This is a genomic window from Bradyrhizobium sp. CCBAU 11361 (genome assembly GCF_028128935.1).
Classification (GTDB): Bacteria; Pseudomonadota; Alphaproteobacteria; order Rhizobiales; family Xanthobacteraceae; genus Bradyrhizobium; species Bradyrhizobium niftali.
This window is the reverse complement of the sequence record NZ_LBJZ01000195.1, coordinates 1-56,024: the sequence shown is the minus strand read 5'-3', so window position 1 is coordinate 56,024 and position 56,024 is coordinate 1. Positions and strand designations below refer to the sequence as shown.

The window sequence follows — 56,024 nt, the reverse complement described above, 5'->3', positions numbered from 1 at the left end:
CCATATCCTGCCCTATTGGGAGGATTTCCCGGTGAAGGCGAAATTTGCCAGCGCGCATGTCGAGACGATCCGCGAGCGCATGGCGGTGGCGTTTCCCGGCAAGGAGATCCTGATCGGCGAAACCGGCTGGCCGAGCGAGGGCCGCATGCGCGACGGCGCGCTGCCGTCGCGCACCAACCAGGCGCGCGTCGTCTCGGAAATCCTGAGCCTGGCGAAGGCGCAGAAGTTTCGCGTCAATCTGATCGAGTCCTATGACCAGCCGTGGAAGCGCAAGCTGGAAGGCACCGTCGGCGGCTATTGGGGCCTGTACGACTCGGTGCGGCGGAGCCTGAAATATCCGCCGGGCGAGCCGATCAGCAATTTCCCGTATTGGAAATGGTACATGGGCGCGGGCATGGGCCTCAGTGTGCTGGTGTTCGCGGTCGCGCTGATCACGCTGCGCCGGCGGCCCTGGACGCCGCGCTTCTCGGCCTGGCTGGGCGTCGCCATCTCGGCGACGACGGCAGGGAGCCTGCTCGGCATCGGCGCCGACAAGGTGTTTTACGAGAGCTACGGCATCGGCGGCTGGCTGCTGTGGGGCACGCTGCTCGCGGCCGGGATCCTGTCGCCGATCTTCTGCGCGCAGGCGCTGGTGATCGGCCGCAGCCTGCCGACCTTCCTCGACCTGCTCGGCCCGAGCGAGGGACGGAAATGGTCAAAGCTCACCGCCGTGCTCGGCCTGACGCTGGCGGTGGCGGCGGTGATCGCGGCACAGACCGCGCTCGGCTTCGTGTTCGACCCGCGCTACAAGGATTTCCCCTACGCCTCGCTGACGATGGCGGTGGTGCCGTTCGCGATCCTGATGCTGAACCGTCCGCAGATCGGCGTGCGTCCGATCGCGGAATCGGTGTTCGCAGGCGTGCTGGCGCTGTCGGCGGCCTATGTGCTCTTCAACGAAGGCCGCGACAACTGGCAGTCGCTGTGGACCTGCGCGATGTATCTCTTGTTCGCGCTCACGCTGTGGCGGGCGCGGGCCGAGCAAAGCCAAGAATGAGCAGGCCGATCGCCAGGCCCGACAGCACGACATTGTAGAGCACGATGCCGAGGCCGGCGGCGATAACGCCGGCGGTGAGCAGCACGATCGACGGCCGCATCAGGTTCAGCGTCGCAACCACCAGCGCGACGATGCCGAACACCGAATTCTTGAACAGCACGGTCGAAACCGAACGCGCCTTGCACATCAGGGTCTGAAGCCCGGCATCGCAGGCGAGCGCGACTTGCGAGAACTCGATCGCGAGATAGCGCACATAGAGCGCGTAGCCGACGGAGATGAAGCCGACGACGATCAGGAACTGCACCTGGTAGGGCGAGAGGCGGAAGGGCTTTTTTGTCATGGGCGCAATATGGTCGGGTTGAAGGGAGGGGGCAACAGGGGCGACCCAACTTTTCTGTCCATCGCTCGCAAGCCGTTAGACTGGCAGTGCAGTCAGGACCTTTGGCTCGCGTGCTATCTTTGTGGCAGCTAACCGATCCAATCGGCACGCACCATTCCCTACCGCCTGAAGAACGACGACAACGTCGATCCCGCCGACGCCGTCTCCGGCTTGGCCGGCGCTGCCGGCTGCTGTGCGGCAGGTGCAGGCGCGGGCTCCTCGCGCTTTGATGAGCGCTTCGAGGAATAGCTGCGGCGGCGCTTGTCCGGCTTGGCGGTGGGGGCGGGCGCAGGTGCAGTCTCGGCTTGCGGCGCGGCGTCCGGGTTCTTCTCGGCGTTCTTTTCCTGAACCCTGTCCTGAGACTTTTCTTGTCCCTTCTCCGAACCACCGCGCATCGACAGCCGCTGGCCGTCGAACACGGTGGTCTCGCAGTGACGGTCGTTCTCGCCGAGGCCCGCGCAGAGCTTTGCGGCGGCGGCGGCGTTGATCAGCGGGCCGGCACCCAGGCGGAGCTGCATGCCAAGGCCAGTGGTGCCTTCCTTGATCATGATGATCGGCCGCAGCGCTGCGATCTCCGGATTGGATTTGGTCACGCCGCGCCAGAGCGCACGCAGGCCGTCGATCGAATTGGCGCCGCCGAGATCGATCGCAAAGCGCGTCTGCTGAACCGCGATCGCGGGAGCCTCGCTTTCGGTTGCCTCCGAAGGCTTGGCCGATGCGGCTGCGACTTCGGTCGGGGCGGGTGTCGGCTCGGTCTTCTTCTCGGCGGTCTTCTCGGTTGTCTTCTCAGCCGTCTCGGGTTGAACCAGTTTCGACGCGGCGGGATCTGGCGGCGCCATGATCGACTTGGAGGGCACCAGCGGAAGCATCGGCAGCGCCGACGTCGTCGCCGGCGACTGCTGCACGAGGGAGGCCGCGGCCGCGCTCTGCGGCGGCGGGCTCGACGGCTCCTTTGCGGCGTCCTTCGCAGTGTCCTTTGTCGGCTCCTTCGCCTGGTCCTTCGAAAGTTCCTTGGCCGCTGCCGCGCGCGGCTTGTCGCTGGATGGCACCGGCATCGAGGCGACCGGCGCGACGCTGGGCGCCGCAGGCGGTGCGTCAGGCGCCGGCGTGTCCTGCGGCTTTGCGCTCTGCCTTACGATGGCGCCGGTGACGGAATCGAGCCCTTGCTCCAGCACGGTGACGCGCGAATAGAGCCGGTCGCGATCGGCATTCAGCGTCTCGACGGCGGCGGCGAGGCGGCGGGCCTCGTTCTGGCTTTCCCTGGTCAGCAGCTGGAGCCGGTCGGCCTGGCGCGCGAGATCGGCAGAGGCAACCTGGTCGCGCCGCCAGCCGAGCTGAGCCTGGTTGGCCATCACCGCGATGACGACGGCGCCGACGGCCGTAACGCCCCAGGAGCCCAGCCGCCACATCATGCGGCGGTCGAACGTGCTTTCCTCGGCCAAAAGTCCGGAGAACAGCCCGCCAGTCTCCTTGGTGCCGAAGGCATCCGCCAGTGGGTCGGAATCCTTTGCCATGAACGTTAAGTGCCCAGCCCTGTCCGGCTTCCCCGAATCAATCAGGGAACATTAACAGGAAAAGCACCTCGCACTTGAATTCCGGGCGTTTGCGGGGGTAGCAAGGCAGGCAGCATGAGGGCGGCCTGCCGCCTGCCGCGCCAGTTGATTCGGCCGTATCTGACAGGATTTCGATGACCGCCCGCTCCAGCCTCACGATCGTGCTCGCCGCTGGCGAAGGCACGCGCATGCGCTCACGCCTGCCGAAAGTGCTGCATCCCGTCGCCCACCAGACGCTGCTCGCCCATGTGCTCGCTGCCGCACCCAAGGGAACCGATACCGCGCTTGCCGTCGTGGTCGGCCCGGATCATCAGGCGGTGGCCGATGAGGCGAGGCGCATCCGCCCCGATGCGCTCACCTTCGTGCAAGCCGAACGGCTCGGCACCGCGCATGCGGTGCTGGCGGCGCGCGAGGCGATCGCGCGCGGCGTGGACGATCTGCTGGTTGCCTTCGGCGACACGCCGCTGATCTCGGCCGAGACCTTCGCGCGGCTGCGCGCACCGCTGGCCAACGGCGCCGCGCTCGCCGCGCTCGGCTTCCGCGCCGCCGACCCCACCGGCTATGGCCGCTTCATCGTCGAGGGCGACCGCCTGGTCGCGATCCGCGAGCAGGCCGATGCCAGCGCGGACGAGCGCAAGATCGATCTGTGCAATGCCGGCGTGATGGCGATCGACGGACGCCGCGCGCTCGCGATCCTCGACAAAATCGGCAATGCGAATTCCAAGGGCGAATATTATCTGACGGATGCGGTCGAGATCGTCCGCGAACAGGGATGGGAGTCCGTGGTGATCGAGACCAGCGAGGACGAGGTGCGCGGCATCAACACCAAGGCGCAGCTCGCGGAAGCCGAAAGCGTGATGCAGTCGCGGCTGCGCAAGGCGGCGATGGAAGCCGGCGTGACGCTGATCGCGCCCGAGACCGTCTATCTGTCCGCCGACACCGTGTTCGGCAAGGACGTCACCATCGAGCCGTTCGTGGTGATCGGCCCCGGCGTCTCGATCGCCGACGGCACGGTGATCCATTCCTTCTCGCACATTGTCGAGACCACGCTCGGCAGGAATGTCTCGATCGGACCCTATGCGCGGCTGCGCCCCGGTACCTCGCTCGGCGACGGTGCGCGGATCGGCAATTTCGTGGAGACCAAGGCGGCGACGCTGGAGGCCGGCGTCAAGGTCAACCATCTCTCCTACATTGGGGACGCCACCGTCGGCGCCAATTCCAACATCGGCGCCGGCACCATCACCTGCAACTACGACGGCTTCAAGAAGCACAAGACGGTGATCGGGCAGGGCGCCTTCGTCGGCACCAACTCCTCGCTGGTGGCACCGGTGAAGATCGGCAACGGCGCCTATATCGGCTCCGGCTCGGTGATCACGAAGGACGTGCCCGACGATGCGATGGCGCTCGAGCGCAACCAGCAGACCATCAGGGAAGGCGGCGCGGCGCGCTATCGCGAGTTGAAGACGGGCGGCAAGAAGCCGGAGAAGTGAACGCTATTCGTCGTCGGCGAATTCGGAGAAGATGGCGCGGGTCAGGCGCCAGCCGCGCGGCTTGGCGCGCTTGGCCGGTTCGCCTTCCGGGTGCTTGACGAAGACGGGCTTGCTTTCCTTGCCGCGCTGGGGCGGCGGCCAATGCGCAAGGTGCGTGCCCGAGGTCTCGCTGGCACGCAGATACTTCGACGAGAGACCTTTGCGGTCGGACGAGCCCTTCTTCATGGCCTTGATCTCCAAGCGATGAATCGTTGGCTAAATCTGTTGACACGGAGTTAATGCGCGGGGTCAAAGGCCCGCGAATCCTGGTCGCAGGTCTCAGGCGTTCGCCGCGCGATGCTGTCGTCATCCGCGCGAATTCGCACAATGACTTGCCGGGAATCGGCCACGGGCCGAAACTGACAAAGACCAGCATCATCTAAGGGAGGAGAGGCCGCCCTCAGCCGGCGGCCTCTCGTCGGTCAATGAAAGACCCACCCGATGCGGGGCGGGAGTTCTTGTGCGCGGAATTGCTTCATGTCAGCCGCCAAGGAGCCTGTGCTGGCGTTGCGCGCGCTATCTCACCATTCCGGCTAAGATGGTCGCGACCTTCTGGTTCCCCGCGGCGTTCAAGTGAACGCCGTCGGGAGCCTTCATTCCGGGTTGTCCTCGTACCGAGAGGTAGATCCCCATCGCATCGACGATCTTGATGCCCCGCGCCCTTAGCTGGCTCTTGATGGCAGCGAGATTTGCCGCAGACTGTGCGGCACTGAAATTACGGCGTTGATCATTGAACGCGTTGTCGGCCAAGATAACGATCTTGGTTCCCGGCGGGACGGCGCTCGGTACCCGTGCAAGCGTTAAATCGGTGGTTTCAGCGTAGACTCCGGCGTTTATAACCTGGGTCTGCGAGCCCCTTGCACGCAACAAGCCCTCCAACACGGCCGGCCACATTTCAGACTCGGCCACAACGCCACGAACTGCGCTGTGGCCAAGCGCCACGATCTGCGCTGATGCATAATTTGTTGAAATAAGAACGATGCCGGCGACCGCCAACAAAAACAGCCGAGCCTTCGCGGAGTTCATGTAGTCTCGCCTCCTTAAGTAATGAATATGGACAACGCGGTTTCGACCGCCTCGCCGATCGCAGAATGACGACCTATTCCGCAGCTAAGACGTTAAACTTACCGGCTGGCACAGCCAATGCTAGGGACGAAGATGGCCATCCCGCAGTCTACATTGTCGCAGTTCACCGCGCGCGGCCGGCGGGGAGCCGTCGGACGTCAGTGCGGCCGGACAAAGTGGGTTTGGGAAAAATTCAGCGCGATACCCCGAAAAACTCACCGCGATACCCCGAAAGAGGCTGCGTTTGATCACATTGCATTGTAGCAACTCGCAATAATTATTGAGTATCTGGTTCCTTAGGAACTTCGCTAAAAACTGCGCGCGTCGTTTTGATGATTTTTCGACGATTTGGGGGATATTGATCCGCATGTGCGGGATTGTCGGCATTCTCGGGCGCCAGCCGGTTGCAGAGCAATTGGTGGATTCGCTCAAACGTCTTGAATATCGCGGCTACGATTCCGCGGGCGTCGCCACGCTCGAGGGCAAGCATCTCGAGCGCCGCCGCGCCGAGGGCAAGCTGAAGAATCTGGAGAAGCGGCTGGAGGCCGAGCCGCTCAAGGGCACGACCGGCATCGGTCACACCCGCTGGGCCACCCACGGCAAGCCGACCGTCAACAACGCCCATCCGCACGCGACCGAGCGCGTCGCCGTGGTCCACAACGGCATCATCGAGAATTTCCGCGAGCTGCGCGAGGAGCTCGAGAAGAAGGGCACGGTGTTCCACACCGAGACCGACACCGAGATCGTGCTGCATCTCGTCGACGACCTGCTCACGCGCGGCAACAAGCCGGTCGAGGCGGTGAAGCTGGCGCTGACGCGGCTGCGCGGCGCCTTCGCGCTCGGCTTCATCTTCGCCGGCGATGACGATCTGATGATCGGCGCGCGCAACGGTCCGCCGCTCGCGATCGGCTATGGCGACGGCGAGATGTATCTCGGCTCCGACGCCATCGCGCTCGGCCCGTTCACCGACACGATCAGCTATCTCGAGGACGGCGACTGGGTGGTGCTGACGCGCAAGAGCGCCACGATCTTCGACAAGGACGGCCATGCCGTCCAGCGCGACAAGATCAAGCACGCCGCAGCGACCTCGCTGGTCGACAAGGCCAATTACCGCCACTTCATGGCCAAGGAGATCCACGAGCAGCCGGAAGTGGTCGGCCACACGCTGGCGCGCTATGTCGACATGGCGACCGAGCGCGTCGCGCTGCCGGTCAAGCTGCCGTTCGACTTCAAGAACATCCAGCGCATCAACATCACCGCCTGCGGCACCGCGAGCTATGCCGGCTTCGTCGCCAAATACTGGTTCGAGCGTTTCGCGCGCGTGCCGGTCGAGGTCGACGTCGCCTCCGAATTCCGCTACCGCGAGGCGCCCTTGCGCAAGGGCGATCTCGCCATCTTCATCTCGCAATCGGGCGAGACCGCCGACACGCTGGCGGCGTTGCGCTATGCCAAGGCCGAGGGCGTGCACACGGTGGCCGTGGTCAATGTGCCGACCTCGACGATCGCGCGCGAGAGCGAGACGGTGCTGCAGACGCTGGCCGGCCCCGAGATCGGCGTTGCCTCGACCAAGGCCTTCACCTGCCAGCTGATGGTGCTCGCGAACCTCGCGATCGCGGCCGGCAAGGCCCGCGGCGAATTGTCCGACGAGGACGAGACCAAGCTCGTCCACGGCCTCGTCGAGATTCCGCGACTGATGTCGGATGCGCTCACCACGGAGCTCCAGATCGAGAAGCTGGCGCGCGAGATCGCGAAATCGCGCGATGTGCTCTATCTCGGCCGCGGCACCAGCTTCCCGCTCGCGCTCGAAGGCGCGCTGAAGCTGAAGGAGATCTCCTACATCCACGCCGAGGGCTACGCCGCCGGCGAGTTGAAGCACGGCCCGATCGCGCTGATCGACGAGACCATGCCGGTCGTCGTCATCGCACCCTACGACCGGGTGTTCGAGAAGACGGTGTCGAACATGCAGGAGGTCGCCGCCCGCGGCGGCAGGATCATCCTGATGACCGACGCCAAGGGCGCGGCGGAGGCGACCGTCGATTCGCTCGTCACCATCGTCATGCCCGACATGGCGGCGGCGTTCACGCCGATGGTCTATGCCGTCCCGGTGCAGCTGCTCGCCTATCATACGGCTGTCATCATGGGCACCGACGTCGACCAGCCGCGCAACCTCGCGAAATCGGTGACCGTGGAATAGGCAGAACGGATCAGGCCGCGCCCTTCCAAAACCTGCTAGAAAACCCTAGCTTGAGTGTAGCGACCGATCTGGAACCCGAATGACCCCCCGCGACGACGCGCCTGCGCCGCTTGATCCCATCCCGGAACCGCATACCGGCCTGATTGGCCGCTTCCGCAACTATTTCCTGACCGGCCTCGTGGTGACGGGGCCGATTGCGATCACATTCTATCTGGTCTGGTGGTTCGTCACCTGGGTCGATGGCGTGGTGCGGCCGTTCGTGCCGCTGGCCTACCGGCCGGAAACCTACCTGCCGTATGTCGTTCCCGGCTGGGGACTGATTGTCGCATTCTTCACGCTGACGCTGGTGGGATTCCTCGCAGCCAATCTGATCGGCCGGACGCTGGTCGATATCGGCGAGACCTTCCTCGGCCGGATCCCGGCGGTGCGCGCCATCTACCGCGGCTTGAAGCAGGTGTTCGAGACGCTGTTCTCGGGCAAGGGCTCGAGCTTCCGAAAGGTCGGCCTGGTCGAGTTTCCCTCGCCGGGCATGTGGTCGATCGTGCTGATCTCGCAGTCGCCGAATGAAGAGGTCGCGCGCAGCCTGCCGGGGCAGGAGGAGCACGTCTCGGTGTTCCTGCCTTGCTCGCCGAACCCGACCACGGGCTTCTTCTTCTACGTGCCCAAGAGCAAGATCGTCGAGGTCGACATGAGCACCGAGGATGCCGCGACGCTGATCATGTCGGCCGGTGTGGTGCAGCCGGGCTCGGCGCCCGACCCGAAGAAGGCCGCCGCGCTCGCGGGCATGGCGAATGCCGCGCGCATCGCCAATGCATCGGCACTTCAGCCCCAGCCTGCGAAGGTGGAGTAGGGCCATTCCCGTGCGGGATGGCCGCGTTCACGCAGGGCCTCGCATCCTCTGCTATTCTTCGGGTTGAACCGGGCGCATCGCTCGATGTTCGATCTGGAGTGCACGATGTCCAAGACGACGCCCAAGACCATTGCGATCCTCGCGCCCGGCGCCATGGGCAGCGCCGTGGCCCGCCGCCTCAACGAAAACGGCGCGCGCGTGCTGACGTCGTTGAAGGGGCGGAGCGAGGCGACGCAAAAACGCGCGGCGGATGCCGGCATGATCGGCGCGGACGACGAGGCGATCGCCGAGGCCGACATCATCCTCTCGATCGTGCCGCCGGGTGAGGCCGTTGCGCTCGCCGAGCGCCTGGCCGCGCTGATCGTCCGGCGCGCGAAGAAGCCCGTCGTGGTCGATTGTAACGCCGTCAACGTCGACACCGTGCGCAGGATCGAGGAGATCATCGGTTCGGCGCAGGCGCCATTCGTCGATGCCGGCATCATCGGCTTCCCGCCGCAGCCCGGCGGCAAGAGCCCGGCCTTCTACATGTCCGGCGAGCACGCTGGCGATGTCGCCGTGCTGAAGGACCTCGGCCTCGACGTGCGGATCGTCGAAGGCCCGGTCGGCGCGGCGTCGGCTTTGAAGATGTCCTATGCCGGCATCGTCAAGGGCCTCGCCGGCATCGGCTCGGCCATGGTGATCGCGGCAACTAAAGCAGGCGCTGCGGACGCGCTGCGCGACGAGCTCGCGCTGAGCCAGCCCGCGGTTCTGGCGCGGCTCGAAGTCGCGCTGCCGGACATGATCCCGAAGGCCTATCGCTGGGTCGCGGAGATGCGGGAGATTTCCGGCTTCCTCGGCGCCGATCATCCGGCCAGCCAGATCTACGAGGGTTTTGCGCGCTGGTTCGAGCATCTCGCCGAGGACGCGAAGGGCGAGGCGGCGGATGCGTCGCTGATGAAGGCATTCGCCGCGAGCATCGCGCAGAAGAAGGCCTAGTCGTCATGCACCACAGGCAGCGCGAGCCTCGGGCAACGGTCACGCCTCCCAGGCTCGCTTTATTACCTCACATGTAATTGAGCCAATTCGCGGCCCGGCTACTCTCCTGCTCATCCGCCTGCCGGGAAGCGTTCGATCGACGCTCCCGGCGGGCGCGTGTCGCAGCATGAGGAGAGAGAGATGCAAGTCGTGTTTACGCGGAAGCAGCCGCCGCAATGGCTGCTCGACATGTGGAAGGAGATCGACGACAAGACTTTCGGGAAGGGCTTCGACTGTTTCGCAGATGATGCGGTCTGCAATCTCGGTGTGGCGGATTGGAAAGGTCGGGAAGCGATCCGCGCCAATCTGAAGGCCTTCATCGACACCGGCTTCACCGCGCTGCATCACGTCACCGAATATTGGGATGCCGGCTCGCTGAAGGTGTTTCGGGGCGTCGTCGACATGACGCCCGACGATCCCTCGATGAAGACGGTGCATCCCACGATGACGCACTTCTTCTACATGGACGAGCGGGACGACACCAAGGTGAGTCACTGGGTCGGGGCAGTTGGCCCGGTCGCCTTCGGTTGATTGTCCGTCATCGGCGACCCACATGGTGCCTCGGGATCCGGGGCACCATTGCTCGCGTTGGCGACTCGGCACCTCTGACGGGAAGGATCGTTCGAGCATGAAAGCTTTGGCTAGCGCTCTTGGGGAACGCGCGACCTCCGTGGGCGCGCTGCTGCGTCAATGGCGAGACATTCGCGGCAAGACGCAGCTCGATCTGTCCTTCGATGCTGGCGTCTCGCAGAAGCACATCAGCTTTGTCGAGAGCGGCCGCAGCGTCCCGAGCCGCCAGATGCTGCTCGATCTCGCACAGGCCCTCGACGTCCCGCTGCGCGAGAGAAACGAACTGCTGCTGGCCGCCGGCTACGCGCCGTCATATTCCGATCCCGCGCTCGATACGCCCGCGATGGCGAGCATCAATCGCGCGCTTGGCCGCATGCTGCGTCAGCACGAGCCGTTTCCGGCCATCGTCATGGACCGGTACTGGAACGTGCTGATGACCAACGACGCCGCGCCGCTGCTGTTCAGCTGCTTCATCGACCTGTCGGCGCGCCCCGTTCCGCGGAACCTGCTGCATCTGATGTTCGATCCGGACGGCATGCGCCCCTTCATCGCGAACTGGCCGCAGACCGCCCGCAGCCTGCTGGCGCGCGTCCATCGCGAGGCGGTCGGGCATGTCGTCGACGTCAGGACCAAGGCCCTGCTGGGCGAGCTGTCGCGATACCCGGGCGTGCAGCCGGAATGGCGCGCGCCATCGGCCTCCGATGCGATGCCGATGGTCCCGCTCACCTTCGTCAAGGACGGCGTGACGCTCGACTATTTCTCCCTGATCACGACGGTCGGAACGCCGCAGACCGTGACGGCGGAAGAGCTGCGACTCGAGTGCATGTTTCCGGCCAATGAGGCGACCGAAGCGGAGCACAGCAGGTTCCTGCGCGCGCATGCCGGGTGAGGGGGAGTCTCCACGAGTCGATTTGGTCGAGGTGTGAAGAGATCTTCCCCGCATCGTCATTGCGAGCGCAGCGAAGCAATCCAGAATCCCTCTGCGGAAAGACTCTGGATTGCTTCGCTGCGCTCGCAATGACGAGGAGGAGACGGCGGGCGCTCGTCTGTCACCACCCGGACTTGGATCGCGATTGCCTGGATGGTCGGCTGTGCGCTGCTCAGCTCGTGGTTGCGCCGTTTGGCATGTGGAGACATCAGCGCGCTCAGATCGAGAGCTCGAGCCGGCCTGATGAGAAGTAGTCGCTGCGCGCTCTTGCGAGGGAAGCTCACGGGTGGCCCAGCGCAGCCCAAGGCGGCAATCTCTTCGAAGGATGTTGCCCCCAACATCTTGTCATCAGACGGTGGGTGGATTCTATTGTATGCTGTTTTTAGTACGGTCCCTGGGCAGCAAAGCTATCATCCGAATATTTGCTCATACGCTTGGCCCAGCACCTGCAATCATTTTTACAGTTCGAAGCGGCCGACGCATCGCAGTTCACTAGTCTAGGAGCGGGCTTGTAAACAAGGAGGCCGACCATGACCGCAATCTCCTCGTCACCCACCCGGCGCAGCCTTCTCGCAGGGGCAGCCGCAACTGGTGCCGTCAGCTTGCTTCCAATACATTTCGTCGCTGCACGCGCGCAATCGAAGCAAGGAGGGGCCCCACTTGGTACGACCAAAGCCGACGCAATTCTTCCCTTCCGCGTCAATGTCCGGGGTGAAGACCTCGCTGATCTCCGCCGGCGCCTCGCGGCCACGCGCTGGCCCACCAAAGAGCTCGTTGAGGATCGGTCGCAGGGTGTGCAGTTGGCGACGCTGCGGGCGCTCGCCCGCTACTGGTCGACTGAGTACGACTGGCGCAAGTGCGAGGCACGGCTGAACGCACTGCCACAGTTCACGACCGTGATCGACGGGGTGAAGATCCATTTCATCCACGTCAAGTCCCGGCATGAGAACGCGCTGCCGCTGATCATGACGCACGGCTGGCCTGGCTCGGTCATCGAACTCCTCGATACCGTCGGTCCCCTGGCTGACCCGACCAAGTATGGTGGCACTCCCGACGATGCATTCCACCTGGTGCTGCCGTCCTTGCCTGGCTACGGCTTCTCGGGTGAGCCGACCGAACTCGGCTGGGACGCCGCGCGCATCGCGCGTGCGTGGGCGGTGCTGATGGATCGTCTCGGCTACACGCGCTACGTCGCCCAGGGTGGCGACGTAGGAGCGGCAGTAACGGATGCGATGGGGCGCCAGGCACCCAAGGGACTTCTCGGCATCCACGTCAACTTGCTCGCGGGTGTGGCGGCAATGTCCGACAAGCTGCCCGCAGAATCCGAGAAGGAACGCGCGGCGCAGAAGGCGGCCGCGACGTTTAGGGCGAGTGGCTTTGGCTACTTCCTGGAGCAGTCGACGCGGCCACAGACGATCGGCTACTCCCTGCTGAATTCACCCCTCGGGCTCGCGAGCTGGATGCTCGACCATGACACGGACAGCTACTACAAGATTTCCCGAGCGTTCGTGGAGGGTAAGCCCGCGGGCAATCTCACCCGGGACAGCATCCTCGACAACATCACGCTGTACTGGCTGACGGGCACTGGGGCCTCGGCCGCACGGTGGTACTGGGAGGCCGGACAGGCCGCAGCCCGTGCGGCCGGCAAGTCTCCTCCTGCGGTCGCGGTTCCCGTGGGATTTACGACGTTCCCCGGCGAAATCTTTGCTGCGCCCCGAAGTTGGGTCGAGATTATGTACCCCGGCCTCGCCTACTTCAACGAGGTCGAACGTGGCGGACATTTCGCCGCCTGGGAGGAGCCGAAGCTGTTTTCAGATGAGGTACGCGCAGCCTTCAGATCATTGCGCCAATAACGGACCAGAGGCTCGACGCCGACAATGTTGAGCACGCGCGTCAGGTTGTATACGGCTCGGCGAGCTAACCCGCCCCGATCAACGGGATCGCCTCGTCCCGCTCGTAGAGATACAAGAGGCACCGCAGCGCCTCGCCGCGCTCGCCCTTCAGCTTCGGATCGTCCTTGAGGATGCGCAACGCCTCGTCTCTAGCCTGGGTGATGAGCTGGCCGTGCACCTCCGAGCGCGCGATGCGGTAGCCGGGCAGGCCGCTCTGGCGCACGCCCAGCACGTCGCCTTCGCCGCGCAGCTTCAAATCCTCCTCGGCGATGCGAAAACCGTCGGTGGTCTCGCGGATCACCTTCAGCCGCGCCTTCGACATCTCGCCGAGCGGCTCCGAGTAGAGCAGGATGCAGGTCGAGGCCTCCGAACCGCGGCCGATGCGGCCGCGGAGCTGATGCAGCTGGGCGAGGCCGAAACGCTCGGCGTTCTCGATCACCATGATGGTGGCGGCGGGCACGTCGACGCCGACTTCAACCACGGTGGTGGCGACGAGAAGGCCGATCTCGTGGGCCGCGAACTGGCCCATCACGCGATCCTTCTCGGTGCCCTTCATCTGGCCGTGGACCAGACCGACGCGGTCGCCAAAGCGCTTCTGCAGGCTCTCGAAGCGTTTGGTCGCGTTGGTGAGGTGCTCGGTGCCCTCGGCCTCGGATTCCTCGACCAGCGGGCAGATCCAGTAGACCAGCTTGCCGGACTCGAGCGCGCGGCCGACGCCGTCCATGACTTCGCCGAGGCGGCTCATCGCCACCGCGCGGGTGTCAATCGGCTGGCGGCCCGCCGGCTTCTCGCGCAGCTCGGAGATATCCATGTCGCCGAAATACGTTAGCACCAGCGTGCGCGGGATCGGGGTTGCGCTCAGCACCAGCACGTCGACGGCTTCGCCCTTCGATGTCAGCGCGAGCCGTTCGCGCACGCCAAAACGATGCTGCTCGTCGACCACGGCAAGCGCGAGGTCCCGAAAGATCACGTCGTCCTGGATCAGCGCGTGGGTGCCGACGAGCAGATCGATCTCGCCCTCGGCGAGCTGGGCGATGATCTCGCGTCGCTCCTTGCCCTTTTCACGGCCGGTGAGGATCGCGACGCGCATACCGGCGCGCTCCGCCAGCGGCGCGATGGTCGTGATGTGCTGGCGCGCCAGGATTTCCGTCGGGGCCATCAGCGCGGCCTGCTTGCCGACTTCGGCCACCGCTGCGGCCGCCAGCAGCGCCACCACCGTCTTGCCGGAGCCGACGTCACCCTGGAGCAGGCGCAGCATGCGCACCGGCTGTTGCAGATCGTTTGCGATCGCCGCGGCCGCATCGCGCTGGGAAGGCGTCAACGCATAGGGCAGCGCGTCGATGATCTTGTTGCGCAGATGGCCATCGCCGGCATTGCGTACGCCGGCCGGGCGGCGCAATTGCGCGCGGATCAGCGCCAGCGCGAGCTGGCCGGCCAGCAGTTCGTCGAAGGCGAGGCGGGACCAGAACGGCTGATCGGGCAAAATGTCCGTGAGCTCGACCGGCTGGTGCACGCGGGTGAGGGCTTCCGCGATTGGCGGGAAGTGGCAGCGGCGCATCACCTCCGGGCTGATCCATCCCGGCAAGGCGGGCAATTTCTGGAGCGCTTGCGCGATCGCGCGGCGCAGCGAGCCGAGCGCCAGGCCCTCCGTCAAGGGATAGACCGGATCGATGCCGGAGAGTTTTGAGATCGCCTCCTCGTCCAGCACCCGGTCGGGATGCACGATCTGCGGCATGCCGTCATACATCTGGAGCGTGCCGGAGACGTAGCGCTTCTCGCCGACGGGCAGCAGCTTTTCGACATAGCCCGGCTTGGCGCGGAAGAACGTCAGCACGACGTCGCCGGTATCGTCGCTGGCGTACACGAGATAGGGCGCCCGGGCATTGCGCGGCGGGGGCGGGCGGTGGCGGTCGACGGTCACCTCCAGCGTCACCATGGTTCCCTGCACGGCATCGCGAATCTTCGGCCGGGCACGGCGGTCGATGACCTGGCTCGGCAAGTGCAGCAGAAGGTCAACCAGCCGCGGCGTCTCGTTGCGGCTGAGCAGGTACTGCAACAGCTTGTCCTGCTTCGGACCGACGCCGGGCAGGCTGGTCACGGGAGCAAACAGCGGATTGAGCAGGCTGGGGCGCATCGGGGGAATCTAGGATCGTTTCGGCCCGTCATGCCCGGCTTTATGCCGGGCATCCACGTCTTTTTTCGCGGCCCTGCGTGGATGGCCGGGACAAAGCCCGGCCATGACGAATTGGCAGACAGCAGTGCGCCAACAAAGAGCTGACACCGGCCGCCCAAGTAGCTATATCACCCCCGCCCGGCACGTCCGGGCTTTCGGCGTTTGACTGGAATTGAGACATGACGGGAACGACACGATCGAGCAACGGGCTGGACGACCGCCGCAAGCGGCTGCTGTTCCGCTGCTGGCACCGCGGCACGCGCGAGATGGACCTGATCCTCGGCCGCTTCGCGGACGCCCAGATCGGCAATTTGTCCGATGCCGAGCTCGACGAGCTCGAGCAACTGCTCGAGGTCAACGATCCCGACCTCTATGCCGCCATCACCGGCGACAAGGTGCTGCCGGCCGACGTCACCGGCGCGCTGTTTGCCCGCATCAAGGCGTTTCCGATCGCGGACCGCGACGCATGAAGCAGGGGATGAAATCGCCGGCCGAGCTGCTCATGCCCGGCCGCGCCCTGACGCTTGCCAATGTCGCGGAAGGTGCCGAAGGCCTCGTCATCTCGGATCTGGCGCGGGCCATCGCGGCGCGGCCGAAGAAGCCGGCCGTCAGCCTTGCGGTGGTCTGCCGCGACGGCGCGCGGATGCAGCAGCTCGAACGCGCGTTGCAGTTCTTCGCGCCCGATCTGCCGGTGCTGACCTTCCCGGCCTGGGACTGCCAGCCCTACGACCGCGTCTCGCCGCATGGCGGTATCTTGGCGCAACGCCTGACGACGTTGGCGCGGCTTGCCCCCCTGACCGGTAGCGACAAGCCGCTGATCGTGCTGACGACGGTCAACGCCGTGGTGCAGCGCGTGCCGGCGCGCGAGCTCGTCGCGGCGCAGGCGCTGTCGGTCGCCCCCGGCAACGTCGTGCCGATGGACACCATCGTCGCCTGGCTCGAGCACAACGGCTACAACCGCTCCTCGACCGTGCGCGAGCCCGGCGAATATGCCGTGCGCGGCGGCATTCTGGACCTGTTTCCGGCCGGCCTCGAGCAGCCCGTGCGCTTCGACTTCTTCGGCGACAGCCTGGAATCGATCCGCTCCTTCGACGCCGAGACCCAGCGCACGCTGCTCGACATGCGCTCGCTCGACCTCGTCCCGGTCTCCGAATTCCAGCTCGTCACCGACACCATCCGCCGCTTCCGCATGGGCTATGTCGCCGAGTTCGGCGCGCCCGAGCGCGACGATGCGCTGTACGAGGCCGTCAGCGAAGGCCGCCGCCATCCCGGCATGGAGCACTGGCTGCCGCTGTTCCAGGACCGGATGGACACGCTGTTCGACTATCTGCAAGGCGCGGCCGTCGCGATCGAGCCGCAGGCCGAGGACGCCGTCCGCGAGCGCTTCAAGCAGATCCTCGACTATTACCAGGCCCGCCGCGATGCCATGGAGCATCCGGGCGACGGCGCCATCTACAAGCCGCTGCCGCCGGACCGGCTGTATTTCACCGAAGAGGAGTGGACCAAGCGCCTCGGCGACATCCCGCTGGCGCGCCTCACGCAATTCTCCGTGCCGGCGGATGGCACTGGTGTCGTCGATGCCGGTGCACGCAAGGGCCGCGACTTCGCGCCGGAGCGCAACGACACCACCGTCAACGTGTTCGAATCCGTGGTCAGCCACGTGATGGCTCTGCAGGCGCAGCGCAAGAAGGTCGTGATCACGCTGTGGAGCGAAGGCTCGCGCGATCGCATGACCTCGATGCTGCGCGACCACAAGCTGACCCACACCACCAGCGTCAACAGCTGGCGCACGGTGCAGGCGACCCCGCGCAACGAGACCATGCTCGCCGTGCTCGGCTTGGACAGCGGCTTCGAGACCGACGAGATCGCGCTCATCAGCGAGCAGGACATCCTCGGCGACCGCCTGGTGCGGCCGCGCAGGGCGAGCCGCAAGCTCGACAATTTCATCTCGGAAGTAACGAGCCTTGCCGCCGGCGACATCGTGGTCCACGTCGATCACGGCATTGGCCGGTTCGTCGGCCTGCAAACGCTCGACGTCGCCGGCGCGCCGCATGATTGTCTCGAGCTGCACTACGCCGCCGAGACCAAGCTGTTCCTCCCCGTCGAGAACATCGAGCTGCTGTCCCGCTACGGCTCCGACCAGACCACGGTCGAGCTCGACCGTCTCGGCGGCAGCGGCTGGCAGACCCGCAAGGCGAAACTCAAGAACCGCATCCGCGAGATCGCGGGCGAGCTGATCAAGATCGCCGCCGCGCGCCATTTGCACGAGGCGCCAAAGCTGCCGGTGCAGCCGGGCCTCTATGACGAATTCTGTGCGCGCTTCCCCTATGACGAGACCGAAGACCAGCTCGGGGCGATCGAATCGACCCTGAAGGACCTCGAACTCGGCCGTCCCATGGACCGTTTGATCTGCGGCGATGTCGGCTTCGGCAAGACCGAGGTGGCCTTGCGCGCGGCCTTTGCCGTGGCGCTCGAAGGCAAGCAGGTCGCTGTCGTGGTGCCGACCACGCTGCTGGCGCGCCAGCACGCAAGAACCTTCACCGACCGCTTCAAGGGCTTTCCGGTGAACGTGGCGCAGGCCTCGCGCCTGATCCCGACCAAGGAGCTGAACCAGGTCAAGAAGGGCATCGCCGACGGCTCGGTGGACATCGTCGTCGGCACCCACGCGCTGCTCGGCAAGGCGATCAAGTTCCGCGATCTCGGCCTCGTCATCGTCGACGAGGAGCAGCATTTTGGCGTCACTCACAAGGAACGGCTGAAGGCGCTTCGCTCCGAGGTGCACGTGCTGACGCTGTCGGCGACGCCGATCCCGCGCACGCTGCAGCTGGCGCTCACCGGCGTGCGCGAGCTCTCGATCATTGCCTCGCCCCCGGTCGACCGCCTTGCGGTGCGCACCTTCGTCGCCCCGCACGATCCCTTGATGATCCGCGAGGCGCTCTTGCGCGAACGCTATCGCGGCGGCCAGGCGTTCTACGTGGTGCCGCGCATCGACGACCTCGCCGAGGTCAAGGACTTCCTCGACAAGAACGTGCCGGAGATGAAGGTCGCGGTCGCGCACGGGCAGATGCCGCCCGCCGTGATCGAGGACATCATGACCGCGTTCTACGACGGCAAGTTCGACATCCTGCTTTCGACCACGATCGTCGAATCCGGCCTCGACATTCCCAACGCCAACACGCTGATCGTGCATCGCGCCGACATGTTCGGCCTCGCCCAGCTCTATCAGCTCCGCGGCCGCGTCGGCCGCTCCAAGCTGCGGGCGTACGCGCTGTTCACGCTGCCGGCACAGCAGAAGATCACGGCGCAGGCCGAGCGCCGGCTCACCGTGCTGCAATCGCTGGAGACGCTGGGCGCAGGCTTCCAGCTCGCCTCGCACGACCTCGACATCCGCGGCGCCGGCAATCTGCTCGGCGAGGAGCAGTCGGGCCACATCAAGGAGGTCGGCTTCGAGCTCTACCAGTCGATGCTGGAGGAGGCGATCGTGAACCTCAAGGCCGGCGTCTCCGAGCCGGCCGCCGACCGCTGGTCGCCGTCGATCACCATCGGCATGCCCGTGCTCATCCCGGAGGATTACGTCAGCGATCTCTCGGTTCGCCTGTCGCTGTACCGGCGCCTGGCCGATCTCGACACCGAGGAGGAGATCGAGAATTTTGGCGCCGAGATGCGCGACCGCTTTGGCGTATTGCCGGACGAGGTGCGCTATCTCTTCAAGGTCGCCGCGATCAAGGCGTTCTGCCGCAGGGCCAATGTCGAGAAGATCGATGCCGGTCCGAAGGGCGCCGTCATCGCCTTCCGCGACAATTCCTTCGCCTATCCCGATCGCCTGGTGACGTTCATCCGCAGCCACGGCCAGGCCGCGAAGGTGCGGCCCGACATGAAGGTGGTGTTCCTGCAGGACTGGGAGACCCCGGAAGAGCGGCTCGCCGGCACCACGGAGATCATGCGGCAGCTGGCGCAACTGGCGCAGGCCAAGAAGGCGGCGTAGGGAGCGACTATCGCTTCCGCTCCGCAGAATCGCGCCGGTGTCCTGCGACGCTTGTCAGAGGACCACGTCCCGGTTGACGTTCTTGTACAGAAGGTAGACCGCTCGGTTCGAACCGGTCGGATAGAATTGCTGCGGACAGAACGATCCCATCCAGATGAAGTCGTCAACCCAGATTTCGTGCCAGCTATCGCCAAGATAATACAAACCTTGCCCCTCCAGCATGAACAACCCGTGTTCCATGATATGGGTCTCGACGGCTGGAAAGCAGACGCCGGGTTGGAAGAACATCAGATTCATCTCGAAATCGAACCGCAAGTCGCCCATTGGAAGCAAGTGCTTGAAGCCGCGCCCCTCCAGTCCGGTATGGTTCGTTATCGGCATCGATTGTTGTTGACCGATGATTGCCGCCGGTGACGCGATGCCGTCAGCCGTTTCATAACGCTTCTTGACCGCGAGAACGCGGGCGGGAGCAGCGGGATGGCAGCTCATCGTGAAGGACGTGTTGGCCGGAACGTAGGCAAAGGCGCCTGCTGTCAGTGAGGTCGGAGGTTCGGTGCCGATGCTGATGTCGACGGCTCCCGTGACGACGTAGAAGAAGTGCTGAATGTCCACGCAGATCGGCTGGGCCGTGCCGCCCGAGGGCTCGATTTCCAGCATGAACTGGGCAAAATCGGCTCCGAGGGTCGGCGCCGCCAGAAAACGCACAGTCGTTGACTCCCACGCCGGCAGCCGGCTCTTCAAGACGCCTTCAGGCGGCATGAACGCGAAATTGCGGCCGACGACTGCGCGGCTGTGACCGATCGCGCCGGGACGAACGACGCCGGGTTGCGTGGGCAGATCGGTGGGATGCATCTGAGAGTCCTTGGCGAGCTCGCAACAGCGCGTCGCTGTGAAGCGTCGGCGCAAGACCGGCGCGTTGCGACGTGGCGAATGTGGTTCTGCCGGCTTGTTCAATTTGATAGATGAGAGCGAGGGGCACTGCAACAGCAGTGGCGTAGAGTGGGCAAAGCGAAGCGTGCCCACCCTTTATCATCGCCGCAGGGAGATGGTGGACGCGGCGCAAGGGCGCCTTTGCCCATCCTGCAGCATCCGAGATCGGAGCTATGACGCCGCGCGGGACGCGTCGGCCAAGCGCCGCGCCAGCAACGACCAGCCGTATCCGACGGCGACAGTGATCCGCAGCGACCACGGGATCGCTGCGCGCCGCGCCAAAGTCCATCTGCCGCATCGGGCGGCCGAAGGGCCTCAGAAGGGGCCGTCCGTCGACTTGGAGAGATCCGCGTGAGCTAGCAACTCCTCAAGCCGAGCTTCGAGCGCTGGCTGTACCACTGCAAGCGCATCGCTGCCGGCTACGAACTGCCTGGGTGGATTGTCCATCCCGGCGATCTTGACCAGGACGTCGGCAAGCCTGGCCGGATCACCCTGCTGGGCGCCGTGATAGCCTGACCACATATTTTCAGCAGGGCCTTCCGCCGCGTAGTCCTCGATAGAGCTCCGGGCATATTTGGCATTGTGAGCTTCGAGAAGGTCCGTCCGGAAGAAGCCGGGTTCGACCGTGATGATCTTGATACCGAACGGCTCCACTTCGTGGGCCACCGATGCCGACAGGCCTTCGACGGCGAACTTCGCAGCGCAATAGGCTGCGCAGTGTTTGAAGCCGACGACACCTGCGAGGGAGCTGATGTTTATGATCCTGCCCGATCTCTGCTTGCGCATCACCGGAAGCACCGCGCGCATCATGTACATCACGCCGTAGAAATTGGTCGCGATCAGCTGCTCGATTTCAGCGGTACTCAACTCCTCGAAATTGCCGAGCAGGCTGTAGCCGGCATTGTTGACGAGAACGTCGATGCGCCCGAACGCGCGGATCGCCGCGTCGATCGAAGGCTTCGCCTGTGCCTCGTTGGCGACGTCCAGCTGGACGAACACGAGGTTGTCGCCTGCAACGTCGTGCAGAGCTCGACGGACCTTATCGAGATTGCGGCCAGTTGCGACCACCCGGTCGCCTGCCTTCAGTGCCGCCCTTGCCGTTGCAGCGCCGATGCCGCTACCTGCACCCGTGATGAACCAGACCTTGCTCATGGTCGGCTCTTGTTTTCGATGTTGAAGGGTAGCTGACGTAGCGACTTGCCGGTCAGTTGAGCGATGGCATTGGCGAATGCCGGGGCCAGGGGTGGCAGGCCGGGTTCACCCATGCCGGTCGGCGGATCGGCGCTGGGTACGATGTGGACATTGAACTCGGGCATGTCGGTGATGCGCGCCACCGTGTAGCCGTCAAAGTTGCTCTGTTCGACGACGCCGTCTTTGAGCGTGATGGCGGAGCCCGGCAGGCACATGGAGAGACCGGTGACGGCGGCGCCCTGCACCTGGGCCTCCACGGTGCGTGGGTTGACTGCCAGATTGCAATGCACGCCGGCGGTTACGCGATGGAGCACGGGCCGGCCGTCCTTCACCGAGGCTTCCACCACATAGGCCACCACGGAGCTGAAGGACTCGTGCACGGCGACGCCCCAGGCCCGGCCCTCGGGCAGGCGCGTCTTGCCGTAGCCGCTCTTGTCCACCGCCAGTTGCAGCGCGTCCCTGTGGCGCAGATGCTTGTCGCCGAACATCCGCATGCGATAAGCAACCGGATCCTGCTGCGTCGCGCGGGCGATCTCGTCGAGCAGCGTCTCCATCACGAAGGCGGTGTGGGTGGAGCCGACGCTGCGCCACCACAGCACCGGCACGTTGAGCTTGGGGTGATGCACGGTCAGGCGCATTGGCAGCGGGTAAGGTTCGCGCATGCCTTCAGTGGCGGTACGGTCGATGCCGTTCTTCACCTGGAACTGCTCGAACACGGAGCCCGTGGTGACGGATTGGCCGACAATGACATGGTCCCAGGCCAGTACGTTGCCTTGTTCGTCGAAGCCGATGCGGGCGCGATGGAGGTGCATCGGACGGTAGAAGCCGCCCCGCATGTCATCCTCGCGGCTCCACAGCGTGCGCACAGGTGCGTTCAGGCCAGCGGCGCGCGCAGCCTTGGCGATCTCGCAGGCCTCGACCGCGACGTCGCTCGTGCTGGAGAAGCGCCGGCCGAAGCCGCCGCCGGCCATTTGCACGTTCACCGTGACCTGCTCAGGCTTCAGGTTCAGCACGCGTGCCGCCGCGGCCGCGTCGAGGCCGGCACACTGACTGCCGAACCACAGTTCGGCGCGACCTTCGCTAAGCGAAACAGTGCAGTTCAAGGGCTCCATCGCCGCGTGAGCGAGGTAGGGGAATACGAACTCCGCTTCCAATTGCCGAGGGGCTGAGTTGAGCGGCGCCATGTCGGCGTCGAACTTGCGCGGTCCGGGGCGGCTGGCCAGCTCGCGATACTGGGCGAGCTGCCGTTCGCTGTCGACCTTCTCCACCTTCGCGGTGTCCCACGTTAGCTTCAGCGCGTCGCGGCCCTGCGTGGCCTGCCAGTATCCGTCGGCCACCACCGCGACGCCTTCGGCGCCGCCATCCAGCGGCACGCGCAGGACGGCCTTGACGCCCTTGACGGCGCGCGCCGCGCCATCGTCCACCGCGGCAAGGCGCGCCCCGAACACCGGCGGACGCGCCACGACGGCGGTCAACTGGCCGGGCAGGCGGGCATCGATGCCGAAATCCTGTCGCCCGCTGCTCTTGGCCCGCGCATCCAGGCGCGGCGTGGGGCGGCCGATGATGCGAAAATCCTTCGGATCCTTCAGCGCAACCTTCTCAGGCACCGGCTGCGTCATGGCGGCCTCGGCCAGTTCGCCGTAGCCAAGCTTGCGGTCGCCGGGGCCAAGCACCGTACCGGCCTGCGTGCGCAGCGCGGCCACATCGACCTTCCAGCGCGCTGCGGCGGCTCCGAGCAGCATGGCCCGTGCGCGTGCGCCGAGCTCGCGATACTGCGAAAAGCTGTTCTTGATCGAATTGGAGCCGCCGGTGATATGAATGCCGTACAGCGGATCGGTGTAGGCCGCATCACTCGTGCCGTGCCGGCTGCGCACCAGGCTCCAGTCGGCGTCGAGCTCCTCCGCCAGGATCATCGGCAACGCGGTGTGGACGCCCTGTCCGAATTCAAGTCGGTTGATGGTCACAGTGACTTCGCCGTTGCCGGGATCTGGACGAAGGCTGACGGCTGCTGCGTCGGCTTGAGACTGCTGGCGGCCTTGCCACCAGCGGCCGCATCGGCCACCGCGATGTGAGGAAAGGCGCCGAGCGCCAGCCCGGTGGCGCCGGCGAGTTTCAGGAAGCTGCGGCGCGGTAGCGTCTTCACGGTCTGCCCCCGTTCCAGCATGTGCTGGAGCGCGCGCGGCAGTTCACTGTAGTCGATGTTGGGTAACATGGCGGCTCCTTCAGGCGAGCGTGCGGGCGGCGTCGGCCACGGCGGCGCGGATGCGGACATAGGTGCCGCAGCGGCAGATGTTGCCGGCCATGGCCGCGTCGATACTGTCGGCGGTGGGCTGCTGGCCGCGCGGCAGCGATTTGAGCAAGGCAATGGCGCTCATGATCTGGCCGCTCTGGCAGTAGCCGCACTGCGCCACGTCGTGCTTGATCCAGGCTGCATGCACCGCGGCACCGACGCGGTCGGTGCCGTCGGTCGCGGCTTCGATGGTGGTGAGCTTCTTGCCCTCGGCGTCGGAGACGGGCGTGATACAGGAACGAATGGCTTCGCCATCCATATGCACCGTGCAGGCGCCGCATTGGGCGGCGCCACACCCGAACTTGGTGCCGGTCAGCCCGATAACGTCGCGCAGCGCCCAGAGCAGGGGCATCGCAGGATCGGCATCGATCGTGACCTCTCGGTTGTTCACCACAAGCTTCATGAGTTCGCTCCTTACGGACTATCGCGCGCAGACCGCCGGCCAGGGCCCGCACACAGCCAGATAACCCTGGTTGTCGATTCCGATTAGGCGCTATAATCCGCTTAAGCTTATGCATGTGGTGCATGAATGAAACGGGACGATCTTTATGACCTCGCCGCGTTTGCGGCGGTCGCGGAGCAGGGCAGTTTCACGCGCGCGGCGGCCGAGCTCGGCAGGTCCCAGCCGGCATTGAGCCACGCCATGAAGAGCCTGGAGGAACGGCTCGGGGTGCGGCTGCTGTCGCGGACCACGCGCTCGGTATCGACGACCGAGGCGGGCGAGACGCTGCTGCGTTCGCTGCGTCCCGCGCTGGACGAGATTTCCTCAGGCGTAAATGCAGTCGGCGCCCTGCGCGGCAAGCCGTCCGGCACCGTCCGCGTTACGGCAACCAAGCACGCGGTCTCGTCCGTGGTGATGCCGGTCTTGCCGCGCTTCCTCGCGGCCCATCCCGATATCCGGGTGGACATGATCGTCGATGACAATCTGACCGACATCGTCGCGGACCGCATCGACGCCGGCATCCGTTTCGGCGACATCGTCGAGAAGGACATGATCGCGGTCCGCATCGGGCCGGACATCCGGATGGCCGTGGTCGGTGCGCCCTCGTATTTCGCCGACCATCCAGTGCCCAGGACGCCCCGCGAACTCGCCGGCCATCGTTGCATCAACTACCGGCATGTCAGGTCGGGTGGGCTTTACGCCTGGGACTTCGAGGAGAAGGGGCGACCGTTCCAGGTGCGCGTCGAGGGGCCGCTCGTGTTCAACAACGCCGATCTGACTCGCGAGGCCGCCCTGGCGGGGCAAGGCATTGCGTATGTCTACGCGGATGAGGTGGCGGCGGACGTCCGGGCCGGGCGGCTCAAGCGAATTCTGGAGAAATGGTGCCCGACCTTCCCCGGCTATTACCTCTATCACCCTAGCCGGCGGCAGACGCCGCCCGCATTGTCTGCTTTCATTGGCGCGCTCCGCTACAAACCGTAAGTTCCGAAGCTGACAAGGCTTGGCTCTAACGCTGCGGCGCCCATGCCGCCACCGAGCCTCTTCCACACGGATGGGGCGCGCGCGGCCGTCCACGGAACACTTGGGTCCGAAAACAGCGACATATGGCCTCTTGTGGAATGCCCGAACAACAGCCATATTGGCTTCATCGAGTTTCGGCCGAACGACTTGGCCTCGCCGCTGTTAAGCGTGCCTGACTGACGACCCTCCCTCCAGATCTCGAATTCGCTGACTGCGCTCTTGAGCGCGGTTCCAAAGCCTTATCTATGTTAAAGGACGACCCCATGAATACGGGAACTGTGAAGTGGTTTAACGGCCAAAAGGGTTTCGGCTTCATTCAGCCGGACCAGGGCGGCCAGGACGTTTTCGTTCATATCAGCGCAGTCGAACGCGCCGGCATGAGCACCCTCAACGAGGGGCAGAAGGTTTCCTTCGAAATCGTCGCGGACCGCCGGACCGGCAAGTCTGCTGCGGAAAATCTGCGCGCCGCCTAGGCTGCCGCAATCGGTACTATGTTGCTTTGACCACGGATGTACTGGCAGAGCTTCTGGTTCTCTCGACCCGCGACTGGTTTACCGGCCGCGGGTTTTTTTAGACCGGTTGCGGGTTGGCCCGCCCATCGAAACAGCTGAGGTCGCGAGCGTGTCTACCAATATCGATTCAGGCCAGGACTCCGATCAGGAACACGACGACGTCATGTATCCGCAGGTCCTGCCGTTTGTATTGATCCATGCGGGATGCGTCGCGGCGATCTGGTCGGGCGTCTCGTGGCAGGCCATCGCGATCTGCGCCGCGCTTTATTGGTTGCGCATGTTTGGGATCACCGCCGGATATCATCGCTACTTCTCGCATCGGGCTTACGCGACGAGCCGGGTGTTCCAGTTCATCCTTGCCTTCCTTGCCCAGAGCAGCGCCCAGAAGAGCGTGCTGTGGTGGGCCGCCAAACACCGCCATCATCATCTGCACTCGGATACGGCGCATGATGTGCACTCACCCCGACACAAGGGCTTCGTGTACAGTCATGTCGGCTGGATATTCTACCGGCAGCACGATGCGACCGACCTCGTGAAAGTATCGGATCTGGCGTCGTATCCCGAGTTGATGTGGCTGCACAGGCTGGAGCTGTTGCCCGCGGTCGTGCTCGCGGGTCTGTGCTTCCTCATTGCCGGGTGGTCGGGGCTCGTGGTCGGATTTATGTGGAGCACCGTGGTTCTGTATCACGCCACGTTCTGCATCAACTCCCTCGCACATGTCCACGGACGCAGGCGGTATGTGACCGGCGACGACTCCCGCAACAACTGGCTGCTCGCCCTGTTGACGATGGGCGAGGGGTGGCACAACAACCATCACGCCTACCAGGCCAGCGCCCGTCAGGGGTTCTACTGGTATGAGGTTGATCTGACCTATTACGTCCTGGTGGCCTTGTCCTGGCTCGGGATTGTCCGGGATCTGAAGTTGCCGCCCAGGCAGGTTCTGCGCAACGAGCATCGGCTGGGATCACGCGTGGTCAAGCAAGCGGCCGAGCAGCTCGCCGCTCGCTTTGATCCTGAACACATCGCGCTCGCGATCAGAACGTCGATCCACGAGACCGAATTGTCGGTCAGGGACGCACTCAGTCTGTTGCAGCACCGTGCCGACTTGCGCCTGTCCAGCATGCCGACCCGCGAGCAGTTGCTGGCTGAGGCGCAGCGCATGTTCGCCAAGACCATATCCCTGGACGATATCGTCGACCGTGCCTACGAACTCCTGCACGATTCTGTCGGCTTTCTCCTGGCTACTCCCGCTCTATCGGCCAGCACGAACGCGAAGAGTGGCATTTAGCTCGATCATCCCCATATAAGGGGCATGACAAACTGGCAGAAGTCGACGACGCGACAAGCACCCAAGACAAAGGCTGAGCTTCGCGAGATGCTGGCCGAGGCGGTCCGCAACACGGAGCCCGGCGGAGAGTCGAATCGCCCAGCGAAAGCCGGGAAGATCGCGGCCGGGATGGCCCGCTCCGATCAAGCGTCCGGCGTCACCGCACCGGTTCGCTGAGCCCCGAGAAGGAGCCGCATGCGCAAATTTCCCAAGCCCACCGAGCAAGAGCTCAAAGAGGGGCCCCAGGCCGTGTCCTTTCAGATCGCGAACGGGAACGCGCGGCAGACCTGTATTTTGCAAACCACGCTCCCAACCAAGGCGCAGGCGCAAAAATACCTTCTCGCGAATTGGCCGGCCGTCGAAAAGATGGCTCGCGACGCTCTCGCGATGGGAGCCTTTGAGGACGGCCAGATCAAGCTCATGATGAGCTGAGCCGCCGAGGCCCGACGGCGGACGTCAAGACAAGCAACAGATCAAGGAACGCTGGCGGTTGACTACGACGCCGCGCGCGAGGCGTCGGCGGACAGCCGCGCCAGCAACGACCTTGCCGTATCCGACGACGACAGCGAGTCCACGCTGACCACGGGATCGCTGCGCATCTCGTGCTTGCCGTTGGAGGTGTGCCGCATCACCGCGGAGAGGCGGCGGGCGATCATGTGGGCGGTGCGGAAGTCGGTCTCGGCGAAGACGACGATGACCGAGCCGTCCTTCTGCGCCGTGCCGAAGTCCATCTGCCGCATCAGGCGGCTCAGGATGCGCGCGGCATCGAGCTGGGCGCGAGGATTTGAGGGATCGAAGGCGAAGCGTGCCACCGACAGGCCGCCGCCGCGGGCAAGCGTCTGCTCGACAGCCTTGGAGAAGTCGCGGGCAAAGGCTTCCGTCGTGAGCAGGCCGCTGCGCGGATCGAGCCAGCCGCCGGCATCGATCGAGCGCAGCGTGCGGCTCAGTTGCGCTTCCAGCGCGTGCTGGCGGATCAGCGGCAGCGCGTTGGCGGCGACTTTCGCCGGCTCGCCCGGGATGAGCTCGAGATTGGGCAGGTCGTACGTCTGAACGAGCTGGTGCGCGGTGACGATCACGGGCAGGCTGCGGAAGCGGGTGTCCTCGGCCAGCACCGTGAGGAAGGCATCGGTGACGCGCGCGGTAAAGCCTTCGGCGAGCACGACGCCGTCGATGTCGCGGGTGTTGAGATGCTTGGCCGCGGCCTCGATCGAGAGCGCGCCGATGACGCCGACGCGTTCGCCGAGAGCGACGGAGAGTGCGGGATAGGCCGCGCCGCGGCCGATCAGGAGCACGGTGGCATCGCGCGACGGATCGCTCTGCGGGAGCGCGACCTTCACCTCCGGCAGCCGGCGCAGCACGGTGGCATGAAGGGTGCGGACGCGCAGCGCTGCGCGGAGCCGCGCGCTCAGGCGGTCGGGATTGCCGCGCGAAGAGAAGGGCAGGGCGTTGTGCGGCAGCGCGCCCGCTGCGTCGAGGGCCACGAAAGGAAGGTAGGGCGACTGGTCGGCGATCTTCCTGGCGAGCAGCGCCAGATACGGCTCATATCCACTGTTCATTGCGGCCAGAACCGCGGCCGGCTGCACCTGCTCGACCGCGCGCGCCGCGCTGGCCCAGTCGGTGTCGACCACGGGAAAGAGACGGGCCTCGTCCAGCGCCGCAACGAAGGCGGGGCGCTCGGCATTGGATACAAAGAGGATCGGGCCCGCCTGGGACATCGCAAACTCGGATCACGCGACAGATGCTGCGCAATCTAGTTTGGCCGCCTTAATGCAGCGTCAACGGATGGGTTCAAAATGCGCCTAGGCCGCCCCGGAGCGGTCGCGAAAAGCCTCGACCATCAGGGGGTTAAGCCCGAGCTCGTTGAGCGCCTCGCGGGCGCGGGCGTTGTCCTGGGCCCGGCCCGCCAGCCGGTGACCGGAGAGGCGGTCGGGCAGCGCGGTGAGCAGGGCGCCCTGGCCGAGCCGGCGCGCCCATTCCTGGAGGTCGTTGGAGAGGAAGCGGTAGCCGCCGACGGCCATGATGCCGGAGGGCGGCGCGGTGATGCAGATCGCACCGCTAGGACGGTCGAGCCGCGCCGCATAGCCGGTGTCGACATAGTCGCGCGGCGGCTGCGCGATCAGCGTATCGCCGACCGGCTGCGGCGGCGCGTAGGCCGCGATCGGCACCATCGCCCCGCGCAGGCCGAGCGTGCCCTTCGGCGTCAGCAGGATCTCGCCGGCGATGGAGGAGCCGGACTGTTCGCGCGGGGCGCCGTGCGGCCCCGGCATCACCGCCACCGGCATGCCGTCCTCGCCGCGGCGGGCGCCGAACAATCCGGCCTCGCCGAACAGATAGACGTCGGTCAGCGGCGCATGCGGCGCGATCCAGGCATCGCTTGCCGCCACCTGCTCGGGCGCGCGCCACAGGCCGATGACGTTGCGCAAGGTCGGCATCCGTGCCGCCAGGTCGGAATCGCCAAGCCGCAGCGCGAGCTGCGCGGGCGCGATCAGCACCTCGCATTCATGCTCGTTGATCTGCTGCTCCAGCACGTCGTTCTCGAACGGATGATGCAGCGCCAGCGCACCGCCCGAGAGCAGCCAGACCGCGAGCGAGGAGGCGAGGCCGGCGAACGACATCGGCGTGAACGCCGCCATCACGGTCGCGCCCTGCTTGATGTCGGCCTCCAGTGACATCGCGAGGCCACCGGCGATCAGGCTGAAATGCGGCCGCGGCACCGGACGAAAGCCTTCCGCCGTGACGTCGAAGGAGATCATCGCCGCCTTGCGGCCGTCCTGGATCACGGCACGCGTGGTGCCGGGCGGGCGGGCCAGCACATCGTCGAGCGAGGCCATGCCCTCGGGCAGGTCGGTGCCGAAGCCGCAGACATGGCGGATCGAGAACGCCTCGGCCGCAGCGTGCATCGCGAGGTCGGCATAGCTGACGCCGTCGACCTTGCTCATGGTGACGATGGCGCGCGCCGCGGTGCGGTTGAGCGCTGCGGTCAGTTCCGCGTGGCGCCAGAGCAGCGGCAGCACGGCGACGACGAGGCCGGCGCGATGGGCGGCGAGCACGGTCAGCACGAACTCGACCGTAGCAGGCAGCTGGATTGCGATGACGGAATTGGCCGGCAGGCCCGATTCGACGAAATAGGCCGACAGCGCCTCGATGGCGGTATCGGCCTCGGCATAGCTCATCCGCCGCGGCTGGTGCCCGGTCACGCGCGCCTTGTTGAGGGGGTCGAGCAGGGCGGTCGCGTGCGGCTGCCGCATCAGCGTGCGCTGGAACAGCGTGTCGAGCGTCGGCGATACGGCTGGCTGGTTCACGGCGTCACTTCGCTTGACTGGGCTCACCCTTCGACCACCAGGTCTCCGGCAGGTAGCCGGACAGCGCGATGGCCTTCGGCCGTTCTATCCGATTCCAGCGCGCGATCCATTGCTCGGATACGTTAAACAGGGGGATTGTGTAGAAGCCCGCGATCAGGGCGCGGTCGAGCGCGCGCACCGCCGAGACGAAGGCCGTATGTTCACGGGCCTCCAGCAGGGCGCCGATCATGGCATCGACCGCCGGATCCCTGGCGCCCATGTAGTTGCGGGTGCCGGGATTGTCGGCGGCGGCGCTGCCCCAATAGAAAGACTGCTCGTTCCCGGGCGACAGCGACTGGTCCCAGCGGTTCTGGATCATGTCGAACTCGTAAGCGAGCCGGCGCTGGTCGAATTGCACGGGATCGACCGACCGTACCCTCGGCTCGATGCCGGCACGCTTGAGGTCGCGCTGGAAGGCGAGCGCGATGCGCTCCTGGTCGCGGGTCGTGACCAGGATCTCGAACGTGAAGGGCGCCTTGGTCGTCCGGTTGCGCAGGACGGTGCCGTCGAGATCGTAGCCGGCCTCCGACAACAGTTTCAGCGCGGCGCGCAGCGTGGTCCGGTCGCGTCCGGAGCCGTCGGTCACCGGCAGGCGGTAGCTGCCGTCCATGACATCGGGTGGAATCTGTGCGGCGAACGGCTTGAGCAGCTCGCGCTCGCGCGCGTCGGCCGGCTTGCCATAGGCTGACAGCTCCGAGCCGGCGAAATAGCCGGCGACGCGCGAATAGAGCGAGAAGAAGTAGTTGCGGTTGACCAGCTCGAAATCGAACAGCAGCGTCAGTGCCTGGCGCACGCGGATGTCGGCGAACATCGGACGGCGGGTGTTGAAGACCAGGAATTCCGAGGGCTGCGGCACGCCGGGCTTGACCGTGTCGCGGATCACCTCGCCGCTTCTGACGGCCGGAAAATCGTAGCCGTCGTGCCAGCGCAGCGGCTCGTTCTCGACGCGGAAATCGTAGAGGCCACGCTTGAAGGCCTCGAACTGGCCGTTGGCCTCACGGAAATAGTCGAGCCTGATCTCGTCGAAATTGTAGAGGCCGCGATTGACGGCGAGGTCGCGGCCCCAATAATCGGGATTGCGCATGAGCGTGACGCTGGCGCCGGGCTTCACCGCGGCGACCCGATACGGGCCCGAGCCGACCGGCCCCGTCAGCGTCGTCTCCTCGAAGGTCGCGACATCGACCGCGTGCTTCGGCAGGATCGGCATCAGGCCGAGGATCAGCGGGAGTTCCCGGTCATTGGCGCCGGCGAGGTCGAAGCGGACGGTGAGGGGATCGGGCGCCTCGGCCCTGGCAACCTTGGCATAGTACTGCCGAAGGTTCGGGCGCCCGTGGTCGCGCAAAAGCTGCCAGGAGAACAGCACGTCCTCGGCGAGTACCGGCTTGCCGTCGGAGAAGCGGGCGCGGGGATCGAGGCGGAACGCGACATAGCTCCGCTCATCGTCGGTCTCGACCGATTTGGCGAGCAGGCCATAGAGCGTGAACGGTTCATCCTGGCCGCGCGCAAGCAGGCTTTCGACCACGTAGCTGCGCATCTGCTGCACGGCCAGTCCCTTCACGATGAAGGGATTGAGGCTGTCGAAGGTGCCGAGCATGCCCCAGGTCAGCCGGCCGCCCTTGGGGGCATCGGGATTGGCGTAGGGCATGTGGGTGAAACCGGCGGGCATCGCCGGCTTGCCATGCATGGCGATGGCATGGGCCTCCTCGGCCCGCGCGCTTGCCGGCAGCCCAGCGGCGAGGGCCATAACGAGGACCGAGGCGAGGATGATGCAATGGCGGATGCCGGGGCCCTCGAGCAGGCGCTGGAACATGAACATCGGCACACGTTGATTCGAGGACCGGCGGACCTGAATCCTATCACAGGGAATTTGGTGGGGCGCTGGCGCCAGGGCGGCCAAAGACGGTTGTCGGCATTGATCTTTTCGTCGGCCACGTTAAGAAGGCGGGCAATCGCGCAAGAGCGTCGAGCCCGTCACTTATCCGCCTCAATTGACGGGGAGAGAGCCGCGCCCAAGGCGGCCAGGTTCGGCGCTTCGGAGCGGTTCGGGCACTTCCCGTTCAGAAAGGGTTTTCCGCAATGAATTTACGTTACTTGGCCGCGTCCGTCCGGCCGCGCGGGCGACTTCTCGCCTTGTTGACGGCGACGGCGTTGGCCGTCCCGTTTGCCGCCGAGGCCCAGACCCCGACGCCGGCCCCCGGCGCGCCCAAGGCGGCAGCTCCGGCCCCGAAGGCCGCTCCGAAGGCTGCCCCCAAGGCTCCCGCGCCCGCGGCCTCGCCGCAGGCCCAGCAGGCCCCGGCGCAGGGCGCCCCGCAGCAGGGCGCAGCCCAGCCGGCCGATCAGCAGATCCAGCTGATCTACGCCCCCTGGACCAAGTTCTGCCTCAAGGGCCAGGACGCCAATGCCAAGCAGGTCTGCTTCACCGGCAAGGACGGCCGCATCGAGTCGGGCCAGCCGGTCATCGCCGCCGTGATCATCGAGCCGGAAGGCGAGCCGAAGAAGATCCTGCGCGTGACGCTGCCGCTCGGCATGCAGCTCGTGCACGGCACCCGCATCATCGTGGACAGCAACGCGCCGTTGCAGAGCCCGTACGTGATCTGCTTCCAGAACGGCTGCATGTCGGACTACGAGGCCACGCCCGAGCTCATCGCCAACATGAAGAAGGGCCAGAATCTCGTTGTCCAGGCGATCAACGCCAACGGCGCGCCGCTGACCCTGCCGCTGCCGCTCGCCGGCGAATTCCAGAAGGCCTATGACGGTCCGCCGACCGATCCGAAGGTGTTCGAGGAAACCCAGAAGAAGCTCCAGGAAGAGCTTCAGAAGAAGGCCGACGAGCAGCGCAAGAAGCTGGAGCAGAGCGGCGCTGCGCCGGGTGCGGCTCCGGCCGGCCAGAAATAATCGGGACCAGATCCCGGACATGAAAAAGGCGCTCACTTCGAGCGCCTTTTTTTATGGGCCGCATGCCGGCGGCTCGACTCAGTTCAGCGACGGATTGCGCGGACGGTAACCGCCGCCCTTGTCCTTGATGAAGATCTCGGCGACCTGCGAGTGCCGGATCGGTTCGCCCGACTCGTCGGGCAACAGATTCTGCTCGGACACATAGGCGACGTATTCCGATTCCGCGTTCTCCGCGAGCAGATGGTAGAACGGCTGGTCCTTGTGGGGCCGCACCTCCTCGGGGATCGACAGCCACCACTCCTCGGTGTTGTTGAATTCCGGATCGATGTCGAAAATCACGCCCCGGAACGAGAAGATCCGGTGGCGAACGACCTGTCCGATCTGGAATTTCGCGGTCCGCGCTTTAATCATTCACCGTCGATAGACCAGGATTGTGGCCGATGCTAGTGGCCTCACCTGGAATTAATGCTCGCCCAAGGGGCGGATAGGCCCCAAGTCTTCAGAAAAAACCTTAGAAATGGCCGATATCCTCAATCTGGCATTACCTTATTTCGGCTTGATCTTCGTCGGATTTGCCTGCGGCAAAGTCAAGGCGCTGCCGGAAACGGGCCTGGCCTGGATGAACTTTTTCCTGCTCTACGTGTCGCTGCCGGCGCTGCTGTTCGCGATCATGTCGAAGACCCCGTTTGCCGAGCTGAACAACCCGCCGTTCCTGGTGGCGACCACGCTGTCGACGGTTACGGCGTTCGCGCTGGCGCTGGTCGTCGGCAAGGTTCTCGGCCGCCTGACGCTGCGCGAGGCGACGCTGGCAGGGCTCTCCGGCGGTTACGGCAATATCGGCTATATGGGGCCGGGGCTGGCGCTCGCCGTGCTCGGGACGAAGGCGTCGGCGCCGACCGCGCTGATCTTCTGCTGCGACAGCATCTTCCTGTTCACGATCGTGCCGCTCCTGATCGAGCTGTCCGACCGCGATCATCCCTCGATCGTGCACGCCTTCGGCGTGGTGCTGAAGCAGATCGTGCTCAACCCGCTGATCATGTCGGCCTGTTTTGGCGCGGCCGTGGCAGCGCTGCATATCGAGCTGCCGGTCGCGCTCGACCGCACCATCACCTTCCTCCAGAACGCAGCTGCCCCGACCGCGTTGTTCGTGCTCGGCGTGACCGTGGCGCTCCGCCCGTTCGACCGGGTGCCGTGGGAAGTGCCCGGCGTGATCGTGGTGAAGCTCCTGATCCATCCGCTTGCAGCGTTCGGCCTGATGCTGGCGTTCGGCCCGTTCGCGCAGCCCTGGGCCGCGACCGCAGTGCTGATGGCTTCGCTGCCACCGGCGCTGAACGTGTTCGTGATCGCCCGGCAGAATGGGGCCTGGATCGAATCCGCTTCCGTCGCGGTGCTGCTCGGGACGTTTGCGTCGGTGGTCACGCTGACCAGCGTGATGTGGGCGATCCAGACCGGCCGGCTGGCGTTTCCGTGAGAGGCGTTACCTTCGCCACGTCGGCGTCAGCCCCTCCCGCATGGCGAAGCGCCGGAGCGGGCCGATGGCGCCGAGCAGGTGCATTCCGACGGCGCGGACCGGCTGGAGCGGCAGGAAATCGTTGAGCAAGGAGCGGTTGGCGATGTCGATCGCGAAGGCTCGGCTCAGGATGTCCGGGCGCCGCGCCCGGTCGTAGCGCTGGAGCACGTCGGCTGCGCCGGGATCCTGGCCCCATGCGATGGCCTCGCCCGCGAGCCTGGCAATGTCGGCGGCATCGCGCAGGCCAAGGTTGAGGCCCTGGGCGCCGATCGGGGGAACGACATGGGCGGCTTCGCCAACCAGCGCGATGCGGTCGCGGCCGAAGGATGCGGGACGTTCGATCGCCAGCGGGAACAGGTTGCGCCCGGGCTCGACCGTCATGCGTCCCAGAATGGAATGCGACTGCTTCTCGATCGCGGCGGACAGCTCCTCGTCGCTTAAGCCGCGGAGCCGTTCGGCTTCCGCGGGAGCTGCGACCCACACGATGCTGGAGCGGTTGCCGGGCAGGGGCACGAACACGCAGGGCCCGTGCGGCGTGTGGAACTCGGTCGAGACATTGCGATGCGGCCGCGCATGGCCGACGTTGAAGGTGAGCGCGGTCTGCGTCAGCTCGCGCCGCGTCACCGCGATGCCGGCGGCCTCCCGGCACAGCGAATGCCGGCCGTCGGCGCCGACCACGAGCCGGGCCGTGAGGAATTGCGCGGAGGCCGTGCGGATCGCGACGTCGTCGGCCTCTACGAGGACGCTTTCGGCCTCGTCGTCGAAACGGACGATCCCGGGCAGCTCGGCCGCGCGCGCCTCCAGTGCTAGCATCAGCGAGCGGTTGTCGATGTTGTAGCCGAAGGCGTCGAGCGCGATCTCGTGACAGGAGAAGCGGACCTCCGGCGCCCGGAACAGCCGGCCGGTGTCGTCGACGAGGCGCATGACTTCGAGCGCGGCCGCCTGGTCCTTGCAGCGCGGCCAGACGTCGAGGCTCTCCAGGAGCTCGATCGAGGCACCGAGCAGCGCGGTGGTGCGATTGTCGGCATAGGGCACGCGGCGCGCCACCAGTGCGGTCCGTGCACCCGCCTGCGCCAGCGCGACGGCCGCGCTAAGGCCCGCCGGTCCGCCGCCGATCACGGCTGCGTCAAAGAGTGTCGATGCGTCTGTCATGGAACGACATTTGACACGCCCCGCGGCAAATTCAAGCCCACCTATTTTTCCCTGATTTTATGGCGAATTGTGCGACCGGGCGCCGCAATGGCTTATGTGCAAACCGGTCTCATTCTGATAGCAGAAGCCATGGATACCCAGCAGGATTCCCTGAAGCCGAAACCGGCGATCCGCGCCGCGGCCTTCTCGGTGCACATTTTCACCGCCTTCGGCGCGGCCATCGCGCTGCTGGCGATGCTGGAGGCCGTGCGCGAGCACTGGGCGGCGATGTTTCAATGGCTGGGCGTCGCGCTGATCATCGACGCGATCGACGGTCCGATCGCGCGCCGGCTCGACGTCAAGAACGTGCAGCCGAACTGGTCGGGCGACGTGCTCGATCTCGTGGTCGACTTCGTCACCTATGTGTTCGTGCCGGCCTACGCGATCGTGGCGAGCGGGCTGCTGCTGCCGATCGCGGCTCCCTTGCTCGGCGTCGCCATCATCGTCACCAGCGCATTATATTTCGCCGATCTGCGCATGAAGGCCGACGACAATCATTTCCGCGGCTTCCCGGCGCTGTGGAACGCGGCCGCGTTCTACCTGTTCCTGCTGCACTGGCCGCCGCTGTGGTCGACGCTGCTGGTTGCGGCCCTCGTGGTGCTGACCTTCGTGCCGTTCCACGTGCTGCATCCGGTCCGCGTCGTGCGGCTGCGCTGGCTGACCATGTCGCTGATCGCGATCTGGGCGGTGCTCTCCCTCTACACGCTGGACATGGACTTTCGCGTCGGTCCCGGCGTGACGCTCGCGCTGTGCGCCATCGCGCTCTGGATCAGCTTCAGCGACGCATTGATTCGCTTCGCACGATCCTTCGCATGATGCATCTGCTCACCAGCCCCGAAGCCTGGGCCGCGCTGCTCACCTTGACGTCGCTCGAGATCGTGCTCGGCATCGACAACGTCATCTTCCTGTCGGTGATCGTCTCGCGCATCCCCGAGAAGCAGGCGCACCGCGCCCGCCAGATCGGGCTCGCGCTGGCGCTGGTCTTCCGCATCATCCTGCTCAGCGTTCTGGTCTGGCTGATCGGCCTGACCGCGCCGGTGTTCTCGTTTGCGGGTTACGACTTCTCCTGGCGCGACCTCATCCTGATCGGCGGCGGCCTGTTCCTGATCGCGAAGGCGACGCACGAGATTCACGCCGAGGTCGAAGCCGACGACGGCGAGGGCGATCAGGCCTCCGGCCGCAACGCCTTCTTCTGGGTGATCGTCCAGATCATCGTCATCGACATCGTGTTCTCGCTGGACTCGATCATCACCGCGATCGGCATGGCGCAGGACATCGAGATCATGATCGCGGCCGTCGTGATCGCCTGCCTGATCATGTACCTTTCGTCGGGGCCGGTGTCGCGATTCGTCGCGGAGCATCCGACCACGAAAATGCTGGCGCTGGCCTTCCTGGTGTTGATCGGCGTCGCGCTGGTTGCGGACGGATTCCAATTCCACATCCCGCGCGGCTACATCTATTTCGCAATTGCGTTCTCGGCTGCGGTGGAGTTCTTCAACGTGCTGGCCAAGCGCAATCGCAGGAAAGCCGGCAAATAGTCGCGTTTGGTCCGTTCCATTCCAAGTCGAGTTGACAAGGTGGCCGTGATGTCTTTGGCTTGCCGCCGCGACGACCGAGAGGAGGTCAGTCAATGACCAAAGCCGTCCGTGTGCACAAGGTCGGAGGCCCCGAAGCCCTGGTCTACGAGAGCGTCGACGTGCCGGCGCCCGGCCCCGGCGAGGTGCGCATCCGCCAGCATGCGGTGGGCCTGAACTTCATCGACGTCTACTACCGCACCGGCCTCTACAAGGCGCCGGGGCTGCCTTTCATCGCCGGCAACGAGGCCTCGGGCGAGGTCATTGCGGTCGGGCCGGGCGTCACGAATTTCCATCCCGGCGACCGCGTCGCCTACTACTACAATCTCGGCGCCTATACCGGCGAGCGCAACATTCCCTGGGAGAAGCTGGTCAAGCTGCCCGACCACATCACCCACGAGCAGGGCGCCGTGCTGATGCTGAAGGGGCTCACGGTCTGGTACCTGCTGCACAAGACCTTCAAGGTCGAGCCGCATCATCGCGTGCTGATCCATGCCGCCGCCGGCGGCATCGGCCTGCTCGCCTGCCAGTGGGCGAGGGCGATGGGCGCCCATGTCATCGGCACGGTCGGCTCGCGCGAGAAGGCCGAGCTTGCTGAGGCCAATGGCTGCGACCACGTCATCCTCTACAACGAGGAAGACTTTGTCGCGCGCGTCAAACAGATCAGCCGCAACGAGGGCTGCGACGTCGTCTATGACGGCGTCGGCAAGGCGACCTTCCCGGGGTCGCTGTCCTGCCTGAAGCCGCGCGGCATGTTCGTCTCGTTCGGCAATGCCTCGGGCCCCGTGCCGCCGTTCTCGATCGCCGAGCTCAACAACCACGGCTCGCTGTTCGCGACCCGGCCGAAGCTCAACGACTACGTCGGCACCCGCAAGGAGTTGCTGGAAGGCGCCGACACGCTGTTCGCCGCCGTCATCAACGGCAAGCTGCACGTGCCGATCAACCACGCCTACGCGCTGAAGGACGCCGCCAAGGCGCATATCGATCTCGAAAGCCGCAAGACCACGGGCGCGTCGATCTTGAAGCCGTAGGTGACTGTCATTCCGGGGCGGCTCGAAGAGCCGAACCCGGAATCTCGAGATTCTCAGGTGCGCAATTGCGCACCATAGTTCGATGCTTCGCATCGCCCCGGAATGACTCGACCACATTACGCCACGCATCTCGCCGCGCCCGCCTTCGTCAGGATCGTATCGAGACAATCGATCATCTCGGCAATCTCCGCCCGCGTGACATTCAGCGCCGGCATGAAGCGTAGCGTGTCGACCTGCGGTGCGTTCAGCAGCACGCCGGCCTCGAACGCTTGCGCAACGATGCTGGGCGCGATCGGCAGCTTGAGGTCGAGCGCGAGCAGCAGGCCGCGCCCCCGCACGCCGCCGAGGCCGTGCCGGGCCGAGACCTTCTGCAACTCGCTTTCGAGCAAGAGGCCGGTCTCGGTGACCGCCTTCAGGAAGTCCGGCTTGCCGACCTCGTCCAGCACCGCAAGGCCCACCGCGCACATGATCGGGTTGCCGTTGAAGGTGCCGCCCTGGTCGCCGTGCTCGAAGCAGGCGACGCGTTCGGTCGCAAGCAGGGCCGCGAGGGGAACGCCGCCGCCGATGCCCTTGCCGAGCGTCATGATGTCGGGCGCGATGCCGGCGTGCTCGTAGTGGAAGAGCTTTCCGGTCCGGCCCATGCCGGTCTGGATCTCGTCGAATATGAGCAGCAGACCGTGCGCCTCGGTGAGCGCGCGCAGCTCCTGCAGGAACCGATCGGTCGCGGGCCACACGCCTGATTCACCCTGGATCGGCTCCAGCATGATAGCGACGGTGTTGTCGTTGATCAGCTTTTCGACCGAGGCGATGTCGTTGAGCTTCGTCTTCTTGAAGCCGGCGACCTTCGGCTCGAACAGGGGCTCGAACGCCTTCTTGCCCGAGGCTGACATCGTCGCCAGTGTCCGGCCGTGGAAGCCGCCTTCGAAGCTGATGATCTCGAACGCGCCGCCCTTGTGCAGGCTGCCATATTTGCGCGCGAGCTTGATCGCGCCCTCATTGGCTTCCGCGCCGGAGTTGGCGAAGAACACCTGATCGAAGGCACTGTTTGCGACCAGCGCTTCGGCAAGTTTCAGGCTCGGCTCGTTGTAGAACGCCGGGCTCGGCGTCAGCAGCCGTTTTGCCTGTGCGCTGAGCGCGTCGGCGATCGCCGCTGGCGAGTGACCGAGGCAGTTGACGGCCCAGCCCTGCACGAAATCGAGATAGCGCTTGCGGCTGTCGTCCCAGAGGTAGGAGCCGGCGCCGCGGACGAACACGGCCTTCGGCCGTGCGGTGATGTCCATCAGCGCGTCATACGGATGGGTGGCGGTGGTCATGTCGAACTCCTCTGGAGGGGCGGGTGGAAAATGGACGCAAAAAGCAAGAAGGCCGCACTTTGCGGGTGCGGCCTTCTCGAAAACTGGCTGAATTCAGTGCTTCAGCGGCGTCGTCGGACATGGCGCAACCCATCATCGTCGCGGGTGCGACGACGGAAAGCTGCGCGGCGGTTGGTCCGAGAGTTGATCATGGGGCGCGTCCCTACAGCCGAAGGGCAGGGCTTGTCAAGCCGGTGTTTTGCGAGACACACCCCTGGCGAGCATCGGTCAAGCGCGGGTGCGCGGCTTTCCCGGCCTACTCCACGCCGTAACGTGCGAACACATCGGCGATGCCGGCATTGAGTGCTTTGGCCGCCGCGATGTCGCGTTCGGCGCCGTCGGCATCGCCCTTTTTCCGTTTCGCAAGGCCGCGGCCGTAGAGCGCGCTGTCGAGCTCGGGCTTTGCGCTCAGCGCTGCGTCGTAATCGGCAATCGCCGCGTCGAGATTGCCGAGCTTGAGGTGGACGAGGGCGCGGCTGTCCAGCGTGTTGGGATCGTTCGGGCGCATCCGCAGCGACTGCTCGCAATCGGCCAGCGCCTCCTGCAGGCGGCCGACGATCGCGCGCGTCATGCAGCGGGCATTGAACACGCCGGCATAGCTCGCATTGGCCCTGATGGCGCGGTCGTAATCCTCCAGCGCCCGCGCGTAATCGTGGTCGTCGAAATACATGTTGGCGCGCGCATAGGCGTCGCGGTCGTTGTTCGGCATGAGCTGAAGCGACTTGCCGAAATCGGCAAACGCCCGCGTCCGATCACCCTTGTCGCGGAAGATGCGCGCACGGTTGCCATAGGCCGGCCCATAATTGGGATCGAGCCTGATCGACATGTCGAGATCGGCGAGCGCGCGATCGGCCTCGCCGTGCTCGCGATAGGCCGTGCCGCGGTTGAAATAGGCGAGCGCGAATTTCGGATCGAGCTTGATCGCCTGACCGTAGTCGGCGAGCGCCTGCGCGTAGTCGTTCTTGCCGATGTAGGAATTGCCGCGGTTGTTATGGTAGAGCGGATCACCGGGCTTGAGCCGGATCGCGCTCGTATAGTCGGCGATGGCGTGGTCGCGATCGCCGAGATCGTCATGGGTAATGCCGCGATTGTACCAGGCGATGGCGTCCTTCGGATCGAGATCGATGGCGCGGTTGAGATCGGCCAGGGCCCGCTCTGTTTCGCCCTTGCGCCGGAAGATCTCGCCGCGGTTGGCAAGCGCGAGCGCATTTGATGGATTGGCTTGCAGCACCGCCGAGCAGCCGGCGAGGCGCCGGTCGTCGCCGACCTTGTCGGTGCCGAAACACCATTGCCGCGCCTGCGCGGGTGAGGGCGATTGCGCCGCGGCGGGAAGTGCGAGCAGGATCAATGCAGTGCCGGTCGCGCACAGCCCGGCCCGGACACCAGCCTTGAGATTGTATTTCATCGATTGCCGCACAGAAACCATTGAGCCTCTGGCGCGTTTGTGATCGAAGGACGCGAATTGGTTCGAACCGGACGCTGGTCCGTTGAGACCAACACTGGCGGGACCAACCAGACAGTATTCAGCCTTGTCCGATACGCCTTACCCGATCGACCTCGACAGCATTCGCGGCGCATTTCCGCCGGGCATCGAAGCGCCATCCCTGCTTGTCGATTTCGCCGACTGGCTGAACGGGCGCCCTTGGGGCAGCGTCGGTCGCTTCTCCCTGCAAGGGCAGTTCTCCGATCATGCGCCGATCGTCGACGGCAGTCCCCTGCGCGACAGGTTTTCGCTGTTCATGCGGCTTCCGGACGGCTCGGCCGTCGGCGGGTGGTACGGTGCCGGTCTCGACCGGGACAACCCGCCGATCGTCGGTCTCGGGTCGGAGGGCGACTACGAGCTGCTGGCGCCGAGCCTTGACGGTCTGCTCGCAAAACTGACGTCGCAGCAATTCGGGAACGCCTGGAGCGACCTGCTGCCGCATGACGAGGTCCAGTGTCAGACGGTCGAGCTCGCGCAGTGGCTGGCCGGACGGCCGGCTGGCGAGCCGATGACGCCGGACGACGCGCCGTCGGAGCTTCCCGACTTTCGCGGCTTCGTGGAAAAATGGAGCCGGGATCGCGAAGACTATTGGGCCAACCATCGCCTGATGGCCGAGCTCGGCTGGCGGCTGGCTGCGCATCTGCCGAAGGGGAAGAAGCCCTGGGACAAGACCAACTTCGAGGTCGCGATATCGGGCGCGCAGTATCAGGCGCGCGTCCTCACGCGCGGGCCGCAGCCGTTCGCGGAAGCATCTTCGATCGAATCCCTGCTGCGCGACCTGCGCGAGGAGATGCGCCGCGCGCAGCCTGAGCTCGGGCTGTGGTACGCGATGAATTTCGGGCTCTACGCCGACGGCCGCGTCATGCCGAACTTCGAATACGACCTGCGCCCGATCATCGACGGCGAGCCTGCGCTGCTGTCCGAGGCGAAGGCTGATCTTGCCCGCGCCCCGCGTCCGGAACGCTGGGTGCCGAAATGGCTGGCGGCATCCTGAAGCTCGGAATCCCGCGATGCTGCCGCCCAGCCGGCGCGCCGAAATCCTCTGCTGTCGTGTCATCTTGACCTCGCGGGAACGGCACCTTCGATCCCCCTTGACTTCGAGTGCGCTCGAAGGGGTATCTGTACGTGCGTCAGTACGAGAACGGGCACACATGAAGATCGGCGACCTCGCAAAACGAACCGGCTTGTCGACTCACACGTTGCGTTATTATGAGCGCATCGGGCTGCTGCCATACGCAGACCGGGATCGTTCCGGCCAGCGTGACTTTGACGCATCGATCCTCACATGGATCGAATTCCTCGGTCGGCTCAAGACCACGGGAATGCCGATCCGGGACATGTTGCGTTATGCGGCGCTTCGTGATGAAGGCGAAGCCACCGGGCCAGCCCGGCAGCAGATGCTGGAAAACCACCGGGAACAGGTTCGCACGCAGATTGCCGAACTCCAGGAATGCCTGCTCGTCCTTGATACCAAGATCGCCGGCTATGCCGGCGACGAACAGAGGACGAAGGAAAATGACGCACGCCCAACCACAAGCCGAAAGCCGCTTCGATCGCGGCCAGCGGGCCCTGTCACGCATTGACGGCAGAGCCGGCGAAAAGGTCGTCGCCTCACTCGCCGACATCGCTCCGGATTTCGCACGCTACGTGATCGAGTTTCCCTTCGGCGACATTTACAGCCGCGAGGGCCTCGGCCTGCGCGATCGAGAGATCGCAACGATCGCCGCGCTGACGGCGCTTGGAAATGCCGCGCCTCAGCTCAAAGTGCATATCGAGGCGGGTCTGAACGTCGGGCTGTCTCGCGGCGAGATCGTGGAGATCATCATGCAGATGGCCGTCTATGCCGGCTTCCCGGCGGCGGTGAACGGGCTGTTCGCAGCCAAGGAGGTGTTTTCCGCGCATGACGGACGGCAGGCGTCGGGAGAAGCGACATGACGTCATCGCGAGCGCGGCAAAGGCGATAGCGGACCCGTCATCCTGAGGTGCGAGGCTTGCGATGCGAACGCATCGCGAGCGGAGCCTCGAAGGATGAGCGGCCGGGATGCAGCTGGGCCGTCGTCCTTCGAGGCTCGCTCTACGGCGCGATTGCGCCGCAGAGCAAGCACCTCAGGATGACGGTGATGATGTGGAAGTCGCTGTCGTCAGTGCGTCAAAACCCCGCAACGCTGCCGTGCAGGTCGTATTGGTCGGCGCGCTCGATCTTCGCCGTGACGATCTCGCCGACACGCAAGGGGCGGCGGCTCGACAAATAGACGGCGCCGTCGATCTCGGGCGCATCGGCCTTGGAGCGCCCCTTGGCGACGGTCGGGCCGACCTCGTCGATGATGATCTGCTGGCGCGTGCCGACCTTGCGCTTCAGCCGGCGCGCGGAGATCTTCTGCTGGCGCGCCATCAGCGCGTTGTAGCGCTCCTGCTTGACCTCTTCCGGCACCGGATTGGCGATCGCGTTCGACGTCGCGCCGGCGACCGGCTCGTACTTGAAGCAGCCGAGGCGATCGATCTCGGCTTCATCCAGCCAGTCGAGCAGATAGGCGAAGTCCGCGTCGGTTTCGCCGGGGAAGCCGACGATGAAGGTCGAGCGCAGAGCCAGGTCAGGGCACTCCTCGCGCCAGCGCTTGATCCGCGCCAGCGTCTTGTCCTGCGCCGCCGGACGCTTCATTGCTTTCAGCACGTCGGGACTCGCGTGCTGGAACGGGATGTCGAGATAGGGCAGCACCTTGCCCTCGTTCATCAGCGCGATGACCTCGTCGACATGCGGGTAGGGATAGACATATTGCAGCCGGACCCAGGCGCCGAGCTCGCCGAGCTCGCGCGCGAGGTCGAGGAATCTGGCGCGGACCTGGCGGTCCTTCCACGGGCTCTCGGCGTATTTCAGATCGACGCCATAGGCCGAGGTGTCCTGCGAGATCACCAGCAGCTCCTTGACGCCGGCGCCGACCAGACGTTCAGCCTCGCGCAGCACGTCATTGGCCGGGCGCGAGACCAGGTCGCCGCGCAGCTTCGGGATGATGCAGAAGGTGCAGCGGTTGTTGCAGCCCTCGGAGATCTTCAAATAGGCGTAGTGCCGCGGCGTCAGCTTGATGCCCTGCGGCGGCACCAGATCGAGATGCGGATTGTGGGCGGGCGGCAGCGCGCGGTGGACCGCGTCCAGCACGCTCTCATATTGCTGCGGGCCGGTGATGGAGAGCACGCCGGGATAGGCCTGCTCGATCTGCTCGGGTTCCGCGCCCATGCAACCGGTTACGATCACCTTGCCGTTCTCGGCCATGGCCTCGCCGATCGCCGAGAGTGATTCCTGCTTGGCGCTGTCGAGGAAGCCACAGGTGTTGACGATGACGATGTCGGCCCCGTCATGCTTGCGGGCGAGCTCGTAGCCCTCCGCGCGCAGGCGCGTGATAATGCGCTCGGAATCCACCAATGCCTTGGGGCACCCGAGCGACACGAAGCTGACCTTGGGCGCAGCCGTCTGTTGCATATCTCTTGAATCTGCCTGATTGATCGGCAGGAGCTAGTCCTAAATGCGGTCAATTACAACCCTTTGCAGGGCGTTCCGGCGTGCTATGGATGAATCGCCTGTCGTGAGTGAGCCATGAGCGCCGAACAGTCGCCCAAAATCGTGATCGTCGACGAAAGCCCGATCCGGGCCGCGATCCTCGAGGAGGGGTTGCGGGAGGCCGGATTCACGCAGGTCGCCCATATCCGCGAGATGCAGAGCCTGCTGGCCCGTATTTATGCGGTCGATCCCGACATCATCCTGATCGATCTGGAAAACCCCAGCCGCGACGTGCTGGAGGCGATGTTCCAGGTCAGCCGCGCCGTGAAGCGGCCGATCGCGATGTTCGTGGACCAGAGCGACTCGGCCTCGATCCAGGCCTCGGTCGAGGCGGGGGTATCCGCCTATATCGTTGACGGGCTGAAGAAGGAGCGCATCAAGCCGATCCTCGACCTCTGCGTGTCCCGCTTCAACGCTTTCGCCAAGCTCCAGGAGGAACTCGAGCGCACCAAGTCGCAGCTCGAGGACCGCAAGATCATCGAGCGCGCCAAGGGCATCTTGATGAAGGTGAAGGGCCTCACCGAGGACGAGGCCTACGTGCTGCTGCGCTCCACCGCGATGCGCGAGAAGAAGAAAATCGGCGAGATCGCCCAGTCGATCATCACCGCGTCGGAGATGCTGAAATGACCGGACCGCTTCGCATCGGGTTCATTCCGCTGGTCGATGCCGCCGCGCTGATCGTCGCCGTCGACAAGGGCTTTACCGCCGCCGAAGGCCTCGACGTCGAACTGGTGCGCGAGGTGTCCTGGTCCAACGTCCGCGACAAGCTCAATATCGGCCTGTTCGACGCCGCCCATCTGCTCGCGCCCGTGGCGATCGCGTCCTCGCTCGGGCTCGGCCACGTCAAGGTGCCGATCGCCGCGCCTTTCAATCTCGGCATCAATGGCAACGCGATCACGGTGTCGCCGGTGCTCCATGCCGCGCTGATGGAGGAGATCGACGGCGACCGCTTCGATCCGCTCGTCACGGCGAAAGCGCTGGCGCGGGTGGTCGCCCGGCGGCGCAAGCTAGGTGCCGATCCGCTCACCTTCGGCATGACCTTTCCGTTCTCGACCCACAATTATCAGCTGCGTTTCTGGATGGCGGCGGCCGGCGTCGATCCCGACGAGGACGTGCGGCTGGTGGTGCTCCCGCCGCCCTACATGGTGGACAGCCTCGCCAACGGCCACGTCGATGCGTTCTGCGTCGGCGCGCCCTGGAATTCGGTCGCGGTCGATCTCGCCATCGGCCACATCCTGCATTTTGTTTCCGACATCCTGGTGCGCGCCGCGGAAAAGGTGCTGGCGGTCCGTCAGGTCTGGGCCGACAAGAATCCGGATGTGGTCGCAGCGCTGGTACGCGCGGCGGTGAAGGGCGCCGCGTTCATCGAGCATCCGGAGAACCGCATCGAGGCGGCGCGTATCCTGGCGCAGCCGGAGCGGATCGGCGTCGGTGCCGAGGTGATCCAGCGCACGCTCACGGGACGGCTGAAGATCTCGCCCGACGGCACCTTCCGCGAAAGCGGCCGTTACCTGCTGGTCGGACGCGAAGGGGCAGGGCGCCCCGATCCGGTCCAGGCCGCCTGGCTCTACGCGCAGATGGTGCGCTGGGGGCAGACGCCGCTGACCCCGGATGGCGTCAAGACGGCAATGGCCGTGTTCAGGCCGGATCTTTATGATGCGGCCTTGGGCAGCCGGGCGCCCAGTGAGGCTCCCGCGGCGTTCGGGGCATTCGCCGGCCCCGTGTTCGATCCCGACAATATCAGGGGGCATCTCGAGGCCTTCGAAGTCGGGCGCTGGAAGGCCTGATTCGGGTCTGCATCGTTTTTGGGCACCTTGGTTCCTCGTCTAAATTTTGGGCTGGCTGCTCGAATTTCGAGAGAGTTCCCCGCCCGGGAGTTCCCGGGGGCACTCCTAATTGTCTGAAACTAAAGCAATTCTCATTTCGAAGAAGCTGGCACGCAACTTGTATGTTGCACTGCGGCCAGCTTGTCACAGACGCCTGCTGAGCCGAGTCCCGCAGCAACGAAGCTGATCGGACCGTTGGGTGCAGAGCAGGCTCTTGAGCCAGCCGAGTGCCTCGCGGGTCGCGCAATTTTCCGTCGATACCACCCCGGTGGCCGCAGGAGCTTCGTTACTGACCATGAAACTCGAAACAGTCTCAGTCGACTTTACCGACGAGCAGAAGCGCTATCTCGAAGGCTTCACGACCGGTCTGCAGATCAGCCGGGTCGGTCGCGGTCTTGGTGGTGGCTCCGGCAAGGCGAATGCCGAGCCGACCGGTCCGGACGCCGTCCACATCAAGGCGCAGGACAAGGTCATCGCCTCGGGCAAGAAGCTCGCCGACCAGGAGAAGTTCAAGCGCGACGAGCATCCGTTCGATGCCTATCCGCGGCTGCGCCAGCAGGCGCTCGACAATGCGCCGCCGAGCCCGGCGGACAATTTCCGCTGGCGCTATTACGGCATCTTCTACGTTGCGCCGACGCAGGACTCCTACATGTGCCGCCTGCGCATCCCGAACGGCATCATGAAGCACTGGCAGCTCTCGGGCCTTGCCGATCTCGCCGACGATCTCTGCGGTCCCTACAGCCATGTCACGACGCGCGCCAACCTCCAGCTTCGTGAGATCCCGCCGAAGCACGCTATAAAACTGATCGAGGGCATCCAGGACATCGGCCTGTGCTCGCGCGGCTCCGGCGCCGACAACATCCGCAACGTGACGGGAACGCCGACCGCCGGCATCGATCCGCAGGAGCTGATCGACACGCGGCCATTTGCGCGCGAGTGGCACTACCACATCCTCAACGACCGCTCGCTCTACGGCCTGCCGCGCAAGTTCAACGTGGCCTTCGACGGTGCCGGCAGGATCGCGGTGCTGGAGGAAACCAACGACATCGCCTTCACGGCGTTCGAGGTGAAGGACGGTTTCGGCGTCGAGCCCGGCGTCTGGTTTCGCCTCGGCCTCGGCGGCATCACCGGACACAAGGACTTCGCAAAGTACTCCGGCATCATCGTCAAGCCGGAGCAGGCGACGGCGGTCGCCGACGCCATCGTGCGCGTGTTCATCGATCATGGCGACCGCACCAACCGCAACAAGGCGCGGCTGAAATACGTGCTCGACGCCATGGGCCATGACGGCTTCCTGAAGCTCGTCGAGGAGCGACTCAAGACGCCGTTCGCACGCGTGCCGGAAGAGGCGTTTGCGCCGCGGCCTGCGGCGGACCGGATGGCGCATATCGGCGTGCACAAGCAGAAGCAGGACGGCCTCAACTGGATCGGCGTGTCGCTGACGCTCGGCAAGCTCACCTGCGACCAGATGCGGGGCCTCGCCAAGGTCGCGCGCGACCTCGGAGACGGGGAGGTCCGCCTGACGGTCTGGCAGAACCTCTTGATCCCGGGCGTGCGCGACGAGAACGTCGAGCTCGCCATTGCCGCGATCAAGCAGATCGGGCTCGCGGTCGAGGCCTCACATATCCGCGCCGGCCTGATAGCCTGCACCGGCAATGCCGGCTGCCGCTTCGCCGCTTCCAACACCAAGCGCCACGCCGCCGAGATCGGCGACTGGTGCGAGCCGCGCGTCGACATGGACAAGCCCGTCAACATCCACGTCACCGGCTGCCACCATTCCTGCGCGCAGCACTATATCAGCGACATCGGCCTGATCGGGGCGCGGGTGCCGGTCAACGAGGAGGACACGGTCGAGGGCTATCACCTCTTCACCGGCGGCGGGTTCGGCCCCGATGCCGACGTCGGGCAGGAGGTCTATCACGACCTCAAGGCCGAGGACGCGCCGAAGACGGTCGAAGCGCTGCTCAAGGCCTATATCGCCCATCGCGCCTCGCCCGACGAAACCTTCCTCGCCTTTGCGCGCCGCCATGACGGCGAGACGCTGCGCAAGCTTGCCGATGCACAGGTGTCCGCATGAACCAGATCACCCCTCCGCCGAAACTCGATATCATTCCCGCCAGCGCGCCGTTCTCCGACGCGCAGCGCTCCTGGCTGAACGGTTTCTTTGCCGGGCTGCTGTCGCCTGATGTGGCGACGCCCTTGTCGGCGGAGCAGGGCGCAGCCGTGATGCAAGCTGGCGACGGCGACGATGGCGAAGCGCCATGGCACGACCAGACCATGCCGATCGGCGATCGGATGAAGCTTGCGGAAGGCCGTCCCGTCCGCCGCAAGATGATGGCGGCGATGGCGCAGCAGGATTGCGGCCAGTGCGGCTACAATTGCCACGACTATTCGGAGGCGATCGCGGGCCGCAGCGAAGCGCGGCTCAACCTGTGCGTTCCCGGCGGCAAGGAAACCGCGCGAATGCTGAAGTCGCTCTACGAGGAGCTCGACAAGGCGCCGGCGGCCAAGGGATCTGACAAGTCGGATGCGGTGGCAGCGCCGGCCGTGACCGTGACGATCTCAGAGCCGGGCCGCTCGCGCGACAATCCGACGGAGGCGACCTTCCTGTCGCGGCGCCTTCTCAACAAGGGGAAGTCGGAGAAGGAGACTTATCACGTCGAGTTCGATCTCTCCGCGAGCAAGCTCGACTACATCGTCGGTGACAGCTTTGGCGTGTTCGCGCGCAACGATGTCGGCCTTGTCGACCAGATCATCGCGCTGCTCGGCGCCTCCCACACCACCAAGGTGAACGGCAAGACATTGCGCGAGGTGCTGATTGACGACGTTTCGCTGTCGCCGGCGCCGGACTCGCTGTTCGAGCTGATCTCCTTCATCACCGGCGGCGCGCAGCGCGAGAAGGCGCGGGCGCTGGCGCAAGGCGAGGATCCCGATGGCGATGCTGCCACCCTCGACGTGATGGCGGCGCTCCAGAAGTTTTCCGGCATAAGGCCGCATCCCGAAGCCTTCGTCGAGGCGCTGGAGCCGCTCCAGCCGCGGCTCTACTCGATCTCGTCCTCGCACAATGCGACGCCGGGAAAACTGTCGCTGACGGTCGATTCCGTGCGCTACGTGATTGGCAAGCGCAAGCGGATCGGCGTTGCCTCGACCTTCCTCGGCGAGCGCATCGCTGAGGGCGAGAAGCTCAAGGTCTATGTGCAGAAGGCGCACGGTTTCGGTCTGCCGCAGGATCCGAAGACGCCGGTCATCATGATCGGCCCCGGCACCGGCATCGCGCCGTTCCGCGCCTTCCTGCTCGACCGCAAGGCGACCGGCGCACCCGGCAAGAACTGGCTGTTCTTCGGCCACCAGCGCAGCGATTGCGACTTCTTCTACCAGGAAGAGCTCAACGCGATGAAGACGTCGGGTCAACTGACGCGTTTGTCGCTGGCCTGGTCGCGCGACGGCGACAAGAAGTTTTACGTGCAGGATCGCATGCGCGAGGTCGGTCGCGAATTGTGGACCTGGCTCGCCGAGGGCGCGCATCTCTACATCTGCGGCGATGCCAAGCGCATGGCCAAGGACGTCGAGCGTGCGCTGGTCGACATTGTCGCCCAGTTCGGTGCGCGCTCGACCGACGAAGCCGTCAGTTTTGTCGCCGAGCTCAAGAAGACCGGCCGCTTCCAGGCTGACGTCTACTAAGCCGCGACAAGATCGGCGTGAATCGTCCCGGCGCCGCAAGCGCCGGGCGTTCCGCCGAAAGCGCGGCTCTACTGTGCATGGGGTTGTTTTCGACGTTTTTGTTTGGACCGGGTCCAGGGCCTTGAGTCCGGCTGTCATCCGACCGTCATCCGGGCCGGTTCCAACTGGCTCGGATCTTAACGAATAAGATTCTCGGAACCCCCGGGTGAAGAGAATTTGCGCCTGCGGCGGGGCGCCTTCAGAGAACCGTCATCGCTATTTCCGCAGCCATCTTGCCTCCCGCCAGGGTTGATCCTTCATACTCCCACAAATGGGGCGTTGGAGATCCACCATGCGCGAACTATCTGCGGAAGCCAGGCTGCACTTCTACGCGCGCTCGCTCTCGCGTCGGACCGGGGCGAGCATGCACCATGTCGGGCTGTACAGCGCCTTCGCGGTCATCGCCGCGATCGTGTTCGGCACGTTGTCCGTGCACCCGTTTTGAGCTGTCGTTCCGGGGCGGCGAAGCCGAACCCGGAACCTCGAGATTCCCAGGTGCGCAATTGCGCACCATAGTCTGATGCTTCGCATCATCCCGGAATGACCACGGGTCTCACCCGCGCTTGAACGGCGCCACTTCGATCCCCGCATCCTTCAAGGCCTGACGCAAGGTCCGCGCGATCTCGACCGCGCCGTGCGTGTCGCCGTGGATGCACACCGTATCCGTGCGCATCTTGATGACCTTGCCGGTGACCGAGACCACCGCGCCGTCCTGCACCATGCGCACCACGCGCTCGGCGATCGCCTTGGCATCGTGCAGCACCGCGCCGGGCTTCTTGCGCGAGACGAGGTTGCCGTCGTCCTCATAGGCGCGATCGGCGAACACCTCGTGCACCATCGGCAAATTGGCTTCCTCGCCGGCCTTCACCAGCTTCGAATTGGCGAGCACGACGAAGATCAGGCTGGGATCGACCGCCTTGATGCCGGCGGCGATCGCCTTGGCCGTCATGTCGTCTTCGCAAGCGACGTTGGACAGCGCGCCATGCGCCTTCACATGCGTGACCTTGTGGCCGGCCGCGGTCGCGATCGCCTGCAACGCGCCGATCTGGTAGGCGACGAGGTTCTCGATCTCGGAGGCCTTCAGGCCCGCGATCGGATGCCGGCCGAAGCCGTGCAGGTCGCGATATCCAGGGTGCGCGCCGACCGAGACGCCGCGCGCTTTCGCCAGCTCGACCGTCCGGCGCATGATGTCGGGGTCGCCGGCATGGAAGCCGCAGGCGACGTTGACCGAGCTTGCCAGCTCGATCATCGCGGCGTCGTTGCCCATCTCCCACGCGCCAAAACCTTCGCCGAGGTCGCAATTGAGATCGATCGTCTTCATGGTTGCTCTCCGCCTCTGGTCGTCTTGTCGTTACGGCTCCGCCGTGACCTGCCACGTTCCGGCGTCCATGGCGCTGACCGCATAGCCCGCGACGTTGGCGTCGCTGAGCGCCTCGATGTTGAGCGCGACGGTGTCGGCGGAGCGGAGGCGATCGGGCAGGCTGCGGATGGCTTGCGCGAATTTGCGTGCCTCGTCCTGCGCCTCCGCCATGCTGACAGCCTTGAAGCGGAACGCGGTTCCCGCCGAGGTCTGCGCCAGACGGCCGACGTCGGCGGTGATCACGGTAGCGATCTTCGGGTAGCCGCCGGAAGTGCCGCGGTCCATCATCAGCGCGATCGGCGCGCCGTTGCCGGGCACCTGAATGCTGCCGTTGACGGTGCCGTCGGAGACGATGTTGTGGCCGTGCAGATGCTTGATCGCGGGGCCTTCGAGCCGGTAGCCCATGCGGTCGGAGGTCGCCGAGATCTTCCACTCGCTGTCCAGGAACAGCGCCTTGTTGGCGTCGTCGAATTCGTCGTCCTGCGGGCCCAGCAGGACGCGGATCGGACCGCTTACGGGCTTCGGCAGCTCGATGCGCAGCTCCGGCGCACCGGTTGCGGCATCGACGCTGAACTCATCGCCGGCCTGGAGCGGGCGCGGGTAGGGGCTGCCGAGGCCGGCGCGGGCATTGACTGCGAGGCTGCCGAACACCGGCTCGCCTTTGATCCCGCCTTCGATCGCGAGATAAGTGAAGGCGCCGCCGCGGGCAAAGCCCAGCGTCAGCGTTTCGCCGTCCTTCAGCGTCACCGATGTGTCCATCGCGACCGGTCGCCCCGCGACGTCGGCATTGCGCGGCGCGCCGGCGATCGCCACGCGCACGGCGCCGTCACGGGCGGTGAAGGTGGCGCCGAACGGGCCGATCTCGACGGCGGCCGCGAGCGGCTCGTTGCCGACAAGCGTGTTTGCTGCCGCGAGTGCCAGCCGGTCCATCGCCCCGCTCACGGTCAAGCCGTAGCGCTGCGCGCCGAGCCGTCCGCCGTCCTGGACGGAGCTTGCAGGCCCGATGCTGGCGACGATGAGCCGGCTCATGCGACCACCTCCTCGGCGATGATCTCGCCGGCCTCGGCGGCGCGGTCCTGTTCTTCGAACGTCTTGTGGTCGATGGCGAAAAACGTCACGCGATCACCGGGTTCGGTCAGGAAGGTCGGATTGCGGTGGAGCTGATAGGTTCTGACAGGCGTGCGGCCGAGCAGGTGCCAGCCGCTCGGGGCGGCCAGGCACTGGATGCCAGCCTGGATGCCGCCGATCGAGATCGTGCCGGCCGGTGTCAGCAGCCGCGGGTTCTGCCGCCGCGACATGTGCAGGGATTTGTCCAGGCCGCTGAGATAGGACCAGCCCGGCGTGAAGCCGATCATGGCAACCTTGTAGTCGGCGGCGACATGCCGGGCGACGATGTCGTCAGGCGTTGTGTTCAGCGCCTTGGCGACATCCTCGAGGTCGATGCCATGTTCGCCGCCATAGGCGACGGGGATGCGCCAGCGGCGGGCCTTGGTGACCGGTGGCAGCGGCTGGGTGGCGATCGGGAGGATCTTTTCGCCGAGCGCGTCGAAGCTGATCCTGCCGGGATCGTAATGCACCAGCAGCGAGCGATAGGTCGGCACGGTCTCGGTGATGCCGTCGATGGGGCTTGCTGCGAGTGCCTTGTCGAGTGCCAGCACGCGCTGGTTGGCGGCATCGTCGATGGTGCGGCTGAACTCGACCGTGACGGCGCTGTCGCCACTGGGCAAAAGGCGGGGCGGGGGAAGCGTCGCGGCCATGAGCTGTCGAAATCGGGCTTCTCGGGAAACGCGGGCTCTGCCTTGAGTTCCGCTGGTCCCTGCTTCGCGTAAATGCGTCCGCAAGTCCAATAAATTAATGCAAGGGGAAACGATAAAGCCTTGTTATCGCGTCGCATAACCGCCCTGCGGCCCTGCGTTCTTGGCCCTTGACGGAAAGCGTCCGGCTCGCAAGATGCGCGCGTTCTTTCCCGCCCATCCGGAGCTCGTTCTCGTCCATGTCGCTGTCCCCCGAAGCCCGCAAGACCCTCGCCGGCATCACCACTGCCACCATCACCACGGTCCTGCTGAAGAAGGGCCTGCGCAATGTGTGGATGCGCGGCGCGCGCCCGCTGCGCCCGGGCCTGCCGCGGCTGGTGGGACCGGCCTTCACGCTGCGCTTCGTGCCGGCGCGCGAGGATCTGGCGACGCCGGAATCCTGGTCGTCGCCGATCTCGACCCGGACCGCGATCGAGGCAATGCCGGAGGGCTGCATCGCCGTGGTCGATGCCATGGGCATTACTGACGCCGGCATCTTCGGCGACATCCTCTGCGCGCGCATGATGAAGCGCGGCGTCACCGCGCTCGTCACCGACGGCGTGGTGCGTGACGTCGAGGGCGTGCTCGGCACCAATCTTCCGGTCTGGTGCGATGGCTATGCTGCGCCGCCGTCGGTGGCGGGCCTCACCTTTGTCGGCTGGGGCGAGCCGATCGGCTGCGGCGGCGTCGCGGTGTTTCCGAACGATATCGTTGTCGCCGACCAGGACGGCTGCGTGCTGATCCCGCAGGCGATGCTCGATCACGTCCTCAATGAGGGCGTCGAGCAGGAGCGGATGGAAGCCTGGATCGTCAACGAGGTGAACAACGGCGCGGTGCTGCCGGGCCTCTATCCCATGAACGCCGAGACCAAGGCGCGTTACGCCGCCAGCAAGAAGTAACAGAAGCGAGGACCCCATGGAGATCACCGTCGCAGGCACGCGGCCGACCCGCCGCGCGCCCAAGGAAAACTTCACCGGCACCGTGTGGCAGGATCCCGTGATCATGGCGCCCGCGCCGGCACGGCTGAACTGCTCGCGCGTCGCGTTCGAGCCCGGTGCACGCACCAACTGGCATCACCATCCGCTCGGGCAGACGCTCTACGTCATCTCCGGCGTCGGGCGCGTGCAGACCAAGGGCGGCCCGGTCAGAGAGATCCGCCCGGGCGACACTGTCTGGATTCCGCCGGGCGAGTTGCACTGGCACGGCGCATCGCCGACCAACGGCATGTGCCATATCGCCATGCAGGAAGCGCTCGACGGCGTCTACTCGACCTGGCTGGAGCCGGTCACCGACGCGGAGTATGGAGCCGCGGTAGGTTAGTTCTCGTGCCCCGGACAAGACGCATCGCCCGATGGCGATGCGTCGCCAAGCCGGGCCCAGAGCTGCTTAGCGACGAACGACGCTGGGTCCCGGCTCTGCGCAGCAACGCCATAGCGTGTCGAAGACGCGCGTGTACGCGCTTATGGCGTCGCTGCTTGTCCGGGACACGAAACCCTACATTCTTTCCGCCGTCCACGTGCCCGTGCACAGGGCCCCGCGCCAGGTGCCGGAGCCGGACGTGCCGCTCAGCCGGCCGAAGCCGACTGCACGCTTGATGCCGGTGCTCAAGGTGACGTTGATGCTGCCGGCATCGGCGACGCGGCCGGATGCAGACACCGCAGCGCTGCTCGAAGCGATCTGACCGTTGTTGATGCCGATCGCGACGGTCGCGCCGTTGCCGCAGGTCTCGCTCGATGACGAGATACGGACATTCCATGTGCCGTCGAAAGTGCTTGTCGCTGCGCCTGCCTGCGTGAGCGGGACGGCGATGGCGACAATGACCGCGAAGAGACCTTTGCGAAATCCGTTCATGACACGCCCCTGGGGTTGACCATGCGGGGATCGTGGCACGGGTTGCGGAACCGGCGATGTGAGGGCTGTCACGCCTGCTACAGGCTCTGTGAGGTGGCGCACCCCCGCAATGACGTCGCGGGCAAAAGCAAAGGGGCCCGGATCACGGGCCCCTTGTCTCCGTCAGAGCGTCGAAGCCGAACTCAGTTCACCCGTGTCCAGGTCTGGCCGCCGCAGAACATGCCGCCGAAGGCGCAGCCCTGCACGCGCAGGCGATCCGTGCCCTTCATGGCGATCGTGGAATCGTAGGTCGAGCCGGTGTTGGGGTCGAGGATGCGGCCCGACCATTTCTGATCCTTGTTCTGGTCCTTGCCGGGCTTCATGTTGATGAGGACCTGCTCGCCGTTCTGGTTCGACTTGCTGTCGACCGAATAGCCGCAGAGGTTGGTGCCGCATTGCTCGATGCGAACCTTGCCTTCCCTTTCCTCGGTGAGCCAGATGCCGAGCGGCGAATTGAGGTCGCGCGTCGGTGCGGCTGCGGGAGCCGGTGGCGCGACAGCGGCGGACTGAACGGGTGCGGGGGCAGGCGCCGGCGCAGGTGGCGGAGGTGGCACCGGGGGGGCGGCAGCCACGGTCGGAGCCGGCGGGGGCGTCACGGCGGGAGCCGCCTGCTGCTCGACCGGGGCAG

At 65.5% G+C, this 56,024-nt stretch carries 52 protein-coding genes and 1 pseudogene (1 of these 53 running past the window's edge); 29 read left to right on the top strand and 24 right to left on the bottom strand.

Annotated elements, in window-relative coordinates:
• Positions 1-1,033: the 3' portion of a glycoside hydrolase family 17 protein gene (locus XI08_RS35740; RefSeq protein WP_271578011.1), read on the top strand. 527 nt of this gene lie to the left of the window's left edge; 1,033 of the gene's 1,560 nt are visible here — the last part of the coding sequence; its start codon lies off the left edge, out of view; the stop codon is at positions 1,031-1,033.
• On the opposite strand, the gene XI08_RS35735 is transcribed toward XI08_RS35740, so the two are convergent.
• Both XI08_RS35735 and XI08_RS35730 read right to left on the bottom strand, forming a co-directional pair.
• Entirely contained in the window at positions 993-1,373 is a 381-nt protein-coding gene (locus XI08_RS35735; RefSeq protein ID WP_271578010.1) for a hypothetical protein, read from the bottom strand. The two genes, XI08_RS35740 and XI08_RS35735, sit on opposite strands and share 41 nt — an antisense overlap.
• A gap of 158 nt (positions 1,374-1,531) precedes the next feature.
• Complete coding sequence (locus tag XI08_RS35730; RefSeq protein WP_271578009.1) at positions 1,532-2,926, bottom strand: hypothetical protein; 1,395 nt, start codon at positions 2,924-2,926, stop codon at positions 1,532-1,534.
• 173 nt (positions 2,927-3,099) lie between these two features.
• Here XI08_RS35730 and glmU point away from each other — a divergent pair, with 173 nt between their 5' ends.
• The gene (glmU, locus tag XI08_RS35725; RefSeq protein WP_271578008.1) at positions 3,100-4,455 is read left to right on the top strand and encodes a bifunctional UDP-N-acetylglucosamine diphosphorylase/glucosamine-1-phosphate N-acetyltransferase GlmU; all 1,356 of its coding nucleotides are present in this window, start codon (positions 3,100-3,102) and stop codon (positions 4,453-4,455) included.
• Between the two features lie 3 nt (positions 4,456-4,458).
• On the opposite strand, the gene XI08_RS35720 is transcribed toward glmU, so the two are convergent.
• Positions 4,459-4,680, bottom strand: coding sequence for a hypothetical protein (locus tag XI08_RS35720; RefSeq protein WP_271578007.1), 222 nt, complete (start codon positions 4,678-4,680; stop codon positions 4,459-4,461).
• Between the two features lie 330 nt (positions 4,681-5,010).
• On the bottom strand, positions 5,011-5,520 hold the full coding sequence (locus tag XI08_RS35715) for a GDSL-type esterase/lipase family protein (RefSeq protein WP_271578006.1): 510 nt from the start codon (positions 5,518-5,520) through the stop codon (positions 5,011-5,013).
• A 406-nt stretch (positions 5,521-5,926) separates the two neighbouring features.
• Between XI08_RS35715 and glmS the strand changes: the two genes are divergently transcribed.
• From glmS to XI08_RS35685, 6 genes are all read left to right on the top strand, one after another.
• Positions 5,927-7,753: a glutamine--fructose-6-phosphate transaminase (isomerizing) gene (glmS, locus tag XI08_RS35710; protein WP_271578005.1), complete on the top strand. Its 1,827-nt coding sequence runs from the start codon at positions 5,927-5,929 to the stop codon at positions 7,751-7,753.
• Positions 7,754-7,832: 79 nt separating this feature from the next.
• Entirely contained in the window at positions 7,833-8,603 is a 771-nt protein-coding gene (locus tag XI08_RS35705; protein WP_027542896.1) for a DUF502 domain-containing protein, read from the top strand.
• A gap of 105 nt (positions 8,604-8,708) precedes the next feature.
• Entirely contained in the window at positions 8,709-9,578 is an 870-nt protein-coding gene (locus XI08_RS35700; RefSeq protein WP_271578004.1) for an NAD(P)-dependent oxidoreductase, read from the top strand.
• 180 nt (positions 9,579-9,758) lie between these two features.
• Positions 9,759-10,148: a nuclear transport factor 2 family protein gene (locus XI08_RS35695; RefSeq protein ID WP_271578003.1), complete on the top strand. Its 390-nt coding sequence runs from the start codon at positions 9,759-9,761 to the stop codon at positions 10,146-10,148.
• 97 nt (positions 10,149-10,245) lie between these two features.
• Entirely contained in the window at positions 10,246-11,076 is an 831-nt protein-coding gene (locus tag XI08_RS35690; protein WP_271578002.1) for a helix-turn-helix domain-containing protein, read from the top strand.
• 569 nt (positions 11,077-11,645) lie between these two features.
• Positions 11,646-12,968 (top strand): epoxide hydrolase family protein, encoded by a 1,323-nt coding sequence (locus tag XI08_RS35685; protein WP_271578001.1) that lies wholly within the window; start codon positions 11,646-11,648, stop codon positions 12,966-12,968.
• A gap of 64 nt (positions 12,969-13,032) precedes the next feature.
• On the opposite strand, the gene recG is transcribed toward XI08_RS35685, so the two are convergent.
• Positions 13,033-15,141, bottom strand: coding sequence for an ATP-dependent DNA helicase RecG (gene recG / locus XI08_RS35680; protein ID WP_271578000.1), 2,109 nt, complete (start codon positions 15,139-15,141; stop codon positions 13,033-13,035).
• Between the two features lie 218 nt (positions 15,142-15,359).
• Here recG and XI08_RS35675 point away from each other — a divergent pair, with 218 nt between their 5' ends.
• Both XI08_RS35675 and mfd read left to right on the top strand, forming a co-directional pair.
• Entirely contained in the window at positions 15,360-15,650 is a 291-nt protein-coding gene (locus tag XI08_RS35675) for an FAD assembly factor SdhE (protein ID WP_271577999.1), read from the top strand.
• Positions 15,647-19,165, top strand: a complete 3,519-nt coding sequence (mfd, locus tag XI08_RS35670) for a transcription-repair coupling factor (RefSeq protein ID WP_271577998.1) — start codon at positions 15,647-15,649, stop codon at positions 19,163-19,165. Before XI08_RS35675 ends, mfd begins: the two co-directional genes overlap by 4 nt.
• A 54-nt stretch (positions 19,166-19,219) precedes the next feature.
• Here the strand turns inward: mfd and allE are convergent, their stop codons facing one another.
• From allE to XI08_RS35640, 6 genes and pseudogenes are all read right to left on the bottom strand, one after another.
• The gene (gene allE, locus XI08_RS35665) at positions 19,220-20,017 is read right to left on the bottom strand and encodes a (S)-ureidoglycine aminohydrolase (RefSeq protein ID WP_271577997.1); all 798 of its coding nucleotides are present in this window, start codon (positions 20,015-20,017) and stop codon (positions 19,220-19,222) included.
• Positions 20,018-20,410: 393 nt separating this feature from the next.
• Entirely contained in the window at positions 20,411-21,247 is an 837-nt protein-coding gene (locus tag XI08_RS35660; RefSeq protein ID WP_271577996.1) for an SDR family NAD(P)-dependent oxidoreductase, read from the bottom strand.
• Complete coding sequence (locus XI08_RS35655) at positions 21,244-21,774, bottom strand: molybdopterin cofactor-binding domain-containing protein (protein ID WP_271578168.1); 531 nt, start codon at positions 21,772-21,774, stop codon at positions 21,244-21,246. The genes XI08_RS35660 and XI08_RS35655 overlap by 4 nt, the downstream gene beginning before the upstream one ends.
• Before the next feature lie 60 nt (positions 21,775-21,834).
• Positions 21,835-23,268 (bottom strand): annotated as a pseudogene (locus tag XI08_RS35650) (molybdopterin cofactor-binding domain-containing protein); the annotation flags it as partial.
• Positions 23,247-23,498 carry a twin-arginine translocation signal domain-containing protein gene (locus tag XI08_RS35645; protein ID WP_271577995.1) on the bottom strand — a complete coding sequence of 84 codons (252 nt, stop codon included), beginning with the start codon at positions 23,496-23,498 and terminating at the stop codon, positions 23,247-23,249. The gene XI08_RS35645 and the pseudogene XI08_RS35650, both read right to left, overlap by 22 nt.
• A gap of 10 nt (positions 23,499-23,508) precedes the next feature.
• Entirely contained in the window at positions 23,509-23,979 is a 471-nt protein-coding gene (locus XI08_RS35640; RefSeq protein ID WP_092181635.1) for a (2Fe-2S)-binding protein, read from the bottom strand.
• A 126-nt stretch (positions 23,980-24,105) separates the two neighbouring features.
• Between XI08_RS35640 and XI08_RS35635 the strand changes: the two genes are divergently transcribed.
• The 4 genes from XI08_RS35635 to XI08_RS35620 all read left to right on the top strand — a co-directional run bounded on the left by XI08_RS35635 (position 24,106) and on the right by XI08_RS35620 (position 27,309).
• Positions 24,106-24,999 carry a LysR family transcriptional regulator gene (locus XI08_RS35635; protein WP_271577994.1) on the top strand — a complete coding sequence of 298 codons (894 nt, stop codon included), beginning with the start codon at positions 24,106-24,108 and terminating at the stop codon, positions 24,997-24,999.
• A gap of 302 nt (positions 25,000-25,301) precedes the next feature.
• Positions 25,302-25,511, top strand: a complete 210-nt coding sequence (locus tag XI08_RS35630) for a cold-shock protein (protein WP_027542880.1) — start codon at positions 25,302-25,304, stop codon at positions 25,509-25,511.
• 202 nt (positions 25,512-25,713) lie between these two features.
• Positions 25,714-26,838, top strand: a complete 1,125-nt coding sequence (locus XI08_RS35625; protein ID WP_271578167.1) for an acyl-CoA desaturase — start codon at positions 25,714-25,716, stop codon at positions 26,836-26,838.
• Between the two features lie 234 nt (positions 26,839-27,072).
• Complete coding sequence (locus XI08_RS35620) at positions 27,073-27,309, top strand: hypothetical protein (RefSeq protein WP_271577993.1); 237 nt, start codon at positions 27,073-27,075, stop codon at positions 27,307-27,309.
• A 62-nt stretch (positions 27,310-27,371) separates the two neighbouring features.
• Here XI08_RS35620 and XI08_RS35615 read toward each other — a convergent pair whose 3' ends face one another.
• The 3 genes from XI08_RS35615 to XI08_RS35605 all read right to left on the bottom strand — a co-directional run bounded on the left by XI08_RS35615 (position 27,372) and on the right by XI08_RS35605 (position 32,034).
• A complete protein-coding gene (locus XI08_RS35615; protein ID WP_135175359.1) occupies positions 27,372-28,592 on the bottom strand; it encodes a GGDEF domain-containing protein in 1,221 nt (406 codons plus the stop codon).
• An 84-nt stretch (positions 28,593-28,676) separates the two neighbouring features.
• Positions 28,677-30,179, bottom strand: a complete 1,503-nt coding sequence (locus tag XI08_RS35610; RefSeq protein ID WP_271577992.1) for a class I adenylate-forming enzyme family protein — start codon at positions 30,177-30,179, stop codon at positions 28,677-28,679.
• 4 nt (positions 30,180-30,183) lie between these two features.
• A complete protein-coding gene (locus XI08_RS35605) occupies positions 30,184-32,034 on the bottom strand; it encodes an extracellular solute-binding protein (protein ID WP_271578166.1) in 1,851 nt (616 codons plus the stop codon).
• A 260-nt stretch (positions 32,035-32,294) separates the two neighbouring features.
• On the opposite strand from XI08_RS35605, the gene XI08_RS35600 reads away from it, so the two are divergent.
• Positions 32,295-33,113 (top strand): invasion associated locus B family protein, encoded by an 819-nt coding sequence (locus tag XI08_RS35600; protein ID WP_271577991.1) that lies wholly within the window; start codon positions 32,295-32,297, stop codon positions 33,111-33,113.
• Between the two features lie 78 nt (positions 33,114-33,191).
• Here the strand turns inward: XI08_RS35600 and hspQ are convergent, their stop codons facing one another.
• Positions 33,192-33,524, bottom strand: a complete 333-nt coding sequence (hspQ, locus tag XI08_RS35595) for a heat shock protein HspQ (RefSeq protein WP_011087359.1) — start codon at positions 33,522-33,524, stop codon at positions 33,192-33,194.
• A gap of 106 nt (positions 33,525-33,630) precedes the next feature.
• Here hspQ and XI08_RS35590 point away from each other — a divergent pair, with 106 nt between their 5' ends.
• Positions 33,631-34,584 (top strand): AEC family transporter, encoded by a 954-nt coding sequence (locus tag XI08_RS35590; RefSeq protein ID WP_135175363.1) that lies wholly within the window; start codon positions 33,631-33,633, stop codon positions 34,582-34,584.
• A 6-nt stretch (positions 34,585-34,590) separates the two neighbouring features.
• On the opposite strand, the gene XI08_RS35585 is transcribed toward XI08_RS35590, so the two are convergent.
• Positions 34,591-35,775, bottom strand: a complete 1,185-nt coding sequence (locus tag XI08_RS35585; protein WP_271577990.1) for a UbiH/UbiF family hydroxylase — start codon at positions 35,773-35,775, stop codon at positions 34,591-34,593.
• A gap of 87 nt (positions 35,776-35,862) precedes the next feature.
• Here XI08_RS35585 and pcsA point away from each other — a divergent pair, with 87 nt between their 5' ends.
• The 3 genes from pcsA to XI08_RS35570 all read left to right on the top strand — a co-directional run bounded on the left by pcsA (position 35,863) and on the right by XI08_RS35570 (position 38,419).
• Positions 35,863-36,630 carry a phosphatidylcholine synthase gene (pcsA, locus tag XI08_RS35580; protein WP_167770917.1) on the top strand — a complete coding sequence of 256 codons (768 nt, stop codon included), beginning with the start codon at positions 35,863-35,865 and terminating at the stop codon, positions 36,628-36,630.
• A complete protein-coding gene (locus tag XI08_RS35575; RefSeq protein WP_027542869.1) occupies positions 36,627-37,352 on the top strand; it encodes a TerC family protein in 726 nt (241 codons plus the stop codon). Before pcsA ends, XI08_RS35575 begins: the two co-directional genes overlap by 4 nt.
• A 92-nt stretch (positions 37,353-37,444) precedes the next feature.
• A complete protein-coding gene (locus XI08_RS35570) occupies positions 37,445-38,419 on the top strand; it encodes a quinone oxidoreductase family protein (protein WP_027542868.1) in 975 nt (324 codons plus the stop codon).
• 116 nt (positions 38,420-38,535) lie between these two features.
• Here the strand turns inward: XI08_RS35570 and XI08_RS35565 are convergent, their stop codons facing one another.
• Complete coding sequence (locus XI08_RS35565; protein ID WP_271577989.1) at positions 38,536-39,732, bottom strand: acetylornithine transaminase; 1,197 nt, start codon at positions 39,730-39,732, stop codon at positions 38,536-38,538.
• Positions 39,733-40,027: 295 nt separating this feature from the next.
• Entirely contained in the window at positions 40,028-41,176 is a 1,149-nt protein-coding gene (locus tag XI08_RS35560) for a tetratricopeptide repeat protein (protein WP_271577988.1), read from the bottom strand.
• Between the two features lie 124 nt (positions 41,177-41,300).
• On the opposite strand from XI08_RS35560, the gene XI08_RS35555 reads away from it, so the two are divergent.
• The 3 genes from XI08_RS35555 (at position 41,301) to XI08_RS35545 (ending at position 43,189) form a co-directional block, all read left to right on the top strand.
• The gene (locus tag XI08_RS35555; RefSeq protein WP_027542864.1) at positions 41,301-42,248 is read left to right on the top strand and encodes a hypothetical protein; all 948 of its coding nucleotides are present in this window, start codon (positions 41,301-41,303) and stop codon (positions 42,246-42,248) included.
• A 157-nt stretch (positions 42,249-42,405) separates the two neighbouring features.
• The gene (locus tag XI08_RS35550) at positions 42,406-42,837 is read left to right on the top strand and encodes a MerR family transcriptional regulator (protein WP_271577987.1); all 432 of its coding nucleotides are present in this window, start codon (positions 42,406-42,408) and stop codon (positions 42,835-42,837) included.
• Positions 42,770-43,189 carry a carboxymuconolactone decarboxylase family protein gene (locus XI08_RS35545; protein WP_271577986.1) on the top strand — a complete coding sequence of 140 codons (420 nt, stop codon included), beginning with the start codon at positions 42,770-42,772 and terminating at the stop codon, positions 43,187-43,189. The genes XI08_RS35550 and XI08_RS35545 overlap by 68 nt, the downstream gene beginning before the upstream one ends.
• A gap of 214 nt (positions 43,190-43,403) precedes the next feature.
• Here the strand turns inward: XI08_RS35545 and rimO are convergent, their stop codons facing one another.
• On the bottom strand, positions 43,404-44,729 hold the full coding sequence (gene rimO / locus XI08_RS35540; RefSeq protein ID WP_271577985.1) for a 30S ribosomal protein S12 methylthiotransferase RimO: 1,326 nt from the start codon (positions 44,727-44,729) through the stop codon (positions 43,404-43,406).
• 114 nt (positions 44,730-44,843) lie between these two features.
• Between rimO and XI08_RS35535 the strand changes: the two genes are divergently transcribed.
• The 5 genes from XI08_RS35535 to XI08_RS35515 all read left to right on the top strand — a co-directional run bounded on the left by XI08_RS35535 (position 44,844) and on the right by XI08_RS35515 (position 50,798).
• Positions 44,844-45,434 (top strand): ANTAR domain-containing response regulator, encoded by a 591-nt coding sequence (locus XI08_RS35535; protein WP_027542860.1) that lies wholly within the window; start codon positions 44,844-44,846, stop codon positions 45,432-45,434.
• Positions 45,431-46,594, top strand: a complete 1,164-nt coding sequence (locus XI08_RS35530; protein ID WP_271577984.1) for a CmpA/NrtA family ABC transporter substrate-binding protein — start codon at positions 45,431-45,433, stop codon at positions 46,592-46,594. The genes XI08_RS35535 and XI08_RS35530 overlap by 4 nt, the downstream gene beginning before the upstream one ends.
• A gap of 334 nt (positions 46,595-46,928) precedes the next feature.
• Positions 46,929-48,710: a NirA family protein gene (locus XI08_RS35525; protein ID WP_271577983.1), complete on the top strand. Its 1,782-nt coding sequence runs from the start codon at positions 46,929-46,931 to the stop codon at positions 48,708-48,710.
• Entirely contained in the window at positions 48,707-50,314 is a 1,608-nt protein-coding gene (locus XI08_RS35520) for a sulfite reductase subunit alpha (RefSeq protein ID WP_271577982.1), read from the top strand. The genes XI08_RS35525 and XI08_RS35520 overlap by 4 nt, the downstream gene beginning before the upstream one ends.
• A gap of 331 nt (positions 50,315-50,645) precedes the next feature.
• Positions 50,646-50,798, top strand: coding sequence for a hypothetical protein (locus XI08_RS35515; protein WP_014495196.1), 153 nt, complete (start codon positions 50,646-50,648; stop codon positions 50,796-50,798).
• Between the two features lie 108 nt (positions 50,799-50,906).
• On the opposite strand, the gene XI08_RS35510 is transcribed toward XI08_RS35515, so the two are convergent.
• From XI08_RS35510 to pxpB, 3 genes are read right to left on the bottom strand one after another with little or no spacing between them, the layout of a single operon-like run.
• Positions 50,907-51,674 (bottom strand): LamB/YcsF family protein, encoded by a 768-nt coding sequence (locus XI08_RS35510; RefSeq protein ID WP_271577981.1) that lies wholly within the window; start codon positions 51,672-51,674, stop codon positions 50,907-50,909.
• A gap of 30 nt (positions 51,675-51,704) precedes the next feature.
• On the bottom strand, positions 51,705-52,742 hold the full coding sequence (locus XI08_RS35505; RefSeq protein ID WP_271577980.1) for a biotin-dependent carboxyltransferase family protein: 1,038 nt from the start codon (positions 52,740-52,742) through the stop codon (positions 51,705-51,707).
• On the bottom strand, positions 52,739-53,470 hold the full coding sequence (pxpB, locus tag XI08_RS35500; protein ID WP_271577979.1) for a 5-oxoprolinase subunit PxpB: 732 nt from the start codon (positions 53,468-53,470) through the stop codon (positions 52,739-52,741). Before pxpB ends, XI08_RS35505 begins: the two co-directional genes overlap by 4 nt.
• Positions 53,471-53,706: 236 nt before the next feature.
• On the opposite strand from pxpB, the gene XI08_RS35495 reads away from it, so the two are divergent.
• Positions 53,707-54,405, top strand: a complete 699-nt coding sequence (locus tag XI08_RS35495; RefSeq protein ID WP_011087336.1) for a ribonuclease activity regulator RraA — start codon at positions 53,707-53,709, stop codon at positions 54,403-54,405.
• A gap of 16 nt (positions 54,406-54,421) precedes the next feature.
• Complete coding sequence (locus tag XI08_RS35490; protein WP_027542853.1) at positions 54,422-54,826, top strand: (R)-mandelonitrile lyase; 405 nt, start codon at positions 54,422-54,424, stop codon at positions 54,824-54,826.
• Between the two features lie 174 nt (positions 54,827-55,000).
• Here XI08_RS35490 and XI08_RS35485 read toward each other — a convergent pair whose 3' ends face one another.
• Positions 55,001-55,357: a hypothetical protein gene (locus XI08_RS35485; protein ID WP_271577978.1), complete on the bottom strand. Its 357-nt coding sequence runs from the start codon at positions 55,355-55,357 to the stop codon at positions 55,001-55,003.
• 182 nt (positions 55,358-55,539) lie between these two features.
• Positions 55,540-56,024, bottom strand: a 485-nt coding sequence (locus tag XI08_RS35480; protein ID WP_271577977.1) for a DUF2147 domain-containing protein, incomplete at its 5' end; no start/stop codon positions are given.

Coding starts and splice junctions, on each gene's coding strand:
- XI08_RS35735 (WP_271578010.1), bottom strand. CDS start 1,373: ATGACAAAAAAGCCCTTCCGCCTCTCGCCCTACCAGGTGCAGTTCCTG.
- XI08_RS35730 (WP_271578009.1), bottom strand. CDS start 2,926: ATGGCAAAGGATTCCGACCCACTGGCGGATGCCTTCGGCACCAAGGAG.
- glmU (WP_271578008.1), top strand. CDS start 3,100: ATGACCGCCCGCTCCAGCCTCACGATCGTGCTCGCCGCTGGCGAAGGC.
- XI08_RS35720 (WP_271578007.1), bottom strand. CDS start 4,680: ATGAAGAAGGGCTCGTCCGACCGCAAAGGTCTCTCGTCGAAGTATCTG.
- XI08_RS35715 (WP_271578006.1), bottom strand. CDS start 5,520: ATGAACTCCGCGAAGGCTCGGCTGTTTTTGTTGGCGGTCGCCGGCATC.
- glmS (WP_271578005.1), top strand. CDS start 5,927: ATGTGCGGGATTGTCGGCATTCTCGGGCGCCAGCCGGTTGCAGAGCAA.
- XI08_RS35705 (WP_027542896.1), top strand. CDS start 7,833: ATGACCCCCCGCGACGACGCGCCTGCGCCGCTTGATCCCATCCCGGAA.
- XI08_RS35700 (WP_271578004.1), top strand. CDS start 8,709: ATGTCCAAGACGACGCCCAAGACCATTGCGATCCTCGCGCCCGGCGCC.
- XI08_RS35695 (WP_271578003.1), top strand. CDS start 9,759: ATGCAAGTCGTGTTTACGCGGAAGCAGCCGCCGCAATGGCTGCTCGAC.
- XI08_RS35690 (WP_271578002.1), top strand. CDS start 10,246: ATGAAAGCTTTGGCTAGCGCTCTTGGGGAACGCGCGACCTCCGTGGGC.
- XI08_RS35685 (WP_271578001.1), top strand. CDS start 11,646: ATGACCGCAATCTCCTCGTCACCCACCCGGCGCAGCCTTCTCGCAGGG.
- recG (WP_271578000.1), bottom strand. CDS start 15,141: ATGCGCCCCAGCCTGCTCAATCCGCTGTTTGCTCCCGTGACCAGCCTG.
- XI08_RS35675 (WP_271577999.1), top strand. CDS start 15,360: ATGACGGGAACGACACGATCGAGCAACGGGCTGGACGACCGCCGCAAG.
- mfd (WP_271577998.1), top strand. CDS start 15,647: ATGAAGCAGGGGATGAAATCGCCGGCCGAGCTGCTCATGCCCGGCCGC.
- allE (WP_271577997.1), bottom strand. CDS start 20,017: ATGCATCCCACCGATCTGCCCACGCAACCCGGCGTCGTTCGTCCCGGC.
- XI08_RS35660 (WP_271577996.1), bottom strand. CDS start 21,247: ATGAGCAAGGTCTGGTTCATCACGGGTGCAGGTAGCGGCATCGGCGCT.
- XI08_RS35655 (WP_271578168.1), bottom strand. CDS start 21,774: ATGTTCGGCGACAAGCATCTGCGCCACAGGGACGCGCTGCAACTGGCG.
- XI08_RS35645 (WP_271577995.1), bottom strand. CDS start 23,498: ATGTTACCCAACATCGACTACAGTGAACTGCCGCGCGCGCTCCAGCAC.
- XI08_RS35640 (WP_092181635.1), bottom strand. CDS start 23,979: ATGAAGCTTGTGGTGAACAACCGAGAGGTCACGATCGATGCCGATCCT.
- XI08_RS35635 (WP_271577994.1), top strand. CDS start 24,106: ATGAAACGGGACGATCTTTATGACCTCGCCGCGTTTGCGGCGGTCGCG.
- XI08_RS35630 (WP_027542880.1), top strand. CDS start 25,302: ATGAATACGGGAACTGTGAAGTGGTTTAACGGCCAAAAGGGTTTCGGC.
- XI08_RS35625 (WP_271578167.1), top strand. CDS start 25,714: ATGTATCCGCAGGTCCTGCCGTTTGTATTGATCCATGCGGGATGCGTC.
- XI08_RS35620 (WP_271577993.1), top strand. CDS start 27,073: ATGCGCAAATTTCCCAAGCCCACCGAGCAAGAGCTCAAAGAGGGGCCC.
- XI08_RS35615 (WP_135175359.1), bottom strand. CDS start 28,592: ATGTCCCAGGCGGGCCCGATCCTCTTTGTATCCAATGCCGAGCGCCCC.
- XI08_RS35605 (WP_271578166.1), bottom strand. CDS start 32,034: ATGTTCATGTTCCAGCGCCTGCTCGAGGGCCCCGGCATCCGCCATTGC.
- XI08_RS35600 (WP_271577991.1), top strand. CDS start 32,295: ATGAATTTACGTTACTTGGCCGCGTCCGTCCGGCCGCGCGGGCGACTT.
- hspQ (WP_011087359.1), bottom strand. CDS start 33,524: ATGATTAAAGCGCGGACCGCGAAATTCCAGATCGGACAGGTCGTTCGC.
- XI08_RS35590 (WP_135175363.1), top strand. CDS start 33,631: ATGGCCGATATCCTCAATCTGGCATTACCTTATTTCGGCTTGATCTTC.
- XI08_RS35585 (WP_271577990.1), bottom strand. CDS start 35,775: ATGACAGACGCATCGACACTCTTTGACGCAGCCGTGATCGGCGGCGGA.
- pcsA (WP_167770917.1), top strand. CDS start 35,863: ATGGCTTATGTGCAAACCGGTCTCATTCTGATAGCAGAAGCCATGGAT.
- XI08_RS35575 (WP_027542869.1), top strand. CDS start 36,627: ATGATGCATCTGCTCACCAGCCCCGAAGCCTGGGCCGCGCTGCTCACC.
- XI08_RS35570 (WP_027542868.1), top strand. CDS start 37,445: ATGACCAAAGCCGTCCGTGTGCACAAGGTCGGAGGCCCCGAAGCCCTG.
- XI08_RS35565 (WP_271577989.1), bottom strand. CDS start 39,732: ATGACCACCGCCACCCATCCGTATGACGCGCTGATGGACATCACCGCA.
- XI08_RS35560 (WP_271577988.1), bottom strand. CDS start 41,176: ATGAAATACAATCTCAAGGCTGGTGTCCGGGCCGGGCTGTGCGCGACC.
- XI08_RS35550 (WP_271577987.1), top strand. CDS start 42,406: ATGAAGATCGGCGACCTCGCAAAACGAACCGGCTTGTCGACTCACACG.
- XI08_RS35545 (WP_271577986.1), top strand. CDS start 42,770: ATGACGCACGCCCAACCACAAGCCGAAAGCCGCTTCGATCGCGGCCAG.
- rimO (WP_271577985.1), bottom strand. CDS start 44,729: ATGCAACAGACGGCTGCGCCCAAGGTCAGCTTCGTGTCGCTCGGGTGC.
- XI08_RS35535 (WP_027542860.1), top strand. CDS start 44,844: ATGAGCGCCGAACAGTCGCCCAAAATCGTGATCGTCGACGAAAGCCCG.
- XI08_RS35530 (WP_271577984.1), top strand. CDS start 45,431: ATGACCGGACCGCTTCGCATCGGGTTCATTCCGCTGGTCGATGCCGCC.
- XI08_RS35525 (WP_271577983.1), top strand. CDS start 46,929: ATGAAACTCGAAACAGTCTCAGTCGACTTTACCGACGAGCAGAAGCGC.
- XI08_RS35520 (WP_271577982.1), top strand. CDS start 48,707: ATGAACCAGATCACCCCTCCGCCGAAACTCGATATCATTCCCGCCAGC.
- XI08_RS35515 (WP_014495196.1), top strand. CDS start 50,646: ATGCGCGAACTATCTGCGGAAGCCAGGCTGCACTTCTACGCGCGCTCG.
- XI08_RS35510 (WP_271577981.1), bottom strand. CDS start 51,674: ATGAAGACGATCGATCTCAATTGCGACCTCGGCGAAGGTTTTGGCGCG.
- XI08_RS35505 (WP_271577980.1), bottom strand. CDS start 52,742: ATGAGCCGGCTCATCGTCGCCAGCATCGGGCCTGCAAGCTCCGTCCAG.
- pxpB (WP_271577979.1), bottom strand. CDS start 53,470: ATGGCCGCGACGCTTCCCCCGCCCCGCCTTTTGCCCAGTGGCGACAGC.
- XI08_RS35495 (WP_011087336.1), top strand. CDS start 53,707: ATGTCGCTGTCCCCCGAAGCCCGCAAGACCCTCGCCGGCATCACCACT.
- XI08_RS35490 (WP_027542853.1), top strand. CDS start 54,422: ATGGAGATCACCGTCGCAGGCACGCGGCCGACCCGCCGCGCGCCCAAG.
- XI08_RS35485 (WP_271577978.1), bottom strand. CDS start 55,357: ATGAACGGATTTCGCAAAGGTCTCTTCGCGGTCATTGTCGCCATCGCC.